The sequence below is a fragment of the Pampinifervens navoyensis genome, from assembly GCF_046159715.1.
Classification (GTDB): Bacteria; Aquificota; Aquificia; order Aquificales; family Aquificaceae; genus Pampinifervens.
Genome location: NZ_JBJXCT010000001.1, coordinates 161,627 through 217,436, shown reverse-complemented (window position 1 = coordinate 217,436; position 55,810 = coordinate 161,627). Strand labels below are relative to the sequence as shown.

General features: G+C 47.6%; 59 protein-coding genes, 2 tRNA genes and 1 CRISPR repeat array (2 of these 62 cut by a window edge). Of the genes, 29 read left to right on the top strand and 32 right to left on the bottom strand.

Translation table 11 applies throughout. The features are described from left to right. Together pspA and ACKRDP_RS01245 are read right to left on the bottom strand one after the other, a co-directional pair. Positions 1–385 carry the 5' portion of a phosphoserine phosphatase PspA gene (gene pspA, locus ACKRDP_RS01250; RefSeq protein ID WP_409152938.1) on the bottom strand. Its footprint begins 251 nt before the window's first position, so the window shows 385 of its 636 coding nt (coding positions 1–385); its start codon is at positions 383–385; its stop codon lies beyond the left edge, outside the window. After that, the gene (locus ACKRDP_RS01245; RefSeq protein WP_409152937.1) at positions 379–1,503 is read right to left on the bottom strand and encodes a pyridoxal-phosphate-dependent aminotransferase family protein; all 1,125 of its coding nucleotides are present in this window, start codon (positions 1,501–1,503) and stop codon (positions 379–381) included. Before ACKRDP_RS01245 ends, pspA begins: the two co-directional genes overlap by 7 nt. A gap of 20 nt (positions 1,504–1,523) precedes the next feature. Between ACKRDP_RS01245 and ACKRDP_RS01240 the strand changes: the two genes are divergently transcribed. Continuing rightward, entirely contained in the window at positions 1,524–2,354 is an 831-nt protein-coding gene (locus tag ACKRDP_RS01240; RefSeq protein WP_409152936.1) for a DMT family transporter, read from the top strand. On the opposite strand, the gene ACKRDP_RS01235 is transcribed toward ACKRDP_RS01240, so the two are convergent. Both ACKRDP_RS01235 and ACKRDP_RS01230 read right to left on the bottom strand, forming a co-directional pair. Next, entirely contained in the window at positions 2,338–2,859 is a 522-nt protein-coding gene (locus tag ACKRDP_RS01235) for a gamma carbonic anhydrase family protein (protein ID WP_409152935.1), read from the bottom strand. The genes ACKRDP_RS01240 and ACKRDP_RS01235 overlap by 17 nt on opposite strands. 9 nt (positions 2,860–2,868) lie before the next feature. Beyond that, positions 2,869–3,927: a hypothetical protein gene (locus tag ACKRDP_RS01230; RefSeq protein ID WP_409152934.1), complete on the bottom strand. Its 1,059-nt coding sequence runs from the start codon at positions 3,925–3,927 to the stop codon at positions 2,869–2,871. Between the two features lie 56 nt (positions 3,928–3,983). Between ACKRDP_RS01230 and ACKRDP_RS01225 the strand changes: the two genes are divergently transcribed. The 6 genes from ACKRDP_RS01225 (at position 3,984) to ACKRDP_RS01200 (ending at position 8,362) form a co-directional block, all read left to right on the top strand. Then, complete coding sequence (locus tag ACKRDP_RS01225; protein WP_409152933.1) at positions 3,984–4,247, top strand: hypothetical protein; 264 nt, start codon at positions 3,984–3,986, stop codon at positions 4,245–4,247. A 90-nt stretch (positions 4,248–4,337) separates the two neighbouring features. Beyond that, positions 4,338–4,886, top strand: a complete 549-nt coding sequence (locus tag ACKRDP_RS01220) for a DJ-1/PfpI family protein (protein ID WP_409152932.1) — start codon at positions 4,338–4,340, stop codon at positions 4,884–4,886. A 2-nt stretch (positions 4,887–4,888) separates the two neighbouring features. Next, positions 4,889–5,446 (top strand): flavodoxin family protein, encoded by a 558-nt coding sequence (locus ACKRDP_RS01215; protein ID WP_409152931.1) that lies wholly within the window; start codon positions 4,889–4,891, stop codon positions 5,444–5,446. Next, the gene (locus tag ACKRDP_RS01210; protein ID WP_409152930.1) at positions 5,440–5,901 is read left to right on the top strand and encodes a (2Fe-2S)-binding protein; all 462 of its coding nucleotides are present in this window, start codon (positions 5,440–5,442) and stop codon (positions 5,899–5,901) included. The genes ACKRDP_RS01215 and ACKRDP_RS01210 overlap by 7 nt, the downstream gene beginning before the upstream one ends. Continuing rightward, positions 5,898–7,982, top strand: a complete 2,085-nt coding sequence (locus ACKRDP_RS01205; RefSeq protein ID WP_409152929.1) for a xanthine dehydrogenase family protein molybdopterin-binding subunit — start codon at positions 5,898–5,900, stop codon at positions 7,980–7,982. The genes ACKRDP_RS01210 and ACKRDP_RS01205 overlap by 4 nt, the downstream gene beginning before the upstream one ends. After that, positions 7,979–8,362, top strand: a complete 384-nt coding sequence (locus tag ACKRDP_RS01200) for a PaaI family thioesterase (RefSeq protein WP_409152928.1) — start codon at positions 7,979–7,981, stop codon at positions 8,360–8,362. The genes ACKRDP_RS01205 and ACKRDP_RS01200 overlap by 4 nt, the downstream gene beginning before the upstream one ends. 2 nt (positions 8,363–8,364) lie before the next feature. Here the strand turns inward: ACKRDP_RS01200 and ACKRDP_RS01195 are convergent, their stop codons facing one another. Next, positions 8,365–8,727, bottom strand: a complete 363-nt coding sequence (locus ACKRDP_RS01195; RefSeq protein ID WP_409152927.1) for a winged helix-turn-helix transcriptional regulator — start codon at positions 8,725–8,727, stop codon at positions 8,365–8,367. Here ACKRDP_RS01195 and ACKRDP_RS01190 point away from each other — a divergent pair. Genes ACKRDP_RS01190 through ACKRDP_RS01130 form a run of 13 tightly spaced genes read left to right on the top strand, consistent with a single transcriptional unit; the run spans position 8,726 to position 18,272 of the window. Continuing rightward, positions 8,726–9,229 (top strand): hypothetical protein, encoded by a 504-nt coding sequence (locus ACKRDP_RS01190; protein WP_409152926.1) that lies wholly within the window; start codon positions 8,726–8,728, stop codon positions 9,227–9,229. The genes ACKRDP_RS01195 and ACKRDP_RS01190 overlap by 2 nt on opposite strands. Positions 9,230–9,231: 2 nt before the next feature. Next, positions 9,232–9,426, top strand: a complete 195-nt coding sequence (locus ACKRDP_RS01185; RefSeq protein WP_409152925.1) for a CDGSH iron-sulfur domain-containing protein — start codon at positions 9,232–9,234, stop codon at positions 9,424–9,426. Positions 9,427–9,438: 12 nt separating this feature from the next. Further along, positions 9,439–9,666, top strand: coding sequence for a hypothetical protein (locus ACKRDP_RS01180; RefSeq protein WP_409152924.1), 228 nt, complete (start codon positions 9,439–9,441; stop codon positions 9,664–9,666). Further along, positions 9,667–10,233, top strand: coding sequence for a class I SAM-dependent methyltransferase (locus ACKRDP_RS01175; protein ID WP_409152923.1), 567 nt, complete (start codon positions 9,667–9,669; stop codon positions 10,231–10,233). 1 nt (position 10,234) lies between these two features. Beyond that, positions 10,235–10,813 carry an NAD(P)H-dependent oxidoreductase gene (locus ACKRDP_RS01170; RefSeq protein ID WP_409152922.1) on the top strand — a complete coding sequence of 193 codons (579 nt, stop codon included), beginning with the start codon at positions 10,235–10,237 and terminating at the stop codon, positions 10,811–10,813. Further along, a complete protein-coding gene (locus ACKRDP_RS01165) occupies positions 10,810–11,430 on the top strand; it encodes a nitroreductase family protein (RefSeq protein WP_409152921.1) in 621 nt (206 codons plus the stop codon). The genes ACKRDP_RS01170 and ACKRDP_RS01165 overlap by 4 nt, the downstream gene beginning before the upstream one ends. Next, positions 11,430–12,182 (top strand): sulfite exporter TauE/SafE family protein, encoded by a 753-nt coding sequence (locus tag ACKRDP_RS01160; RefSeq protein WP_409152920.1) that lies wholly within the window; start codon positions 11,430–11,432, stop codon positions 12,180–12,182. The genes ACKRDP_RS01165 and ACKRDP_RS01160 overlap by 1 nt, the downstream gene beginning before the upstream one ends. A gap of 4 nt (positions 12,183–12,186) precedes the next feature. After that, positions 12,187–13,482, top strand: a complete 1,296-nt coding sequence (gene aroA / locus ACKRDP_RS01155; protein WP_409152919.1) for a 3-phosphoshikimate 1-carboxyvinyltransferase — start codon at positions 12,187–12,189, stop codon at positions 13,480–13,482. Continuing rightward, a complete protein-coding gene (locus tag ACKRDP_RS01150; RefSeq protein WP_409152918.1) occupies positions 13,479–14,357 on the top strand; it encodes a DUF8196 domain-containing protein in 879 nt (292 codons plus the stop codon). The genes aroA and ACKRDP_RS01150 overlap by 4 nt, the downstream gene beginning before the upstream one ends. Next, complete coding sequence (locus ACKRDP_RS01145) at positions 14,351–14,836, top strand: N-acetyltransferase (protein WP_409152917.1); 486 nt, start codon at positions 14,351–14,353, stop codon at positions 14,834–14,836. The genes ACKRDP_RS01150 and ACKRDP_RS01145 overlap by 7 nt, the downstream gene beginning before the upstream one ends. Further along, entirely contained in the window at positions 14,820–16,553 is a 1,734-nt protein-coding gene (locus tag ACKRDP_RS01140) for a bifunctional 3'-5' exonuclease/DNA polymerase (protein ID WP_409152916.1), read from the top strand. The genes ACKRDP_RS01145 and ACKRDP_RS01140 overlap by 17 nt, the downstream gene beginning before the upstream one ends. 10 nt (positions 16,554–16,563) lie before the next feature. Continuing rightward, positions 16,564–17,226, top strand: coding sequence for a flagellar basal body L-ring protein FlgH (locus ACKRDP_RS01135; protein WP_409152915.1), 663 nt, complete (start codon positions 16,564–16,566; stop codon positions 17,224–17,226). Next, positions 17,226–18,272: a flagellar basal body P-ring protein FlgI gene (locus ACKRDP_RS01130; protein WP_409152914.1), complete on the top strand. Its 1,047-nt coding sequence runs from the start codon at positions 17,226–17,228 to the stop codon at positions 18,270–18,272. The genes ACKRDP_RS01135 and ACKRDP_RS01130 overlap by 1 nt, the downstream gene beginning before the upstream one ends. Here the strand turns inward: ACKRDP_RS01130 and rnr are convergent. Next, complete coding sequence (rnr, locus tag ACKRDP_RS01125; protein ID WP_409152913.1) at positions 18,269–20,371, bottom strand: ribonuclease R; 2,103 nt, start codon at positions 20,369–20,371, stop codon at positions 18,269–18,271. The genes ACKRDP_RS01130 and rnr overlap by 4 nt on opposite strands. Between rnr and ACKRDP_RS01120 the strand changes: the two genes are divergently transcribed. The 7 genes from ACKRDP_RS01120 (at position 20,370) to queA (ending at position 25,775) form a co-directional block, all read left to right on the top strand. Next, positions 20,370–20,675 (top strand): dephospho-CoA kinase, encoded by a 306-nt coding sequence (locus ACKRDP_RS01120; RefSeq protein WP_409152912.1) that lies wholly within the window; start codon positions 20,370–20,372, stop codon positions 20,673–20,675. The genes rnr and ACKRDP_RS01120 overlap by 2 nt on opposite strands. Before the next feature lie 40 nt (positions 20,676–20,715). Next, the gene (gene rpsO / locus ACKRDP_RS01115; protein ID WP_409152911.1) at positions 20,716–20,988 is read left to right on the top strand and encodes a 30S ribosomal protein S15; all 273 of its coding nucleotides are present in this window, start codon (positions 20,716–20,718) and stop codon (positions 20,986–20,988) included. Continuing rightward, positions 20,985–23,063, top strand: coding sequence for a polyribonucleotide nucleotidyltransferase (locus tag ACKRDP_RS01110; protein WP_409152910.1), 2,079 nt, complete (start codon positions 20,985–20,987; stop codon positions 23,061–23,063). Before rpsO ends, ACKRDP_RS01110 begins: the two co-directional genes overlap by 4 nt. Further along, positions 23,054–23,125 (top strand) — tRNA-Thr (locus ACKRDP_RS01105). The genes ACKRDP_RS01110 and ACKRDP_RS01105 overlap by 10 nt, the downstream gene beginning before the upstream one ends. Positions 23,126–23,136: 11 nt before the next feature. Next, a complete protein-coding gene (gene dut / locus ACKRDP_RS01100) occupies positions 23,137–23,583 on the top strand; it encodes a dUTP diphosphatase (protein WP_409152909.1) in 447 nt (148 codons plus the stop codon). Between the two features lie 3 nt (positions 23,584–23,586). Continuing rightward, on the top strand, positions 23,587–24,774 hold the full coding sequence (locus ACKRDP_RS01095; RefSeq protein WP_409152908.1) for a cation:proton antiporter: 1,188 nt from the start codon (positions 23,587–23,589) through the stop codon (positions 24,772–24,774). Then, positions 24,771–25,775: a tRNA preQ1(34) S-adenosylmethionine ribosyltransferase-isomerase QueA gene (gene queA, locus ACKRDP_RS01090; RefSeq protein WP_409152907.1), complete on the top strand. Its 1,005-nt coding sequence runs from the start codon at positions 24,771–24,773 to the stop codon at positions 25,773–25,775. The genes ACKRDP_RS01095 and queA overlap by 4 nt, the downstream gene beginning before the upstream one ends. Here the strand turns inward: queA and guaB are convergent, their stop codons facing one another. From guaB to ACKRDP_RS00980, 22 genes are all read right to left on the bottom strand, one after another. Beyond that, entirely contained in the window at positions 25,776–27,233 is a 1,458-nt protein-coding gene (guaB, locus tag ACKRDP_RS01085) for an IMP dehydrogenase (protein ID WP_409152906.1), read from the bottom strand. Between the two features lie 7 nt (positions 27,234–27,240). Then, the gene (locus ACKRDP_RS01080; protein WP_409152905.1) at positions 27,241–28,581 is read right to left on the bottom strand and encodes a sigma-54-dependent transcriptional regulator; all 1,341 of its coding nucleotides are present in this window, start codon (positions 28,579–28,581) and stop codon (positions 27,241–27,243) included. 7 nt (positions 28,582–28,588) lie between these two features. Next, on the bottom strand, positions 28,589–29,233 hold the full coding sequence (locus ACKRDP_RS01075; RefSeq protein WP_409152904.1) for a 6-phosphogluconolactonase: 645 nt from the start codon (positions 29,231–29,233) through the stop codon (positions 28,589–28,591). A 381-nt stretch (positions 29,234–29,614) separates the two neighbouring features. Further along, positions 29,615–31,085: a CRISPR direct-repeat array (repeat unit 29 nt; unit sequence GTTGCTAATCTACCGTGTGGAGTTGAAAC). Between the two features lie 16 nt (positions 31,086–31,101). Then, positions 31,102–32,436 carry a glucose-6-phosphate dehydrogenase gene (zwf, locus tag ACKRDP_RS01070; protein ID WP_409152903.1) on the bottom strand — a complete coding sequence of 445 codons (1,335 nt, stop codon included), beginning with the start codon at positions 32,434–32,436 and terminating at the stop codon, positions 31,102–31,104. Beyond that, positions 32,429–33,322 carry a phosphogluconate dehydrogenase (NAD(+)-dependent, decarboxylating) gene (gene gnd, locus ACKRDP_RS01065; RefSeq protein ID WP_409152902.1) on the bottom strand — a complete coding sequence of 298 codons (894 nt, stop codon included), beginning with the start codon at positions 33,320–33,322 and terminating at the stop codon, positions 32,429–32,431. Before gnd ends, zwf begins: the two co-directional genes overlap by 8 nt. A 10-nt stretch (positions 33,323–33,332) precedes the next feature. Beyond that, a complete protein-coding gene (locus ACKRDP_RS01060; protein ID WP_409152901.1) occupies positions 33,333–33,593 on the bottom strand; it encodes a hypothetical protein in 261 nt (86 codons plus the stop codon). After that, positions 33,580–34,977, bottom strand: coding sequence for a UDP-N-acetylmuramoyl-L-alanyl-D-glutamate--2,6-diaminopimelate ligase (locus ACKRDP_RS01055; protein ID WP_409152900.1), 1,398 nt, complete (start codon positions 34,975–34,977; stop codon positions 33,580–33,582). Before ACKRDP_RS01055 ends, ACKRDP_RS01060 begins: the two co-directional genes overlap by 14 nt. 82 nt (positions 34,978–35,059) lie before the next feature. After that, positions 35,060–36,058, bottom strand: coding sequence for a 3-dehydroquinate synthase II (locus tag ACKRDP_RS01050; RefSeq protein ID WP_409152899.1), 999 nt, complete (start codon positions 36,056–36,058; stop codon positions 35,060–35,062). Positions 36,059–36,136: 78 nt separating this feature from the next. Further along, positions 36,137–36,802 (bottom strand): (d)CMP kinase, encoded by a 666-nt coding sequence (gene cmk, locus ACKRDP_RS01045; RefSeq protein ID WP_409152898.1) that lies wholly within the window; start codon positions 36,800–36,802, stop codon positions 36,137–36,139. Next, the gene (locus ACKRDP_RS01040; protein WP_409152897.1) at positions 36,802–37,899 is read right to left on the bottom strand and encodes a type IV pilus twitching motility protein PilT; all 1,098 of its coding nucleotides are present in this window, start codon (positions 37,897–37,899) and stop codon (positions 36,802–36,804) included. The genes cmk and ACKRDP_RS01040 overlap by 1 nt, the downstream gene beginning before the upstream one ends. Next, a complete protein-coding gene (recA, locus tag ACKRDP_RS01035; protein ID WP_409152896.1) occupies positions 37,880–38,902 on the bottom strand; it encodes a recombinase RecA in 1,023 nt (340 codons plus the stop codon). Before recA ends, ACKRDP_RS01040 begins: the two co-directional genes overlap by 20 nt. Positions 38,903–38,914: 12 nt before the next feature. Beyond that, positions 38,915–39,184 (bottom strand): Asp-tRNA(Asn)/Glu-tRNA(Gln) amidotransferase subunit GatC, encoded by a 270-nt coding sequence (gene gatC, locus ACKRDP_RS01030; protein WP_409152895.1) that lies wholly within the window; start codon positions 39,182–39,184, stop codon positions 38,915–38,917. 23 nt (positions 39,185–39,207) lie between these two features. After that, positions 39,208–39,693 carry a signal peptidase II gene (gene lspA / locus ACKRDP_RS01025; RefSeq protein ID WP_409152894.1) on the bottom strand — a complete coding sequence of 162 codons (486 nt, stop codon included), beginning with the start codon at positions 39,691–39,693 and terminating at the stop codon, positions 39,208–39,210. After that, on the bottom strand, positions 39,663–41,876 hold the full coding sequence (gene purL, locus ACKRDP_RS01020; protein WP_409152893.1) for a phosphoribosylformylglycinamidine synthase subunit PurL: 2,214 nt from the start codon (positions 41,874–41,876) through the stop codon (positions 39,663–39,665). The genes lspA and purL overlap by 31 nt, the downstream gene beginning before the upstream one ends. Next, on the bottom strand, positions 41,873–42,694 hold the full coding sequence (locus tag ACKRDP_RS01015; RefSeq protein ID WP_409152892.1) for an enoyl-ACP reductase FabI: 822 nt from the start codon (positions 42,692–42,694) through the stop codon (positions 41,873–41,875). The genes purL and ACKRDP_RS01015 overlap by 4 nt, the downstream gene beginning before the upstream one ends. An 11-nt stretch (positions 42,695–42,705) precedes the next feature. After that, positions 42,706–43,497, bottom strand: a complete 792-nt coding sequence (locus ACKRDP_RS01010) for a 2-amino-3,7-dideoxy-D-threo-hept-6-ulosonate synthase (protein ID WP_409152891.1) — start codon at positions 43,495–43,497, stop codon at positions 42,706–42,708. A gap of 4 nt (positions 43,498–43,501) precedes the next feature. Further along, positions 43,502–44,206 carry an energy transducer TonB family protein gene (locus ACKRDP_RS01005; RefSeq protein WP_409152890.1) on the bottom strand — a complete coding sequence of 235 codons (705 nt, stop codon included), beginning with the start codon at positions 44,204–44,206 and terminating at the stop codon, positions 43,502–43,504. A 42-nt stretch (positions 44,207–44,248) separates the two neighbouring features. Beyond that, positions 44,249–45,724, bottom strand: coding sequence for a tetratricopeptide repeat protein (locus ACKRDP_RS01000; RefSeq protein WP_409152889.1), 1,476 nt, complete (start codon positions 45,722–45,724; stop codon positions 44,249–44,251). Next, a complete protein-coding gene (locus ACKRDP_RS00995; RefSeq protein ID WP_409152989.1) occupies positions 45,721–46,308 on the bottom strand; it encodes a polysaccharide deacetylase family protein in 588 nt (195 codons plus the stop codon). The genes ACKRDP_RS01000 and ACKRDP_RS00995 overlap by 4 nt, the downstream gene beginning before the upstream one ends. A gap of 167 nt (positions 46,309–46,475) precedes the next feature. Beyond that, on the bottom strand, positions 46,476–48,893 hold the full coding sequence (locus ACKRDP_RS00990; RefSeq protein WP_409152888.1) for a tetratricopeptide repeat protein: 2,418 nt from the start codon (positions 48,891–48,893) through the stop codon (positions 46,476–46,478). Beyond that, positions 48,871–50,295, bottom strand: a complete 1,425-nt coding sequence (locus ACKRDP_RS00985) for a glycosyltransferase family 2 protein (protein ID WP_409152887.1) — start codon at positions 50,293–50,295, stop codon at positions 48,871–48,873. Before ACKRDP_RS00985 ends, ACKRDP_RS00990 begins: the two co-directional genes overlap by 23 nt. Next, entirely contained in the window at positions 50,283–51,362 is a 1,080-nt protein-coding gene (locus ACKRDP_RS00980) for a HEAT repeat domain-containing protein (protein WP_409152886.1), read from the bottom strand. Before ACKRDP_RS00980 ends, ACKRDP_RS00985 begins: the two co-directional genes overlap by 13 nt. Positions 51,363–51,613: 251 nt before the next feature. On the opposite strand from ACKRDP_RS00980, the gene ACKRDP_RS00975 reads away from it, so the two are divergent. Next, a complete protein-coding gene (locus tag ACKRDP_RS00975) occupies positions 51,614–52,594 on the top strand; it encodes an NAD(P)H-dependent glycerol-3-phosphate dehydrogenase (RefSeq protein ID WP_409152885.1) in 981 nt (326 codons plus the stop codon). 124 nt (positions 52,595–52,718) lie between these two features. After that, a complete protein-coding gene (locus tag ACKRDP_RS00970; RefSeq protein ID WP_409152884.1) occupies positions 52,719–53,807 on the top strand; it encodes an AI-2E family transporter in 1,089 nt (362 codons plus the stop codon). Here the strand turns inward: ACKRDP_RS00970 and ACKRDP_RS00965 are convergent. The 4 genes from ACKRDP_RS00965 to ACKRDP_RS00950 all read right to left on the bottom strand — a co-directional run. After that, the gene (locus tag ACKRDP_RS00965) at positions 53,785–54,423 is read right to left on the bottom strand and encodes a helix-turn-helix domain-containing protein (protein WP_409152883.1); all 639 of its coding nucleotides are present in this window, start codon (positions 54,421–54,423) and stop codon (positions 53,785–53,787) included. The two genes, ACKRDP_RS00970 and ACKRDP_RS00965, sit on opposite strands and share 23 nt — an antisense overlap. Before the next feature lie 22 nt (positions 54,424–54,445). After that, a tRNA-Pro gene (locus ACKRDP_RS00960) sits at positions 54,446–54,518 on the bottom strand. 6 nt (positions 54,519–54,524) lie between these two features. Beyond that, a complete protein-coding gene (locus ACKRDP_RS00955) occupies positions 54,525–54,767 on the bottom strand; it encodes an HU family DNA-binding protein (RefSeq protein ID WP_409152882.1) in 243 nt (80 codons plus the stop codon). Continuing rightward, positions 54,764–55,810, bottom strand: partial view of a S1 RNA-binding domain-containing protein gene (locus ACKRDP_RS00950; RefSeq protein ID WP_409152881.1) — the 3' portion only. Its footprint extends 519 nt past the window's final position; the window shows 1,047 of its 1,566 coding nt (coding positions 520–1,566); its start codon lies off the right edge, out of view; it ends in the stop codon at positions 54,764–54,766. Before ACKRDP_RS00950 ends, ACKRDP_RS00955 begins: the two co-directional genes overlap by 4 nt.

The following is a 55,810-nucleotide window of genomic DNA, read 5'->3' as shown; positions in this document are numbered from 1 at the left end:
CTCTGCTGTAAACATCCTGCAGACTCTCACCACCCTCAAAGCTCACCCTGTGAGGCTCTTCCAACCACTGTCTGAACTGCTCAGGATATCTTTCCTGCACCTCTTCCACAAGAAGCCCAGACCAGTTGCCGTGGTCAATCTCTATAACTCTCCTTTCTTCCACCACCTCAAGACCTTTCACACTGGCTATCTCCTGAGCCGTCTGAAGGGTCCTTTTAAGAGGGGAGGAGTAAAGGGCATGGAGTTCTACATCCTTGAAGTGCTCTCCAAGCCTTCTGGCCTGCTCTCTGCCCCTTTCTGAAAGCTCTGGGTCAAGAAGCCCCTGATACCTGCCTATGGGATTCCACTGACTCTCTGCGTGCCTTATGATGTAGAGCTTTACCATATTCTGTGTTCTATAAGGGTCTGGCTGTAAGCTTTTACACCTTCCCCGAGGTTTACGGGAAAACCCGACCTCTTTAGCACCACCTCAAGCATACCAAGAAGCATAAGACCATCTTTGGGGTCAACGCCCATGTGGGATATGCGGAATATTTTACCCTTGAGCTCATCCTGACCACCTGCAACCCTTATGCCGAGCTTGAGAAGCTCTTTTCTTAACTCTTCAGACCTTTCAGAACTTATCGCACTTACCGAGAGGGCGGGGTTCTCTGCAAACCTCCTCAGACCAAGGGCTTCAACCGCCCTTATAGTTCCCTCAGAGACAGCCCTGTGCCTTTTTTCAACTCTTTCCATACCTTCCTCAAGGAGCATGTGCAGAGACTCTCTCAGAGCAAGTATAAGGCTTATGGCAGGTGTCCATGCAGTCTGACCCTCCTTCTGTTTTGATAGTTCTTTCCTTATGCTGAAGTAGAAGGCTCTGTCTGTGAGATTTTTTTCTGCCCTTTCCGAGAACCAGAGGGTGGAAAGCCCGGGAGGGAGGAGAAAGCCCTTCTGCGAGCCACCCACAAGCACATCAAGACCCCACTCTGAGGGCTTAATGTGATAAACTCCAAGAGCGGTTATGGCATCCGCAATGCACAGGGCATCAAACTCCCTGCATATTCTTCCTATCTCCAGAGCTGGGTGGTAAACACCAGTAGAGGTTTCAGATATCTGAAAGAGAACTCCTCTGCAATCCGGGTTTTCCTTGAGAAGCTTCCTTACCCTTTCCGGGTCTGCAGACTTGCCCCACTCTACCCTGTATTCTATGGGCTTTAGCCCCCAGTGCTGTGCAAGCTTTAACCATCTTTCGCCAAATTTCCCCCCGTTTATCACAAGCACCTTCTCACCTTCTCTGAAAAAGTTGAGAACTGTTGCCTCCATGGCCCCAGTGCCTGAAGAGGCAAAAAAGACAAAGCTCTCCGAGGGCTCATCAAGAAGCTTTTTGAAGAGCTCTCTAACTTCAAGAAAGGCGTGCCTGAACTCTTCGGTTCTGTGATGTATTATTTGCCTTCCGAGAACTTCTCTTACTCTCTCGGGAAGCTCAACAGGACCGGGTGTGAAGATTCTTTCCTGAGACATGGTAGAATATTTTACCCCAAATGCTCGGACTTTCTCTTGCTTTGCTCTCCTCCCTTTTCTGGGGAACAAACGACTACCTGAGCAAAAGGGTTCTACTAAAGGGGGTTGATGAGAACTTCACTCTTTGGGTCAGGTTTCCCATAGCATGCCTCCTGCTTGCACCTCTGGGTGCCCTTTACTGGGATTTAAGCGTAAAAGTAGTCCTGTATGCCCTCCTGTGGCTCCCCCTTGAGGTTCTGGGTGGAGTCTTCTTTATGAAGGGCCTGAAACACGCACCTCTCTCTGTCGCCATGTCCTTCTACTCCTTCATGCCAGTCTTCTCAGCCTTATTTGGCTGGCTTCTCCTCTCCGAGGAGCCTTCCCTCGCTGGTATACTGGGTATGTCTCTGGTGGTGATGGCAAGCCTCCTTCTCGTGGGCTTTTCTCCAAGAGAGTTTTTTAGAAAAAACAGGGGAGTTCTCTACATGCTTATCTCCACCGCCCTTTTTGGTTTTAATGTGGTTCTTGGCAAGGCTTCCATAATGGAGAGCAATAGCCTCTTCTTCAGCTGGTTCTATACTTTCTGCATGAGCCTGGGAACTCTACTGTTTGTGAAGCCCTCTGAAGTTCTCAAAAAGGAAAACTACGCGCACTGGGAGGTCCCACTTCTGGGTTTATTCTTCGCCATAGGTGATGTGCTCTACAACCTGGCACTTTTCTTCACCCTTTCATCTTATGTTGCCTCCGCAGAAAGGCTTTCTCTGCTCGTGGTCCTCCTCTATGGAAAGCTCTTCTTGAGGGAAAGGGCGGAGAGGATATTGCTTCCAGCCATGCTTATGGTAGCAGGCAACGCACTTATGGCCTCTGACTGAGGTATGAGTTCTTATAGGATATGTAGTTTCTGGCAGACTCTTCAATAAGCCTTATTTCCTCCTCTTTCAGGTCCCTAACCACCTTTGCGGGAAAGCCCGCCACAAGCACGCCTGAAGGGAATTTCTTTCCTGGCGTAAGAAGTGCACCAGCCCCTATGAGCACGTAGTCTCCTACCTCAACCCCATCCATCACTACAGCGCCCATCCCCACCAACACATGGTTCCCTATCCTGCACCCGTGCAGTATAACCCTGTGTCCCACCGTTACAAAGTCTCCTATTATGGTGGGATGTGTGTCATGAGTTACATGCACCACCGAGTTGTCCTGTATGTTTGTCCCCCTTCCTATGCGTATGTAATTCACATCACCCCTTATGACGGTGCCGAACCAGACAGAAGAATCCTCACCCATCTCCACATCTCCGATAACTACCGAGTTTTCTGCAAGAAAGACTGAAGGTGGTATGAGAGGGTGCTTGTCTCTGTAGGGCATCAGGAGCGCCATAGGAATATTTTAAGGGAGCTTCCCGCATTCTTCCCAAGTGTATGCAACCTCACTGACAGGAAAATTTTGCTCCCTGAGCTCTAAAGAGCCTCTCTTTGCAGACAGTTTGAGACTCTTCCACTTGAGAGGTTTATGTTCAGTAAGGTAATTAAACCCCGATTCAACATGGGAGTGCCTGAGCCTGAAGGCATAAGCTCTCCACTCTTTGTAGACATATCCGTAGGCATTCATGGACCTCTCATCATAAAACCTCACCGCAGAGAAACCTTCACCAAGCAGCGAGCCGTGCCTGTTGTGCACAAGCAAGGCTTTCCTCACCTGATTCTGCCCATCACCCTCACCGGCTATGAAAAGCCCGTCCGAGGATACAAATCTGAAATAATCAAAGCCTGGTCTTTTGTAAAGTATACTCTCGAGGCCTGCGAGCTTAACAAGGAAACCCTCCGAGTCCCCACCAATTTCCATCCTCCCAGCAGCCCACCTTCCGTTTGTGTATCTTAGATAGTCGTTCTCCTTCCATCCGCTTCTTATGGCCTTCAGAGGTTTCATATAAGGGTCTGTCCACAATATAAAGCCATCGTATTTCCCTTCTTCTCCTACCCTTCCCACCACCACATAGCCACCTCCTGTCCCTGCAAGGCTGTAGGCGTATATGTTATTGTCAGCAGAATAGGCTCTGCCCCTTCTTTTCGCCACTTCTACAATGAAGAGACGCCAGAGATTTTCCCTCAGGCCTCCTACCGCATACTCACAGCTGACCTGCCAGAGTATACCCTCTGGACCCAGAAAAGAGCTTATAACTCCAGAGGTGCTGTTGTAAATCAGAAGCAAGGACCTTTCTCCCGAGTGTCCTGCTGCCACATAATTCCCACCACATTTTTTCACGCTGTATAAACTCTCATCCCTTTTATCCCCTATGAGAAAGGCAATCCTCCTCCTTTCATCCAGGAGAAGGGCCTGGTATCCCTCGCCCTCACTGAAAACCCTTCCTGTAAGGACATGCCCGTCGGATGCAAAGATAGCGCTGTTGAATAGCCCTTCTGCTTGCAATAGGAGGCACTCAAACACCTTTCATCCTCTTTTCATTTTTGAGTGATTATACTCCTCCATAAGGAGGAAGTGCCATGAAAAAGCTCGTCCTTTTGTCTGCAGCCCTTATGGGCCTAAGTGGAGTAAGCGCCGCAGGCGACAGGGTTTACCTTTCCCTAGGGGTAAACCTTGGATACCCGTCCTGTCCTGAAAGGAGGGTGGTGTATGCGGACAGAAGCCCGGATGTGGTCATAATAAGGCCCACACCCGTATATTACTATGCCCCTTACGAAAAGGTGGTCATAATAGAAAAGCGTGGACCCAAGCGCTGGAAAAAACACCCACGCTGGGACTGGTAAAGCTTACAGAGATGTAACTAAGTTAAAGGTAAAACCCTTCTTGACCGCACCTGAAGAGAGACATATACTTTCAGGGAAGGAGGTGCGGTCATGAAGAAGGTTCTTATCCTCACTGGAGATGCTTCAGAAGCCCTTGAGGTCTTCTATCCCCTTTACAGGTTAAGAGAAGAGGGTTTTGATGTGAAGGTGGCAACGCCTGGCAGAAAGCTGGTTCAGACAGTTGTCCACGACATGGAGCCAGGTGTGATGGAGACCTATACGGAGAAGCTTGGCTACAGGCTGGAGGCAGACCTTACCCTCAAGGAGGTAAATCCCGAAGACTTTGATGCCCTTTTTATACCCGGGGGGAGAGCTCCCGAGTATGTAAGGACTCATCAGAAAGCTGTAGAGGTTGTCAGGCACTTTTTTGAGAAGAACAAGCCTGTGGCAACTCTCTGCCATGGTCCTCAACTGCTGGTGGCGGCAGGTGTGGTAAAGGGCAGGAAGGTGAGCGCCTTTTATGTGCTGAAAGCCGATGTTGAGATGGCAGGGGGTGAGTATGTGGACGGTGTGGTTGTGGATAAGAACCTTGTTTCTGGCAGAGCCTGGCCAGACCTTCCAGAGATAATGAGAGAGTTTCTTAAACTCTTAAAGGGTTAAAGATGGGGAATGTGCTCGTGTTATACGACAGCAGAACGGGAAACACGAAGAAGATGGCAGAGCTGGTGGCAGAGGGAGCAAGGAGGGTAGCAGACACTGAGGTCAGGCTCAGGTCTGTTGAGGAAGCCACTAAGGAAGATGTGCTCTGGTGCCATGGTATGGCTGTGGGCACGCCCACCAACATGGGTATAGTGTCCTGGAAGCTCAAGAGGTTTTTTGACGATGTAATAGGAGACCTGTGGGGAAAGATTGATGGCAAGATTGGCTGTGCCTTTTCCTCTTCAGGTGGATGGGGCGGTGGCAATGAAGTGGCGTGCCTCTCTGTGCTTTATATGCTGATAAACTACGGCTTTTTAGTCTTTGGGCTCACTGACTACACTGGAAAAAAGTTTACCCTTCATTATGGCGCAGTTGTGGCAGGAGAGCCAAGAACTCAAGAGGAAAAGGAAGCCTGCCTGCGACTGGGCGAAAGGCTTGCCCAGTATGTGGCGGTGGTTTACGGGGGAAGAAGAGAGCTTTTAGAGCACATAATAAGCTTTGGAGGTAAGTTTCCATGGTAAAAGACTTTGAACTGAAGATAAACGGCAGACTATACAGGGTTAGGGCTTACGAAGATGAGCCCCTTCTGTGGGTTATACGCGAGAGGCTTAGATTGACTGGCACAAAGTTTGGGTGTGGTATTGGCATGTGTGGTTCCTGCACGGTTCTGATGGGCAGGCAGGCGGTCCGGTCCTGTCTTCTGCCTGTAAAGGATGCGGTGGGAAAGGAGATAACAACCATAGAAGGCATACCCTCCGACCATCCCCTCAAAAGGGCATGGCTTGAGCTTCAGGTGCCTCAATGTGGATACTGTCAGCCCGGTCAGCTCATGGAGGCATATGCACTTCTGATGGAAAATCCAAGACCCACAAGGGAGCAAATCATCCAGAGGCTCTCTTCTCACATATGCAGGTGTGGCACCTACAACAGGATAGTCAGGGCGGTAGAAACCGCCTCAAGAGGAGGCAAAGCATGATTACGAGAAGAGAACTTTTAAGACTGGGTGGTCTTACTCTTTCCGTCATGTTAACGCCCGGCGGCTACAGAATTCTCAAGGCTCAGGAAGTGCCAAGAAGGTATGCCCCAAACCTCTGGATAAACCTTTCAAAAGACAACTATCTTACTGTCTTTGTAAACAAGTCAGAGATGGGTCAGGGCGTCTACACAGGTCTTCCCATGCTCATAGCGGAGGAGCTTGACTTTCCCTGGGAAAGGGTAAGGGTAAGACCAGCTCCTGCAGGCAGAGCCTATGTAGACCCCAAGATGGGTATACAGCTTACTGGGGGAAGCACCAGCGTAAGAAACATGTATGAGACCCTCAGGCTCGCCGGTGCCAGCATGAGGGAGATGCTTATCAGTTCTGCCAGCAAAAAGCTGAGTATTCCAGCAGAGCAGATAAGGGCTGAGAGGGGACTGATTGTTGCAGGCGGCAGGCGCTACACCTACGGTGAGTTTGCAGACCTCGCCATGAAAGAGCCTGTGCCGTCAAAACCCAGACTCAAAAAACCGGATGAGTTTATATATATTGGCAGGTCTGTGCCCAGGCTTGATGCACCGGAGAAGGTAGAGGGCAGAGCAATCTTTGGCATAGATACCTTTGAAGATGGCATGGTCTATGCGGTGGTAGAAAGACCTCCCTACTTTGGTGCAAAGCCTATGAAGGTGGAGGCCAGCGAAGCAAAGTCTTTGCCTGAGGTGGTGGATGTCTTTCCCATATCCACAGGTGTGGCGGTATGCGGGCAGTCCTTCTGGTCCTGTCAGAAGGCAAGAGAAAGGGTAAGGATAGAGTGGAGTGAGAGCCTTGTGAAGGGCTGGGGGAATGAGGACCTTGAAAGATACTTTTTGCAGAAGTTGAAAGAGAGAGGTGAAGTGGTAAAGGTTAAGGGAAGCCCCCAGAAGGTTTTTGAAAGCTCATCCACAAGGCTGGAAGAGACCTATATACAACCCTATCTATATCACGCAACCATGGAGCCCATGGCGTGCCTTGCCTGGGTAAAGAAGGACGAGTGCATAGTCTACGCTCCCACTCAGTCCCAGACATGGGTTCTGGAGGCGGCAAAGAGAATAAGCGGGCTTCCAGAGAGCAGGATAAGGGTCATAACCACATATCTTGGGGGTGGCTTTGGAAGAAAGGCAAACGCAGAGTTTGTGGCAGAAGCCCTTGAGATATCAAAGAGGCTTGGAAAGCCCGTCAAGCTCATATACACGAGAGAGGACGACATCAGGTCTGGCTACTTCAGACCTTACAGTGCAACCCTTCTGAGAGCTTCCGCAGACCAGAAGGGCAACATAACCTCTCTTAGCTTTAAGATAGCAGTCCAGCCACTTCTGGGTGGGAGAGCATCAGTAGAGGGTGTGGAAAACATGTTTTATGACATTCCCAACCTGCATGTAGAAAGGGTGGATGTGGAGCTTCCAGTTAGCGTGTGGTTCTGGAGGTCAGTGGGCTCAACCCACAACGCCTTAAGCCTTGAGACATTTATAGACCGTATAGCCTACCAGACAAGGCAGGACCCGGGTGAGCTCAGGCTAAGGCTCCTCAAAAACAACCCGGTAGCCTACAGGGTAGTCCAGACCGCCATGGAAAAGGCAGGCTGGGGCAGGAAGAAAAACCTCGGCATTGCCTACCACTACTCCTTTGGAAGTCATGCCTGCCATGTGGCGGAGGTAAGCCTTGACAGAAAAACCGGTCAGGTAAGGGTTCACAGGGTGGTGGCGGTCATAGATGTGGGTCCTGTGGTGGTCCATCCCGACCTTATCCGCTCTCAGGTGGAAGGGGCTGTGGTTATGGGGCTCAGCATGGCTCTAAAAGAGCAGGTGAAGTTTGCAGGCGGTGGCGTTGAGAACACAAACTTTGGCACATACCAGCTTCTGAGGACCGATGAAGCGCCGGAGATAGAGGTTCACATACTCACCTCAAGGCGTGAGATGGGTGGGGTTGGAGAGCCAGGACTACCACCCACTGCGCCTGCGGTCGCCAACGCCCTCCTGTGGGGCTATGGCATAAGGGTAAACAGATTGCCCATGAGCCCAGAATACATAAAGAGCCTGCTGTGAAATTGAGCCTGCCCTTTCTGGAACACATAGGTGCGGAGCTGGTGAGCCTCTCCCCAGAGGAGGCGGTTCTGATGATAGATGTGAGGGACTATCACCTTCAACACCTTGGCTATGTGCATGGTGGAGTCATATCAAGCCTTGCGGACAACACAGGCTGGTATGCGGTGGTGGCAAACCTCCCAGAAGACAGAACCTCTGTCACCATAGAGATAAAGGTTAACTACCTCAAGCCTGCGGAGAGGGGTGAGCTGGTCGCAAAGGGGAAAGTTCTTAAGATGGGTAAAAGAGTTGCCTTTGCAGTGGTGGAGGTCTGGCAGGGCTCAGAGCTGGTTGCCTACGCCACGGGCACCTATGCGGTGCTTGAATTCAGAAGCTCCTGAACCTAATCCCCACTCTCCTCCGGATAGGTTATGCCTTCAACGGACATAAACTCTATATACTTCAGACCCCAGCGGTGCATGGCTTCAAAGATATCCTCAAGGCTTCTGCCTATTTCCGTAAGCTCGTATTCCACCATGGGAGGCACCACGGGATAGATAGTTCTGCTTACAAGCCCACAGGCTTCGAGCTCCCTGAGCTGTTTTGAGAGCATTCTCTGGGTGATTCCAGGTATTGCCCTTTGAAGCTCAGAAAACCTCTTTTTGCCGTTCATGAGGTTTTTTAGTATGTAGAGCTTCCATTTACCGCTCAGCGTCTGTATGGCGAGCTCTGCAGGGCAAACTACTGAGTTGTTTCTATGTTTCATGGAAGATAGTATATATCAAAACAGACCGTTCTTGACAGACATGCATCGGGGGATAAACTCAAAGGCAGGAGGTATAACCATGAGCGTAATGAAGGGGGTAAACTTCTGGAGCTTTCTCTTCGCATCTCAGATGGGGGGATGGGCTATGGTGGTGCTTGATATGGTGTATGCAGGATGGTTTGGGCTTTTTGGCGTATTCCCCGGCACAAAGGACTGGGGCTGGGTTCTCAAGCATCAGATAGATGCCACCCTTTTTGCCATACCTCTGGTGCTTCCCTATGTATGGAGGCTTCTACCGGGTCCGGGACTTCTCAAGGGCATAATCTACGGAGTGCTCTGGCACATATTTGTCATGATAGTTTCCTTTGTGGGAAGCCTTGGCAACGCCCTGTGGTTTCAAAAGCCCATGCCCGTGAATGCACAGATAAGCACCTTTGTGCTCCACGCAGTGTGGGGTGGAGTAACTGGCTTTCTTTACAATCCACCACAAAAGGAGGTGTAAACATGGCAAGACTTGTAAAGCTTACAGAAAAAGGACCCTACAAGTTAGAGGCTGGCGAGGAAACCTATTATCTTTGCCAGTGCGGTCTTTCTAAGAAGTTTCCCTTCTGCGATGGCTCTCACAAAAGAACAAAGGACGAAGAGGACGGTAAGCTATACTTATATGATGAAAACTCAAGGATAGAAATAAAGCTATAAAGGAGGCTTTTTATGAAGAACTTTGACAGGGAAAAGGCGGTTGAGTATGTGAAAAGGCTTGAAAGCCTTAAAGACCTTCTTTCAGCCTGCCTTGAAGAGGTGGAGGTATGCGCAAGCTACGCTCCTGTGGAGGGTTGTGAAGTCTTCATGAAGAGGCTATACGATAGCCTAAAGGAGCATCAGGAGGCAGTTCAAGAAGCTATAGAACACTGGAATTACATGGTATCTGTGGAGGAGTAAATGGTCTTTAAGTTTCCAGAAACCAACTGGCAGGTGCTTTTGCTTCCACAAAGAGAAAGCTGGCAAAGCGTAGAGGATTTCTTCAAGGTGGTGGAGCCAAAAGAATATGAGGTCTGGGCGGACATAGGCTGTGGTCCGGGATACTTTACCCTGCCTTTAGCTCAGCATGTAAAAAAGGTATATGCCATAGACCAGTCCTCCTTTATGCTGGAAAGGTGCAGGGAAAGGGTTCAGAAAGAGGGACTGAAAAACATAGAATATATGCTCTGTGAGGAAGACCACATGCCTTTAGAGGACAGAGCGGTCAGTGTGAGCCTTCTTGCCAATCTCTTTCATGAACTCTTAAAGCCCGAGGATTTTTTGGAAGAAGTTGGCAGGATAACCAGTCACAGAATAATACTTATAGACTGGCATCCTGTGCACTCACCAGCTGGTCCACCCCTTGAAGAGAGAGTGCCAGAGGATGAGGTGCTCAGCTTCATGGAAAAGAGAGGCTTTAAACTGCTGGAGAGACACTCTGTCTTCCCCTACCACTACTTTTTAATCTTCAGAGCAAAGGAGGCATAACATGATAACAGTAATTTACGCCCATCCCAATCCCAAGAGCTTCAATCACGCCATAAAGGAAGAGGTGCTCGGCTTTCTCTCCTCAAAGGGTCTCAGGTATGAACTTAGAGACCTGTATGCCATGGGCTTTGACCCTGTGCTTTCTGCGAGGGATTTTGAGACCTTTCTTTCTGGAAATGTGCCCGAGGACATAAGGAGAGAGCAGGACATTATAAAGGCGTCCAGCCTGCTTCTTTTTATCTACCCCATATGGTGGACGGGTATGCCCGCCATCCTCAAGGGCTACATAGACAGGGTCTTTAGCTATGGCTTTGCTTATGAGGAAAGGGATGGTGAGCTTGTAGGGCTTCTTTCTGACAAGAAAGCATTCATAATAAACACCCTCGGAGCTTCAGAGCTTGATTATAGACCGTCAGGTATGGAAGAATGTCTGATAAAGACCACAGACACGGGTATTTTCAAGTTCTGTGGCGTGGAGGTGCTCAGACACCTTTTCCTCTACTCGGTGCCTTACATAACCGAGGATGAAAGGAAGGCCATGCTGGAAATGATCAGAAAAGAACTGGAGGAGGTCCTATGAGAGAGTGTCTGAAGCTAATCACAGAAAGAAGGTCCATCACCTTTTTTGACCCTACAAAAGATGTGCCCGATGAGCTTATAAAGGAGATTCTTGAGGTCTCCGCCACTGCTCCTTCTGGCTACAACATACAGCCCTGGGAGGTCATTGTGGTAAAGGACAGGGAAAAGAAAAGGAAACTAAAGGAAATCTGCTATAACCAGCAGAAGGTGGAAGACGCCAGCGCCAACATAGTGCTCCTTGCCAACACAAGGGCTGGATTTGAGCATGTGGACAGAGTTCTTGACAGCTGGATAGAGCTGGGATATGTAAAGCCAGAGGCAAGGGAGAGCCTGAAGGCTCAGATTACCGCAGGCTGGCAGGACCCACAGAGGGCTTTCAGGAAAGCGGTCAGGGACACAGCCCTCTTTGGCATGACCATAATGATTGTTGCCAGAGCCTACGGACTTGAAACCCACCCCATGGAAGGCTACGACGAGCAAAAGCTTAAGGAATTTCTCCTTATAGAAGAGCACAAGGTGGTGCCCATGATAATAGCCATAGGCTACAAGGACCCTTCAAAAGAGCTACTGCCGAGGGCTTACAGGTTCAGGTTCGAGGAGTTTGGAAGGATAGTTTAGTGGAGTCCTTTTTTATATCCTTCGGCTCTGCCTTCCTCGCGGGGGCAATAAACGCAGTGGCCGGCGGTGGAACTCTCATCACCTTTCCCGCTCTTCTCTGGCTTGGGCTTGACCCTGTAGTTGCCAACATTACCAACACGGTAGCCCTCTGGATAGGTTCACTTTCTGGTGCCTTTGGCTTCAGAAAAGAATTCAAGGAGATAAAAAGCCTCATAGCACCCTTTTTCCTGTCTTCTGCTCTTGGTGCATTGGCTGGTGCCCTTCTTCTCCTCAATACACCCTCCCAGACCTTCAGGTCAGTGGTGCCCTTCCTCATATTCTTTGCAGTCTCCATGCTTGCCCTGAGCGAGGTGATAAAAAGGCTCATCTCCAGGTTTTCCCCTGAGAAAAGGGGGCTATACCTGCTCTTGCCTCTTTTTCTTCAATTCCTTACAGGTGTATACGGGAGCTACTTTGGCGCAGGCATTGGCATAATGATGCTGGCGAGCCTGACCCTTTCTGGAGTTCATCGCATCCACACCGCCAACGCCCTCAAAAACCTTCTGGGCTTTTCAATAAACCTTCTGGGTGCTTCCATCTTCGTGCTTAGCGGAAAAGTGAGCTGGCTTTATGCCCTTTCTATGATGCCAGGCTTTGCACTGGGTGGATATGTGGGAGCGAGGGTTTCTCTGGGACTAAGACCCAGGGTGGTCAGGCTTTTTGTGGTCATGTGGGGGTTTTCTATTGGAGTTTACATGCTGGTGGTAGAATAGTTGTATGCTCAAGCTCAACAGGGCAAAAACTGCAAAAGGAGAGCTGAGAGTCCCTTCCGACAAGTCCATATCCCACAGGGCTGTGATACTCTCTGCACTGGCAGAGGGCGAAAGCTACATAAGAGAGTGGCTCCCTTCCGAAGACACTAAGGCAACCCTCAAGATTGTTCAGAGCCTTGGCGTGGAGGTAAAGAGAAGGGGCAGGAACCTAAGGGTGGTGGGAAAGAACTTCCACTTCTGTGAGCCTGCTGATGTGCTGGACGCCAGAAACTCCGGCACCACAGCAAGGCTTATGATGGGAATGCTTTCAACTCAGCCTTTCTTCAGCGTAATAACGGGAGATGAGAGCCTCAGAGGCAGACCCATGCTGAGGGTTGTAGAGCCTCTCAGGCAGATGGGGGCCTTCCTTGACGGAAGAGAGAGTGGAAACAGACTGCCTGTATGCATAAGGGGTGGTCAGCTCAGAGGCATTTCCTTCTTTAACAAGAAGGCGTCCGCTCAGGTAAAGTCCGCCCTGCTTCTTGCAGGACTCAGAGCTGAAGGCTATACGGAGGTGGTTGAGCCAGTCCTCTCAAGGGACCACACGGAGAGAATGCTCAGAGCCTTTGGAGTGGAAGTCCTGCAGATGGAGGGTGAAAAGGGCCATGTGGCAAAGCTGAAAGGAGGTCAGAAGCTCACAGCCACAGAGGTTTTCTGTCCTTCAGACCCATCCTCCGCCAGCTTCTTTGTGGCTTTTGGCACCCTGCTGGAAGGCTCAGAGCTACTTCTGAAAGATGTGCTGGTAAATCCCACAAGGGATGGCTTTTTCAGAAAGCTCAGGCAGATGGGGGCAGACATAAGATACGAAAACATGAGAGAAATCTCGGGTGAACCCATAGCGGATGTTTATGTGCAATACAGGGGAAGGCTCAGGGGCACGCATGTGTCTGCGGAGGAAGTGCCCTCAATGATTGACGAACTTCCAATACTTGCTGTTGTCATGGCTCTGGCAGAGGGCAGGTCTTCCGTGAGGGGTGCTCAGGAGCTCCGTGTCAAAGAGAGCGACCGCATAAAGGCTGTGGTGGAAAACCTCAGAGCCATGGGAGCCATAGTAGAAGAATACGAGGATGGTTTTGAGATTGAAGGCGTTGAAGTGCTCAGGGGTGCGGTCATAAAAACCTACTCAGACCACAGAATAGCCATGGCTTTCTCTGTTGCAGGGCTTGTGGCAGAGGGAGAGACACTGATTGACAATCCAGAGTGCGTTGCTGTATCTTATCCAGCCTTCTACAGGCACCTTGACTATATTTTAAAGGGATGAGAGTGGATGACCTTCTTCTCAGAATGCGAGCGGTCTTTACTCCAGAGCAAGTGGAGGTGCTCACTGAACTTATCAAGTTTATGGACCAGCTTGTGAAAGCCACAGACTTTCTTGAAGTAAAAGAGGCAATAAATTCCCTCACAGATGTGGTGAGAGAACTTGCTCTTACTCAGAAGAAAACAGAAGAGGAGCTGAGGGAGCTGAAAGAGGTTCAGAAGATAACCGAGCAGAAGGTGGCAGAACTTGCAGAGGCTCAGAAAAGAACTGAAGAGGAGCTCAAAAGGCTCTCAGAAGCTCAGAAGATAACTGAGCAGAAGGTGGCAGAACTTGCAGAGGCTCAGAAAAGAACTGAAGAGGAGCTGAGAGAATACAAGAAAATCACAGAGCAGAGGTTTGCGGAGCTGGCTTCTGAAGTTAGAAAAACGCAGGAAATACTCCAGGATATGCTGATAGCTCAAAGGGAAATGAACAAAAAACTCGGTGGTATAGACCAGACTATGGGGTATATGCTTGAGAACGAGGCCTACAGGCATCTACCTGCCTACCTTGAGAAGCACCTGGGAATAAAAGTGATAAGTCGCATCATAAGAGAAGAAATTGGCGGAAAAGAGATAAACCTTCTGGCGGAAGGTGTGCGTAATGGCACTAAGGTGTTGATAGTGGGTGAAGCAAAAAGCAGGCTATCTATAGGACCAGAAAGAGCAAGAGATGTATTTGAAGAAGTGGAGGACAAAATAAGGACAGTGCTTGAAAGATTTGTGGAATACACTCCAGAGCAAGTATTGCCAGTTATTGTGACTCACTTTGCCAGCAAAGCCTTTCTGGAAGAGGCTCAGAAGCAGGGATACATAGTTGTTCAGAGTTTTGAATGGTGATTAGAAAGGCAAGGCTCAAGGACACTTCCGAGATTTATAACCTTATAAACCATTATGCCAAAAGTGGCATACTTCTTCCCAGAAGTCTCAACTCCATATACGAAAACATCAGAGATTTCTGGGTGTATGAGATGGACGGAAAGGTGGTGGGATGTGCAGCGCTTCATGTGGTCTGGGAGGACCTTGCAGAAATTAAGAGCCTTGCTGTGAGTGAAGATTACAGAGGCCTGGGTATAGGAACCATGCTTGTGGAGGCATGTCTGAAGGAAGCTGAAGAGCTTGGGGTAAAAAGGGTCTTTGTGCTTACTTATGCCCAGAGTTTCTTCTCAAAGCTAAGCTTTGAGGAAGTGGAGAAGATAAAACTACCTCACAAGGTCTGGGGCGAGTGCATAAACTGCGTCAAGTTTCCCTCCTGCGATGAAGTTGCCATGTGGGTTGACCTTGAAAAAGTTGCCTTTAAACATGACGCCAAAGTTTAGCTACATAACTTCAAGGGAAAGGCTGAGTAGCGTATACGAGCAACTCAGGGAGGAAAGATACCTCTTCCTTGATACTGAAGTCTCTGGTGACCAGATAAGGTTAGTTCAGGTTGGGGGAAAGGATGAAATATTCATACTGGACCTCTTTGACCTGGGTGAGGAGGGTATTCTTTTTCTGAAAAGACTACTTTCTGGCAGAGGTATAGTTGGCCACAATCTGAAGTTTGACCTCAAATACCTGTATGCTTATGGGATAGAGCCCTACGCTGTCTTTGATACCATGATAGCCAGTCAGCTCCTCGGCGATACGGACAAGCACTCCCTCCAGAAGGTTGCCATGCATTATCTTGGGCAGGTTCTGGACAAAGGCCTTCAGGCATCCAACTGGGGGCAGCCCTTTCTGGGAAGAGAACAGCTTGAGTATGCAGCGCTGGATGTAAAGGTGGTCAGAGAGCTTTTCCATATTTTCCTTGATAAGCTCAACGAGCATCCTCACAGGGAGGAGGTTCTTTTAAAAACCAGAACCTCAAAGGTTTTTGGACTTCTTAACCCGGTCGCCATAGTGGAGATGGCCTTTGTGCAGGAGACTGCAAAGCTGGAGCTGAAGGGCATACCTGTGGATAGGGAGGAGTTGGAAAGAAAGCTGAGAGAACAGGAAAAACTCCTTCAGAAAAAGGTCATGGACTTTATGTTCCGCTACAGAGCAGACCCCATGTCCCCAAAGCAGGTGGGAGAGCTTCTCACAAAAAAGTTTGGTCTTGACCTGCCAAAAACAGAAAAGGGGAACGTCTCAACAGACGATAAAGTTCTTGCAGAGCATTCACTTCACCCTGCAGTTTCTGAACTTCTTGAGATAAGAGGATTAAAAAAGACCATAGAAAAGCTTCAGGAAATCAGAGATAAACTCAGAGGAAACAGAGTTTATCCAGAGTTCAAGCAGATTGGTGCCATAACTGGAAGGATGGCAAGCATGAACCCAAACGTGCAGAACATACCAAGAAACCTCAGAAGCATATTTAAAGCAGAAGAAGGAAAAACCTTTGTAATAGCAGACTTCTCCCAGATAGAGCTCAAAATCGCAAGCGAGTATGTGGGAGAAGAGAAGATGATTCAGGCTTTTCTGCAGGGTAGAGACCTCCACAGGTATACCGCAAGCGTATTTCTGGGAAAAGCTGAAGAAGATATAACAAAAGAAGAGCGTCAGCTTGCGAAGGCTGTGAACTTCGGGCTCATATACGGCATATCTGCAAAAGGTCTTGTGGAGTATGCAAAAACCTACGGAGTGGACCTCTCCCCTGAATCTGCACAGAAAATAAGGGATAGCTTTTTCAACTATTACACCTCCATAAGGGCATGGCACGAAAGAGTAAAAAAGGAACTCAGAGAGTTCAAAGAATCAAGGGGGCATACCCTTCTTGGAAGACCATACATTGCCCATACTTTCCCTGATGCGGTGAACTACCCTATACAGGGGACGGGTGCAGACCTTCTAAAGCTCTCGGTGCTCATGTTTGATGCGGAGGCAAGAAGGGAAAACCTGAAAGCCAGTGTGGTCAACCTGGTTCACGACGAAGTGCTCGTTGAGTGTGAAGAAACTCAAGCAGAGAAGGTGAAAGAAGTTCTTGAGAGAACCATGAAGCATGCAGGCAGGATAGTTCTAAAGCAAGTTCCGGTGGAGGTTGAGGTTTTTGTAAACAAAAGATGGGAGAAGGATTAAATTATTAAGCATGGGGAGGCTGTGGGTTCTCTTAGGAATTTTAATCTTCTCCTGCGGTCCAAAGCTGAGCACGCTGGAAGAATACGAGAAGAAAAACCCATACCCCGCCGGTGAAGAGAGGCTCCAGTATGCTTCAAAAGGAAGCCTTATGCCCAGAAATGGCTATCAGGACCTATACTCAGAGAGGAGGGCCTCAAGGGTTGGAGACTTAATATTCCTTCAGGTGGTGGAAAGCATAAACGCAGTGGAGAGTGTCTCAAACCAGACTCAGAGGTCTTCAGCCTTTCAGCAGGGAATAAGCTCCTTCTTCGGGCTTTCTCAGAATACCCTTACAGACATAGGAGGTCAGGGCTCTGGGCAGATAAACACAAAGGGCTCAGGCAAAGTGCAGCAGACAGGTGTTCTGACCACAAAGCTCGCCGGAAGGGTGATGAAAGTTTATCCTAACGGCACCATGCTTGTGGAGGCGAAGAAAGAAATAATCATGAACAAGGCACAGAGAGAGGTGGTCCTCAGGGGCATAGTCAGACCTGAAGATATAGACAGCACCAACACTGTCTCCAGCGACAGAATAGCAAACCTTGAAGTTTTTATAGATGGAAAGGGTTTTCTGGCTGACGGAGGTAGCCCCGGATGGTTTGCAAGAATACTTGCAAAGGTTTTGCCCTTCTGATGCTTCTTTTTTCTCTTAGCTTTGCCACACGCATAGGAGATGTGGCCACCATAGAGGGAAACAGAAGTAACTATCTTGTGGGCTACGGTCTTGTGGTGGGTCTTAGAGGAACTGGTGATGGAAAGAGCACCCTCTTCACAGTAAGAAGTATAGCCAACATGCTGAGCAGAATGGGTATTGTGGTGGACCCCAGACGCATGACCACAAAGAACGTGGCCGCAGTGATGGTCACCGCCAAGCTTCCACCCTATGCAAAGCCAGGAATGGCTATGGACGTGGAGGTCTCTTCCATAGGTGATGCAAAAAGTCTTGAGGGTGGCACTCTCCTGCTTACTCCACTGAAGGGTCCAGACGGCGAAGTATACGCCCTTGCGCAAGGGCAGGTAATCGTGGGGGGCTACGAAGCAAGGGGAAGAGGAGCTCAGCAGATAAAAAACACGCCCACAGTGGGGAGAATACCAAACGGGGCTATCGTAGAAAGGGAGCTGCCCCTTCAAGGGATGCCAGAGGAGCTCAACATCTATCTGGACAACCCCAGCTTTTCCATGGCAAGGCTAATTCAGGACAGGATAAACGCAGAATTTGGCATGCAGGTTGCTCAGGCACTTGACGCAGGCACAGTCAGACTGAGAATCCCCGCCGGCGTTAACCCTGTTGACTTTCTCGCAAGGGTTGAGGACATAAATATAGATGTGCCTTCTGTGGCAAGGGTTGTTATAGACGGCAGGACCGGGACGGTTCTGCTTGGTGGTGATGTGACCATAAACCCCGTGTCCGTGGCTGTGGGGAGCCTTACAGTCACTATAAGGGAAACACCGGAAGTGGTCCAGCCCCCACCCCTATCGCCAGGAGAGACAAGGGTCGTTCCCAGAACGGAGCTGAAAGTTCAGGAAAAAGAGGCAAGGCTTCTCGAGCTCAGAGGTGCCAGTGTTTCACAGCTTGTGGAGTCTCTAAACAGAATAGGTGCAACGCCAAGGGAGATAATCTCCGTCCTTCAGGCAATAAAGGCTGCAGGAGCTCTAAGGGCAAAGCTGGAAGTGCTCTAAAGGAGCTGAAGCTCAAGCCTTGCCCTTTCCTCGTCCACACCCACCACTGTGACCTTTACCCTGTCACCCAGCCTGAAAACTTTACCACTGCTCACTCCCACAAGCCTGTGAGCGGGTTCATCGTAAATATACTGGTCTTCCTTCAAGCTCGTTATGCTCACAAGCCCTTCCACAAGATACTCCTGAATCTCTACAAAGATACCAAAGGAAGTCACGCCGGTTATTATTCCCTCAAACTCTTCACCTATGTGGGCTTTCATAAAGCGAGCTTTGAGTCTGTCTATTGCCTCCCTTTCCACATCCTCTGCAAGCCTTTCCTGCTGTGAGAGGTGCATGCCAGCCATTTCAAGGTATCCAACTGTTTTTTCGAAGTCTATATCCTCACCTCTGAGAGCCTTCTTCAGAAGCCTGTGAACTATGAGGTCAGGATACCTTCTTATTGGTGAAGTAAAGTGGGCATAGTGTTCAGAGGCGAGGCCGAAGTGTCCCAGATTGTGGGGCGAATAGTGGGCCCTTTTCATGCTTCTTAAGGTAAGAAACCTCACCAGATTTTCCTCAGGTCTTCCCTCAAAGTCCTCTATTATCTTCTGGAAAAACTTGGGGCTCAGAGAGGGCTTTTTAACCTTGTAGCCAAGCCCCGCAAGAATCTCAAGCAGATTCTCCACCTTCTGAGGGTCTGGCTTTTCGTGAACCCTGTAAAGACAGGGATAGCCTGCCCTTTCAAGGTGCATGGCAACCGTCTCGTTGGCAGACACCATAAACTGCTCTATTATCCTGTGGGCAACATGTCTTTCATAGGGCATAAGGGCAACAGGCTCCCCATATTCGTCCACGATGAGCTCCGCCTCTGGCAGGTCAAAGTCTATGCTCCCCCTCTCCCATCTTACCTTTGAAAGTATCCTGTAAAGGTTTTCCATAAGCCTGAGAGGTTCCACCAGCTGTGGATACCTGTTCTCAAGAGCCGGGTCGCCCACAATAAGCATAAGGGCTTCCCTATAGGTGAGCCTTGCCTTGCTCCTTATTACGCTTTCATATATATCATACTCTAAGAGCCTTCCCCCCTCATCAAAGAGCATCTCGCAGGTAAAAGCCAGCCTGTCCTCGTAAGGTTTAAGACTGCACAGGTCTCCTGCAAGCCTCTCTGGAAGCATGTGAAGTGCCCTGTCTGGCAGATAAAAGGTAAAACCTCTTTTAAATGCTTCCTTGTCCGTTGCAGACCCCTCCTGCACAAAATGAGAAACATCTGCTATATGAACCCAGAGTCTGTAACCTTCTGGAGACTTTTCTATTGCTACCGCATCGTCAAAGTCCTTTGCCTTCTCTGGGTCTATGGTAAAGCACAGCTGGTCTCTCAGGTCTTTCCTTCTTTTAAGTTCTCTTTTGAAGTCTACCCCCATACCACCCACTTCTCTGAGCACTTCCTCAGGGTATGAGATGGGCAAGTCATACTTTCTTATGAGCACATCTATGATAAGGTTCCTCTCTTCCGGATGTCCAAGCACCTCCCTTATCCTGCCCACAGCAGGACCTTCCTTTGTGGGAAATTTTTTTATCTCCACCACCACAAGTGTCCCATCCCTAAGGTCACCGCATGCGTTTCCCTCAAGGATTATGGTCTGATGCTGATTTTCATCCACAGGCAGGGCAAGGCAGGATTTTTTCTTCTTCTGAAGCTTGCAGACTATCTCCTTTTTTGCCCTTTTTAAAACCCTGAGAACCCTCACTTCCTTCTTTCCTCTGTATTCAACCACCCTGGCTCTCACCACATCCCCGCCGAAGAGCCTCGCCATCTCAAAAGGGGGTATGTATATGTCCTTTCTGCCCTCCCCAATCTGCAGAAAGCCAAAGCCAGCAGGATAGGGTATTACCCTGCCGCTAACTATCTCCTCTTCAGCACAGAAATACTTACCCTTTTGCAGACTCACCTTGCCTGACTTTCTGAGAGCCTTCAAGGTTTTCTTGAGAGCCTTTCTTCCCTTCTGGTCTAGCCCAAGCTGTCTGGCTATCTCTTCAAAGCTAAGGGGCTTCTTGCTGCCCTTGAGCAGGTTTAGAGTTAACTCTTCTATGGAAACCCCTTCCATTGTAAAATATTTAACCATGAAAGACTGGAAAAATTACAGTGCAAAAATCGAAGAGCTTAGAAAAGCCCTTGAAGAAAGCCTGAGCGGTCTTGATGTGGAGTATGAACTTAAAACTCCCGAAGACCCAGACTTTGATACCCGTTTTAGAGTGCCCTACGTGCTTCTGAGGTATTACACCGATGAAGAGCATGCACACGAGAGAAAGATAGAGCTCTTTGAGTATTACTTTGAGGCACCTGCTGAAGAGACCGCAAAGCTAATAAAGGATATGGTAGAGGAGTTTCTTATGGAGATAGACCAGAGCGAATACGGTGGTGGTTGAGATATAATAATAAATTTTGAAGAAACCCAGGAGGAAAAAGATGGCATTACCAAAGGCATTAAAGGAAGAGGTCATAAGAAGCTTTCAGAGGCATGAGAAGGACACAGGCTCACCCGAAGTGCAGATAGCCATACTAACCGAGCGCATAAACAAGCTTACTGAGCATATGAAAAAGCACAAAAAGGATGTGCATTCAAGACGTGGCCTTATAGCACTCATACATGCAAGGAGAAAACATCTTGAATACCTTAAAGAAAGAGATTACAGGAAATACCTGGAGGTAGTAGAAAGACTTGGGCTGAAGGTAAGATGATGGAAAGAGTTTCTGCAAAGCTGGGAGAATCGGAGATTGTAATAGAGACTGGGCTCTACGCCAAACTTGCCGATGGTGCTGTTGTTGTTCGTCAGGGTGATACGGCGGTTCTGGTTACTGCGGTGATGTCGGAAGAGCCCGTTCAGGGCATAGACTTTGTCCCGCTTTCTGTGGACTACAGGGAGCAGTCCTCTGCATGGGGTAAAATCCCCGGAGGTTTTGTCAAGAGAGAGGGCAAGCCCACAGACAGGGAGGTGCTGGTCTCAAGGGTCATAGACAGACCCATAAGACCCATGCTTCCAGAGGGCTTTTTTCACGATGTGATAATCACAGCCCTGACCCTTTCGGCAGATGACAGATATGACCCGGATGTGCTTGCCATAACCGGTGCCTCTGCAGCCCTGCACATTTCAAGAATACCCTTCGAAGGTCCCATAGCGGGTGTTAGAGTTTGCAGGATAGATGGGCAGTTTGTGGCAAACCCCACCTACGAGGAGCGTCAGAAGGCAGACCTTGAGATAGTTATGGCGGGAAGCAAGGACGCCATAGTGATGGTGGAGGGCGGTGCAAAGGAGGTGGACGAGGATACGCTCACAGATGCTCTATACTTTGGACTCCATGCAATTCAGGACATCATAAGGGCTCAGGAAGAGCTCAGAAGCAGGGTAGGCGTGACAAAGGTATCCTTTGAAGGTATGGAACTCCCTGAAGACCTTCAGAGGGCTCTGGAGGATTTCTGCACGGAGGGCATATTCCAGTCTTTTAGCATAGCAGATAAGCGGGAAAGAAAGAACTTCCAGTCAAACCTGTTAAAGAGCTTTATAGAAAGCCATCAGGTGCCGGAGGAGCTTCATTTCAAGCTGAGCTACAACTACAAAAAGCTCATAAGCAAGCTCATGAGAAAGAAAGTGCTCCTTGAGGGTGTGCGTATTGACGGAAGGGGTCCAAAGGACATCCGGCCCATAAGTATAGAGGTTCATCCTTTTGAAAGGCCGCACGGAAGTGCCATATTCACCAGGGGTCAGACTCAGGCTTTTGCCACTGCAACGCTGGGATCTCCAGAAGAAGCCCAGATGGTGGAAAGCATATACGAGGGAGAAACCTTCAAAAGGTTCATGCTCCACTACAACTTCCCTCCCTTCTCCACAGGAGAGGCAAAGCCCTGGGGTCCACCCAGAAGGAGAGAAATAGGGCATGGAGCCCTTGCAGAGAGGGCAATAGAGCCTCTCATACCACCAGAGACGGAGTTCCCCTACATCATAAGGGTGGTTTCCAACATCCTTGAGTCCAACGGATCCACCTCTATGGCAACCGTATGCGCCGGTTCTCTGGCTCTTTTTGATGCAGGAGTGCCCCTCAAAAAGCATGTGGCGGGCATAGCCATGGGGCTTATCATGGAAGGAGACAGGTATGCCATACTTTCAGACATACTGGGAGATGAGGACCAGCTTGGGGACATGGACTTCAAGGTGGCTGGCACAAAAGATGGAATCACCAGCGTGCAGATGGATATAAAGGTAAAGGGCCTCAGAAAGGAAATCATGAAAGAAGCCCTTCAGCAGGCAAAAGAAGGAAGGCTCTACATACTGGAAAAGATGTACGGGGCAATGCCAGAGCCAAGAAAAGAGGTCTCCCCCTACGCACCTAAGATTGAGATAATCACCATACCCGAAGACAAGGCTCTTGTGGTTATAGGACCCGGTGGCAGGAACGTGAAAGAGTTTAGGGACAAGATGGGGGTATCTGTATGGGTGCATGAAGGTGGTAGAGTTTCTCTCACATCCAGCTCAAGGGAAGCTATAGAGGAAGTAAAGAGGGCAATTCAGAACCTTATTGCGGAAGTAGAGGTTGGAAAAGTGTATAAAGGGAAGGTCACAAGGGTAGAGCCCTATGGAGTCTTTGTGGAGATACTGCCCGGCAAGGTGGGACTTCTGCACGTGAGCAAGATGGAGGGTTATATTAAAGACGTGAGGGCCCGTTTCAGCGTGGGGGATGAGCTTCTGGTGAAGGTGCTCGAGGTGGACGAACAGGGAAGGGCGAAGCTAACCAACATGGGCATAAGGGAGCCGGCGTAGCTCAGAGGCAGAGCGAGGCACTCGTAATGCCTAGGCCGTGGGTTCAAATCCCACCGCCGGCTTGGAGAAGACCATGAAGATAAAGGTCAAGAGGCTTCCACACTCAGAGGGACTCCCACTGCCCTTTTATGCCACAGAGCATGCCTCTGGCATGGACCTGCTGGCTGCAGTCTATGAGCCCCTAGTTCTAAGGCCCCTGCAGAGGGTCCTCGTGCCCACAGGCATCGTAATTGAGCTGCCACAGGGCTACGAAGCTCAGATAAGACCGAGAAGTGGCCTCGCCATAAGACACGGCATAACCCTTCTCAATACCCCAGGTACCATAGATGCGGACTACAGAGGGGAGATAAAGGTGATTCTCATAAACCTCGGGGAAGAGGGCTTTACCATAAACAGAGGGGACAGAATAGCGCAGATGGTCATATGTCCTGTGGTAAAGGTGGAGCTGGAGGAGGTGGAGGAACTCAGCGATACACATAGGTCTGATGGAGGCTTTGGCTCAACGGGATATAATATATAGGCCATGGACCTTCATACCATATTCCTCTATCTTGCCATAATACTGTTTCTCGCCAGAATAATAGGAGACACCTTTGGAAGGCTCGGGCTTCCCCCGGTTCTGGGGGAGATACTGGTGGGTGTTATCCTCGGAAAGAGTGCCCTGGGGCTTATTGAGCCCAGTGAGGTTATAAGACTTCTTGCAGAGATAGGGGTAATACTTCTTCTTTTTCACATCGGCCTTGAGGCAGACATAAACCAGCTGAAAAAGGTTGGTATTTCAGCCTTTGTGGTGGCTACTGTGGGGGCTTTTACGCCCATGGCGCTTGGAACACTCCTGAGCTACTACGCGCTTAACCTGCCCCTTACCGTTTCCCTCTTTATAGGCGGAACGCTGACCGCCACCAGCATAGGCATAACGGTAAGGGTGCTCGATGACCTCGGGAAGATGAAGGAGAGGTTTGCCCAGATTGTTCTGGGTGCGGCGGTGCTTGATGACATCTTTGGGGTTATAGTGCTTGCAGGGCTGTATGAATTTTCAAGGGAGGGCGTGGTTCACTTTGATGCCCTTACCATGCTCATTTTGTATATTGCCACCTTCTTCATCTTCTCGCCCATACTTGCCCAGATTCTTGCAAGGATAATAGCCATGCTATCAAGAAAGCTAAGAACGGAGGACTTCATACCACCTACAGTGGTTGCCACCATATTCCTCTTTGCCTTTCTTGCTCATGAGGTGGGCTCTCCGGAAATACTGGGTGCCTTTACCGCAGGACTTGCCCTCTCAAGACGTTTTGCCCTACCCTTTGCCCTCTTTTTGAGAACTGATGAAAGGCTCGCCCACAAGGTGGAGCATACCATAATGCCCCTTGTATGGGTCCTCACGCCCATATTCTTCGTGTATGTGGGTCTTCAGCTCAACCTCAAGGCGATAGACTTTTCCTCAGCAAAGTTCTGGACGCTATCGGCGCTAATACTGCTTGTGGCAATCGTGGGTAAGGTCATCTCTGGCTTTTTTGTCAGCGGCACCATGAGGGAGAAGCTCCTTGTTGGCTTTTCCATGCTGCCCAGGGGCGAGGTGGGGCTCATCTTTGCAGAGTTTGGAAGGCAGAGCAAGCTCTATGATGACACACTATACGCAGTTGTTATCTTTGTGGTGGCGGTCACCACACTGATGGCACCCATCGTGCTCAAATACCTTGCAAGAGAATGAAGGTAGAAGACTTTGACTATCACCTTCCGGAGGACCTCATAGCAAAGTATCCAGCCCAGCCAAGACACAGTGCAAGGCTCATGGTGCTTGATAGAAAGGACCAGAGCTTAAGGCACGACACCTTCTGGAACCTGCCCCTTTACCTTCAGGAGGGGGACCTTCTTGTCTTTAACAACTCAAAGGTTCTGCCCGCAAGGCTCTATGGAAGAAAGCCCACAGGTGGAAGGGTGGAGGTGCTTCTTACAGACTTTATCAGCAGGGAGGAGTGGTATGCACTCATAGGAGGCAGGGGCATAAGGGAAGGTCTCAGCATTGAGGTTGCGGAGGACCTTAGGGTGGAGATATTAGAGCACCTTGAGGAAGGACGCTTCCGTGTCAGGCTTCACTCTCCTGACCCCATAAAAGCCCTTGACAGACATGGGAAGATTCCCATACCACCATACCTGAAAAGAGAAGAAGAGCCATTAGACAGGGTTTACTATCAGACAGTTTTTGCCCAGATGGAAGGCTCTGTGGCGGCGCCCACCGCCAGCCTGCACTTTTCTGAAGAGCTTCTTAAAAGGCTTGAGGAGCATGGCATAAAAAGGACCTTCATAACCCTTCATATATCCTACGGCACCTTTAAGCCTGTAAGGGTTCAGGAGGTGGAGCTGCACAGGGTGGACCCTGAGTATGTGAAGGTCTCGGAGGAGGCGGTAAGAGCCATAAGAGAGGCAAAAGCCCTGGGCAGGAGGGTTGTGGCTGTAGGCACCACAGTGGTTAGAGCCTTAGAAACTGCAGGCTATGAGCCTTTTGAGGGATGGACGGACCTGTATGTATATCCGGGATACAGCTTCAGGGTGGTGGACGCCCTTATCACCAACTTCCACCTTCCAAGGTCTTCTCTCCTCTTTCTTGTCTGTGCCTTTGGAGGTAGGGAGTTTATACTCAGGGCTTACGAAGAGGCTGTAAGGGAGAAATACAGGTTTTACAGCTACGGGGATGGGATGCTTATACTCTGACTACTCCACCCAGTAGTTGGGTGCTTCCTTCGTTATCTGCACATCGTGCACGTGAGACTCCCTGTAGCCCGCCCAGGTGATACGCACAAACTTTGCCTTCTGACGCAGCTCCTCAAGACTGCTGGCACCCACATAGCCCATGCCAGACCTGAGACCCCCCACAAGTTGATATATAACATCGCTCAGTTTGCCCCTGTAGGGCACTCTGCCCTCTATGCCTTCGGGCACGAACTTCTCCAGCCTCTCCTGTGCGTATCTGTCTGCGCTCCTCCTGCTCATCATGGCACCCAGTGAACCCATCCCCCTGTATACTTTATAAGCCCTTCCCTGATAGTAGACGGTCTCGCCGGGGGACTCTTCCGTGCCTGCAAGCAGGTTTCCCAGCATAACAGAGCTTGCGCCCACCGCAAGGGCTTTTACTATGTCTCCCGAATACCTTATACCTCCATCTGCAATCACTGGAACTCCATACTCCTGTGCCACCTCGTAAGCCCACCTTATGGCAGTTAGCTGCGGCACTCCAACCCCAGCCACTATGCGCGTGGTGCATATGGAACCTGGACCCACTCCTACTTTTATGGCATCCGCACCCGCCTTTATAAGGTCAAGGGCACCTTCCTTTGTAGCCACGTTGCCTGCGATTACCTGAAGCTCTGGATAGTGGGATTTTATGTTTTCTACCGTCTCCAGAACCCTCTTTGAATGACCATGGGCTGTGTCTACCGCCACAGCGTCCACTCCAGCGGAGACAAGGGCGGAGACCCTTTCCATGGTGTCTGGGCCTGTGCCCACCGCCGCACCAACCCTCAGCCTTCCCAGCTCATCCTTACAGGCGTTAGGATACTTTCTTCTTTTGGTTATGTCCTTTATGGTTATAAGGCCCACGAGCCTTCCTTCCCTGTCCACAATGGGCAGTTTTTCCACCTTGTGTTTTTGAAGTATCTCTGTAGCCTCCTCAAGGGTAACCCTTTCCTGAGCCACCACAAGGTTCTCGGAGGTCATAAAGAGGGAGACGGGCTTGTCGTAGTCGGTGGACTTTATGAACCTCAGGTCTCTGTTGGTCAGTATCCCCACAAGCCTGTTGCCGTCGCTCACAACGGGAACACCCGATATCCTGTATCTTTCCATTATCTCAAGGGCTTGCCTGACTGTTGTATCCGGTGTGACCGTTACCGGCTGGAGTATCATACCACTCTCTGACTTTTTGACCCTTTCCACCTCCTGAGCCTGCTCTTCTACGGAGAGGTTTCTGTGGACTATGCCTATTCCTCCCTCACGGGCGAGGGCTATGGCAAGGCGGGACTCAGTCACAGTATCCATGGCGGCGGAGACTATGGGTATGTTGAGCCTTATCTTCTTTGTGAGCCATGTGGATACATTCACCTCGTGAGGCAGAACTTCAGAATACTGAGGAATTAAAAGCAGGTCATCAAAAGTATAGGCATCAAATACTTCCATGTATTAATTATATTCCAACCTCTATTTCATACTGTCTTATCTTTCTGTAGAGATTGGAGAGGTCTATACCTATGGCTTCTGCAGTCTTTTTCAGGTCGTAGCCATATTCTCTGAGTTTGCGTTCTATAAACAGCCTTTCAAAGCCCTGCCTTGCCTTTCTAAGGTCCTTTTCCATCAGCAGTGAGTTTATATCCTCCGGCTCATGGTCAAAGCCAAGAAGGCTTCTCAGGTCTTTTTCCGTTATCTGCGTGCCCTCATGAAGTATGGCGAGCCTTTCCATGAGGTTTTTAAGCTCCCTCACGTTGCCCTTCCACTGGTAGGTCTCAAGGAGTCTCTTTGCCCCCTCGCTGAGATATTTGGGAGGCTTGCCATATTCTTTTAGAAACCTGCTCAGAAAATGCTCTGCCAGCAGGGCTATATCTTCGCCCCTTTCTCTGAGAGGTGGCAGAGTTATCACAAAGGTAGATATGCGGTGGTAAAGGTCCTCTCTGAAGTTGCCCTTTTTTACCTCTTCCTGCAGGTTTTTGTTGGTAGCACACACAAGCCTGAAGTCTGACCTTATCACCTGATTGCCCCCAAGCCTTGTGAACTCCCTTGTTTCAATCACCCTCAGGAGTTTTGCCTGAGCCTTCTGGCTCAGCTCTGAAACCTCATCAAGAAAAAGAGTTCCGCCGTGTGCCAGCTCAATCTTTCCCAGCTTCCTCTGGCTTGCGGAGGTAAAGGCCCCCTTCTCGTAGCCGAAGAGCTCCGCCTCCACCAGTTCATCAGGAAGCCCCGCGCAGTTTATGTCCACAAAGGGACCTTCTGACCTTTCTGAAAGGCTGTGAATTCTTCTGGCTACAAGCTCCTTTCCCGTCCCACTCTCGCCCAGAATCAGGATGCTGGCACCGGTAGGTGCCACCTTGCTTATGAGCTCCTTTACCTGAAGGATTTGCCTGCTGTTGCCCAGAATAGGGTCTTCTTCCTCCTCCCTCCTTGACCTTATGCTTTCCCTGAGAGACCTCTCCACAGTGGTTATGAGCCTATCCATGGAGAAGGGCTTTTCTAAAAAGTCGTAGGCACCTTCCTTAACCGCCCTTACCGCATGCTCCGTTTTGCCATGTCCCGTTATCACTATTACCGCAGAGCCCGGGAGCTTTTCCTTCAGATAGGATATGTATTCAAGACCGTTTCCATCGGGAAGCCACAGGTCCAGAAGCACGCAGTGAAAGAAGCTCCTCTCCACCCTATCCTTCATGGACTTAATGCTGTCGGCGGTAAAGACCCTGTATCCCTCCTCCTCAAGAATGCTCCTGAGCGTTTCCCTAATGGATCTTTCGTCGTCCACAACAAGGATGCTGGCTTCCATAGGAAAATTATAAAAGGTCAGTGAATATGCATGTCTTCAGCATTCCCCTGACCCTGCCTGCCGGAATTTTTTCACCTCTGAGCATGGCTTCAAGAGCAGGCCTTTTTTCTTCTCCCTTTAGGAAAAAGACAACTACGCAGGTAGAGTTCAGATACTCCTCCTTGAGGGACAGCCTCAAAAGTCCATCGGGAGACCTGCTCATGCATACCTTTGGACTCACATCCTCACATTCAACACCCGGGAAGAGAGATGCAGTGTGACCGTCCGCACCCACACCCAGAAGGGCTATATGAAGCCTCCGAGGCAGCTGAAAGCTGTAATCCATAGCACACTCCTCCGGAGACATCTCCGTCTTGAAAAAGGCAAGCCTTGCCCTCTCACCCAGAGCTTCCCTGACAGCTCTGTAGTTGCTAAGTTCAGAAGAGAGGGGAACATACCTCTCGTCAGTGAGGTAAAACCTCAGCCTCTCCCACGAAAGCCTCTCTCTGGAGAGCATCCTGTAAAGCTCAAGAGGTGTTCTGCCACCTGCAAGAGCTATATGACAGACCCTTTCCCTCCTCAGAAAAAGCCCGGAAACTCTCCTGAGAAAACTAAGAAGAAGGGCATCCACCCTCGGAGAGGAAAAAACCGCATACTTTTTGTTGACAGGCATGTGTTATAATTATACAAACAGGTAGGGAGTTTAACTCCCTTGACATCTTGGCAACTGAATTGGGCTTTTTAAATCCAGAGAAGAGGGAGCTTTCTGCCTGTAAGGCCTATTCTCTGTGTTTTCCCTTTTTCTGAGCCTTGCCTTTCATAGTCTTTATTATGCCATACGACCGTATGACCATATGACCATACGTATGGCTTTACGGTTTTACGGCGGTATGGCGTGTGCTTCTGAGCGTTGAAAGACAGAGCTCTGAACTTGACAACAACACACTCAAGTCTGCAGAACCTCCGACTTCTGGCAAATAACCCCCTTTTGAGAGGGGTGGGGGGTTGACAAAAGGCTTGATATTTCTTATTATTTCTAAGGTAGCGATTTAGGGTTGCTAATCTACCGTGTGGAGTTGAAACGCGAGTAAGAAAAGCGATAAAGAAAAGCGATAAAGGTTGCTAATCTACCGTGTGGAGTTGAAACTGTGCAGCCGTTAAGGTAAACAAACTTACTATCATAGTTGCTAATCTACCGTGTGGAGTTGAAACCATTTACTGACTCGTCTGATCAGCGAAGTTTACATTGTTGCTAATCTACCGTGTGGAGTTGAAACGTTAGGCTGTTTATCGCCTCCTCTTTCATAAAGTTTGTTGCTAATCTACCGTGTGGAGTTGAAACGAACTCATCAAGTGGAAGAGGCATACCGATGTTTCCAGTTGCTAATCTACCGTGTGGAGTTGAAACTAACCACGCTTAGCCTTGCCCCGCCGCCCTTGGCTGGTTGCTAATCTACCGTGTGGAGTTGAAACCTGTTCAGCACTACTTAATCTCTTAAGGACTCCTCAGTTGCTAATCTACCGTGTGGAGTTGAAACAGCTTTCGCTTGATGTCTGCAAAGTCTCTGCGTCTGAGTTGCTAATCTACCGTGTGGAGTTGAAACGGAGAGATCAAAGAACTCATGAAACAGCGGAAGACAGTTGCTAATCTACCGTGTGGAGTTGAAACTAACCCACGCTTCATGTTCTCGTATATGTCTGCATAGTTGCTAATCTACCGTGTGGAGTTGAAACTGAAGTAGTAATTGTCCTTCATCAGCTCTAAGCTTTGTTGCTAATCTACCGTGTGGAGTTGAAACACGAAGTTTACATAGTCTCCCCGCCCGTCTATGAAGTTGCTAATCTACCGTGTGGAGTTGAAACGCCAAGGGCGGCGGGAGTGAAAAGAACTTAGCACTACGTTGCTAATCTACCGTGTGGAGTTGAAACTTTTCTATCAAGTGAGAGGGGGCATAAACTGTAATTGGTTGCTAATCTACCGTGTGGAGTTGAAACTTATCAACCCATTTGAAGTATGCCTCCTTGACGAGCTTGTTGCTAATCTACCGTGTGGAGTTGAAACACTTGGCACGTTTTTTGCATGCGGGAGCCTCGTTTTGTTGCTAATCTACCGTGTGGAGTTGAAACTTCTTTTGTTTTACAAGTTTCACTGCGAGTTCATAACGTTGCTAATCTACCGTGTGGAGTTGAAACTTCATGGTATGTGTGGCTTTCCCATCTTTCTTCCAGGCTTCGTTGCTAATCTACCGTGTGGAGTTGAAACTGTTTCAGTTTCAGCAACTCTTTGAGTAGCTTCAAACTGTTGCTAATCTACCGTGTGGAGTTGAAACATGGGACTACAGGGCAGAGCTATTAATAGGAAAACCGTTGCTAATCTACCGTGTGGAGTTGAAACCATTGCCTTAGCCCTTGCATCCATAAGTTTTAACTGTGTTGCTAATCTACCGTGTGGAGTTGAAACCTCTGATTTAAACTTAACAACCTTCTTCCATTCGGGTTGCTAATCTACCGTGTGGAGTTGAGACGAGTTGAAGCCCCTTCTTATAGCAACCAGCTTCTGCCCTCTGACGCAAGAAATTCTTCTGCCTGCTGTGGCAGGCTTATGCCCTTTTTATACTGGAAGGGCTCATTCTGAAGGTCAAGGTAAGGCTGGACAACCTCCCACAGAGCTTCTATCTCATCACCCCTAATGAAAAGGGACTGGTCTCCCTCCACCACATCAAGAAGAAGCACCTCATAGGCCTCCGCAAACTCTGAGGGAAACCTGTATTCCATGAAAGTCTCCACAGGACATGCCATAAACCTGCCCGTTGGGGGTCTGAGTTCAAAAACTATCTGTAGCTTGCTCTCTGGTGCGGTCTGAAAAACTATCCTGTTCTGAAGAGGCTTGCAATCAAGGAGTTTCATAAAGCTCTGCGGGACTTCCTTAAAGACAACTGTTATCTGAGTGAGCTTCTGAGATAGGGCTTTGCCTGTCATGAGGTAAAAGGGCACTCCGTGCCAGCGGAAGTTATCCACCAGCACCTTTGCCACCACAAATGTTTCCCTGTTTGAATTGCTAACACCCACCTCTTCCCTGTAGCCCTCATACTGACCCCTTATAAGCCCTTCAATGCGTGCATTCTTGAGCACCTTTACCTTTTCATCTCTTATAAACTTCTCAGACATGTAAGCTGGAGGCTCCATAGCGGTAAAGGCAAGCATCTGTAGCATGTGGTTCTGTAGCATATCCCTTATGGCTCCCACCCTGTCGTAGAACTCTCCCCTTCCTTCAACACCCACACTCTCAAGGGCAACTATCTGCACATGGTCAATAAAGTTTCTGTCCCATATGCCCTCAAATATAGTGTTGGAAAACCTGAGAGAAAATATGTTCTGTATGGTGTCCTTTCCAAGAAAGTGGTCAATGCGGTATATCTCCTCCTCTATGAAGTATCTGTGAAGGAGGTCGTTGAGCCTCTGGGCAGACCTGAGGTCAAAGCCAAAGGGCTTTTCTACCACTATTTTTCTTGGGTTCGTGTAGTTTCTGAGAAGCCTGCCAAGGTTTCTAATGGTTTCCTCAAAAAGATATGGGCTTAGAGACAGAAAGAATATGAGCTCCTGACCCCTGAGCTCTTCTATAAGCTTTCCCAGCTCCACGTAGGAATTCCAGTCTTTTGCGTCAAAGGGCAGGAAGTTGCAGAGCTTTCCAAAGCCCCTGTCAAGCTCGCAGACCACCTTTTCCCAGTCCTCTCTTCTACTTCTTGCAAGAGAGTAAACCCTGTCAAGCCCAGAGAGGTATCCCTTTGCGAAAAGCCTTGAGAGGGAAGGAAAAAGCTTGTTTTTTGCCAGGTCTCCCGTGCCACCAAGTATAAAGAGAGAAAAGCTCTCAGCCATCCCTTTTCTTTACCTGATGCCTTCCAAACTGGTATCTTAGCCCTGCCAGAAGCCTGTCTCTGAAGGAGTTTTCCTGTCTTGAGCGAAAGCGGGCAAAGAGGGCTTCTGCTATGGTTGGAACGGGCACAGCCCTCTTTATGGCTTCTTCCACCGTCCAGCGACCCTCACCCGTGTCTTCCACGTAGGGCTTTAGCTCCTCAAGGTTTCCAAAGTCCTCAAAGACCTTCTGAGTGAGATCCATCAACCAGCTCCGTATTACACTGCCCGTGTTGTATATGCGTGCCACCTCCTTAAGGTCGTAGCCAAAACCGCTCTCTCTCAGGAGCTCAAAGCCCTCGCCTATTGCCTGCATGAAGGCGTATTCTATGCCGTTGTGAACCATCTTGGCAAAGTGTCCTGCACCCGATGGTCCAAGGTATGCGTACCCCCTGCCCTCGTAGGAGAGGTCTCTGAAGATGGGCTCAAGATTCTCAAAGGCCGGCCGGTCTCCTCCCACCATCAGGCAATAGCCAAGCTCCTCTCCGTAAACTCCACCGCTTACGCCCACATCAAGGAAAGAGACACCCAGCCTTCTTAGCTCCTCGTATCTCCTCTGTGAGTCCCTGTAGTGGCTGTTGCCACCGTCCACAACTGTGTCCCCTTCCTTCAGGTAGGGCTTTAGCCCATCCAACACCTTGTCCACCACCTCATGGGGCACCATAAGCCAGATGTTTTTTCCCTCTTCAGAGGCCAGATGGCTCATGTCCTCCATAACCTCCATAGAGGACCTTGCCTGAGCCCTTGCCTGCTGGCTTGCGTCGTAGCCTACCACACTGTGCCCTTTTGAGAGAAGCCTTCTTGACATTCCAAGTCCCATCCTCCCCAGACCTATCATGTAGAGCTTCATGGTTTAAATTTTAGCCATAGCCAAACATGAGGTCAAGTATGCCGGGTTCTATCTGTATCTCCCATTCTTTGTAGTTCTCATCCTTGTTGAGCACCACAAGGTAGCCTTCCCTTTCAAAGTAGAGTAGAAGCTTGGCTAAGTTGGCAAGCCCGCATATCTTACCACTTTTTAGACTGGTAATTTTGAGCCTTGGCTGTGGGGTCTCTGCCTCTTTAAAAAGGGTGAGAAGTTCATCTTTGAGGTTGTAGTGAAGGGTCTCAAAGTCGCACACCGAGCACCTCCTTGACCACTTCAGAATCTTTAAAGGGATATTTTACACCCTTTATTTCCTGATAATCTTCGTGCCCCTTGCCAGCGATGACCACCACATCCCCCTCCTTAGCCATACCTATGGCAAGCTCAATGGCTTTTTTCCTGTCGGGCTCTACAAACACCTTAGTTCTATCTTCGATGCCAGAGAGAATATCCTCTATTATCGCCGTAGGCTCTTCAAACCTTGGGTTGTCAGAGGTGAGCACTACAAGGTCTGAAAGGCTCTCTGCTACCTTTCCCATGATGGGTCTTTTGCTCCTGTCGCGGTTGCCCCCCGCGCCAAAGACCACAATAAGCCTGTTTTTTGCAAGACCCCTTGCAGTTTTCAGAAGCTTTCCAAGGGCATCGGGTGTATGAGCATAGTCTACCACCACCACAAAGCCATCCCCCATGTAGGTCTCAAACCTCCCCGGCACATACACCTCCCTGATACCCTCCTGAATGACCTCTGCAGAAAGCCCCCACAGAAAGCCAAGAAGCACACCAAGAGAAAGGTTATATGCCTGAAAGCTCCCCCTGAGGTTAGAAGAGAAATGGTATTGCCTTCCTTCGCATTCAACCCTGAGCCTTGAGCCCTCAAAGTCTGTGGAAAAGTCCAAGATTTTGAGGTCTCCATCCCTTCCGTAAGTTTTTACATTCTTTGCCATTGTAGTCAGCCTCTTTCCCCACGGGTCATCGGCATTTATGAGAGCATGCTCATACTCGTATTCTGTAAAGAGCCTCGCCTTTGCAAGAAAGTAGTTTTCCATGGTGTGGTGGTAGTCAAGATGGTCCTGACTGAGGTTTGTGAAGGCTACCATGTAAAAGCGTGTGCCCCAGACCCTTTTCTGGTCAAGGGCGTGAGAGGACACTTCACAGACCACTGCCTGAGCACCATCCTCTTTCATTGCCCTGAGGGTTGAGTGCCACTTAACTGGGTCTGGCGTTGTTCTGCCCTCATACTCGTATATCCTTTCGCCAAGCCTATAGTATATGGTTCCCATAAGCCCGGTTTTTATGCCTGCTCTGCTAAGGATGGACTCCACTACATGGGTGCTGGTGGTTTTGCCGTTGGTGCCTGTAATGCCTATGACCCTGAGCTCCTCTGAGGGTTTACCATAAAAGAGGCCTGCCAGCTCCGCAAGGGCTCTTCTGGTGTCTTTGACCTTCAGTATGCGAGGGTCCGAAAGGTCTACATCCCTCTCCACCAGCACCCACAGGGCACCCCTCTGGAGAGCCTCTTCAACAAAGTGGTGCCCGTCCGCCTGCGTGCCTTTTATGGCGACAAAGATGTAGCCCGGCTTGACTTCTTTGGAGTTTGAGGTTATGCCTTTTGATTCAGATAGTAATTCCTTAAGGTTCATTTCTTGGTTGAATGCTTGCAAAACATTTTAGCATAGTAGAGTTCTCTTTCGTCAGCCACGGTTCTGAAAAGAGGATAAGAAGCTACTTTTCAGTTATCGTCTCTTCCACCTTCATTCCAAAATGCCTTCCTGCCTCTTCTATGTATCCCAGCACTTCGTCTCCCTCTTTAAGCTCCGCCACCGATAGGGGGGTGCCGTCAGGTCTTGTGAGCCTTATGGTCTCTGCGTTCTGAAGCACTGCACTGACCTTCTTGTTTTCAAACTTCCCTTCCACGAGGAGCATGGGACGCCTTTCTACCTTTGCCCTGCCCACATACACGAGCCTTCCCCTTCCCGTGTAGTCGTAGACCATCACCGGGTCTCCAGCGGAGAGCTCGCACAGATACTTTGTTCTGTTTTCAGGCACCCTTATGTACATGTGGACTGCCCCTGCGTTTACTCTAAAAGGTCTGGATGCCACGTAGGGGTTCTCTTCGGTCTCTGCGTGCACCAAAAACATGCCAGCAGAGGAGTTGCCCACCAGCATACCCTCTCCCCGGCTGAGCATAGAGGTGGTATCCACGCACACCCTGTCTCCAAGACCAAGAGGCAGGATTCTGGTAATTCTGACCACCACCATCGGAAGCCTCTCTTCCTCCTCTTCCAGCACCTTGCCAACCCTCTTTATGGTGTTTATGTCTTTAGTTTTCAGCACTATGCCCTTTACGCCCTTTTCCAGCACCTTTACGGCAAGCCTTGCCTCCTCTTCGTTTTTTACCACCGCATAGAGCTCTTCCCTCTGGGCTATGAGGTTCTCAAGGGGTATGATGGTCCAGTCAGTGGTTTCCACTATGACCTTCATATGGGGTGGAAACTTTGCGGCCCTTTCTTCGTCCTCTTTGCCCCTTATGAGCACATAAGCGTAGTCCCTGCCCTCTATGAGGTCCGCCCCCTCTGCAGATGCCACCTGCACCCTTCCCAGAGCCTTCACTTCCTGCACCCTTGAGGGGTCAGAGAGGAGTATAACACCTGCCCCGGACTCAAGGGCTGTGGTTATGAGCTTTTTGTCAAATTCCTCCGCCCAGTACCAGAAGTCTTTCATAAGAAAATTATAACCCTACTTTTTCTGCACCTTTCTGTTCTGCCCTTCTCTCTGCAGATTATCATTAACTGGCTAACTCTATTCCTTCTGACATCCATGGGCTGTGGAGCTGAGAAGCTCCATTATCTTCTCCACCACCTCCTGTGGGCTCAGCCCCGTGGTGTCTATGACCACCGCATCCTCCGCAGGTCTGAAGGGATAGAGGGGTCTGTTTGCGTCCCTTTCGTCCCTCTCTACCACAGCCCTCAGGATTTCTTCGTAGCTCACATCCTGCCCCTGAGCTCTGAGTTGCTCGTATCTTCTTCTTGCCCTCTCTTCTGCAGAGGCAGTAAGAAAGACTTTCAGGTCTGCGTCTGGAAAGATATGCGTGCCAGCGTCTCTGCCCTCTGCCACCACCTGACCTCTGCCCACCAGAGACCTGAAGAACATGTTTATCCTCTCCCTGAAGGCTGGCAGTGCACCGATTCTGGACGCCATGTTTCCCACTTCTTCTGATACCAGCATACCCCCTATGTCTTCCCCCCTGTAGTGGACCTTTGTCTCGCCCGGGAGGAGCTCCACGCTGACAGGCTCTTCAAATACTTCCAGAGCCCTCTCTGGTTCAATTCCCCTCATCAGGCATACATAGGCAAAGGCTCTGTAAACTAGCCCTGTGTTCAGGTATGGAATTCCGAGCCTTCTGGATACCTCCCTTGCCGCCGTGCTTTTACCACTACCTGCAGGTCCATCTATGGCTATTTTCATCAGAAGTAGCTTCTGCCACCCGATGCAATGCCCTTCAGCTTCAACTCCAGGTCTGCCGGCCTGCTGGCGTACATCAGGGCTGTAGTATAGTCAATGAGACCATTTCTGTACAATTCCTCAAGATGCTGGTCAAATAGCTGTGTTCCATAAACGGACCTCCCTTTTTCAATGAGAAGGGGTATATCGTCAAACTTGGCGGGGTCTACTATGGCCTCCTTTATGGCTGCAGTGTTTATCAGCACCTCAACTGCAGGAATAACTCCCGTTCCGTCTGCTTTTGGAAGTAGTCTCTGAGAGAATATGGCAATGAGCGTTTCAGCGAGCTGTATTCTTATCTGTTCTCTTACCTCAAGGTTGAACATGCTTATTAGCCTGTTTATGGTCTCCTTTGCATCTAGGGTATGAAGGGTGGACATTACCAGGTGTCCTGTCTCTGCAGCCTGCAGGGCTATGACTGCTGTTTCCGGGTCCCTTATCTCACCAACCATGATTACATCCGGGTCTTCTCTTAATGCAGACCTCAGCCCCTTAGCAAAGGAGGAGGTATCAATACCCACCTCACGCTGAACTATAAAGGCTTCGTTATCCCTGAAAAGGTATTCTATGGGGTCTTCTATAGTAACAATGACGCAGTCTCTTGTGGAATTTATGATGTTTATGAGCGAAGCCAGTGTCGTGGACTTGCCAGAACCAGTGGGTCCTGTCACAAGTACAAGACCCTTGGTGTTTTCAAGGATGACCTTTTTCATAACCTCGGGAAGGTTAAGGCTTTCAAAGGATGGTATGTTAAAGGGTATTACTCTGAAGGCAAGACCTGTTGTTGTCCTCTGCTTGTATACGTTAACACGGAAACGGGCCACACCCGGCAGTGAATAAGATGTGTCCGCTTCTCCAAACTCCTCAAACTCCGCCACCTTCCTACGATTTTTCTCAAGCACCTCCCGGACTATCATCTCCATTGTTCTTTCTTCTATAGCCGGAAAATCAGAAAGCTTTATAAGCCTTTTCTTTACCCTGAGGACGGGCACGCTTCCCGTTTTAAGGTGCACATCTGACGCACCCAGTTCTATTGCCTTTTTAAGTATTAGCTGCAGCAAGCCCAGCTACCTCCCTTACCTTTTTTTCTATCTCCCGGGCAAGCTCTGGGTTTTCCATAAGGAATTTTTTAGCCTGTTCTCTCCCCTGTCCCAGCCTTATGTCACCGTAGCTATACCATGCACCGCTTTTGTTTATCACCTTCAGTTCACTTGCGGTATCTATAAGGTCACAGAGCTTGCATATACCCTCGCCGTAGAGCACATCAAACTCAGCCTCCTGAAAGGGTGGTGCCAGCTTGTTTTTAACCACTTTTACCCTCACCCTGTTGCCTGTCTTTTCTCCACTATCCTTTACCTCACCAATCCTTCTCACGTCAAGCCTCATGTCCGCAAAAAACTTTAGGGCTCTACCACCGGGCGTGGTCTCTGGGTTTCCAAACATGACACCGATTTTTTCCCTGAGCTGGTTTATGAAGATTATGGCTGTGTTTGCCCTGTGGGCCATGCCCTTTAACTTCCTGAGGGCCTGAGACATGAGCCTTGCCTGTTTGCCCACATGGGCTTCACCTATCTCACCCTCGAGCTCATCCTTCGGCACCAGCGCTGCCACGGAGTCCACCACTATAACGTCCACGGCATTGCTTGCTATTAGGCTTTCCGCTATTTCAAGAGCCTGCTCTCCGTAGTCTGGCTGAGAAATGTAGAGGCTTTCTGTGTCAACGCCTATTTTCTCCGCATACCTTGGGTCAAGGGCGTGCTCCGCATCAATGAAGACCGCTATGCCTCCTGCCCTCTGGGCCTCCGCTATTATATGAAGTGCAAGAGTGGTCTTACCTGAGGACTCGGGGCCAAATATTTCAACAACTCTGCCCCGGGGTATGCCACCTATACCCGTGGCTATGTCCAGTGCAATAGAACCGGTGGGTATAACATCCACCTTCACCTTCTCCGCCTTTTTCAGGGGCATTATGGAGCCCTTCCCAAAACGCCTTTCTATGCTGGTAAGGGCGTTTTCCAGAGCCTTTCTTTTCTCAAGGACTTCCTTCTGAACTTCTTCTATCATAAACCTCTCCTGTTAATATTCTACCACTCTTGGCACCACAAAGAAACCCCCTTCACCCTCTGGTGCCTTTTCTAAAATTAGATATGGCTCAAAGTCCCTTGATGGCTCATCTTCTCTCATGGGTGTCTCATCAAAGTGAGAGGTGAAGGACTCCACTTGCCATGTATCAACCTCCTGCAGTTGCTCCACAAAATGCAGTATGCTCTTGAGCTGTTTTTCAAAGTATTCCTTCTCTTCTTCTGTGAGCCTGAGCCTTGCAAGGTGGGCAACCTTTTCCACCATAGAAATAGAATATAGCAGAACTTTTAGCTTTTTCCACCCCTTAGAAAGAGCTCTCTCAGGAGGAGAAGGAATATGGCAATGCTTATGCTGGCATCTGCAAGGTTAAAGGCTGGCCACGAAAGCCCTCCGTAGGATAGATATATAAAATCTCTCACATAGCCAAGCAAAACCCTGTCATAGAGGTTTCCGAGAGCTCCACCTCCCACCATGCCCATCAGAAGGGGAAGGATTTTCCCCCCTGTTTTTAGAGCGTAAAGAAAGGTTATGACAAGAGCTACCAGGGGAGTTATGAAAAGGACGGGGATTCTTAAAAAATCTGGTGCATCTGCAAGAAGGCCAAAGGCCACCCCCCTGTTGTAAACCAGCACAAGGTGCAAAAAGGGCAGAAGACTTATATCCCTGTCCTTTAGAAGGGATTCTGCAAGATTCTTGGTGATAAGGTCAAGAAGCAGGATACCGAGCGCAGTAAATGCGTATATCAAAGCAGGTTTTCTAAGGCTTTTTCCCATATCTCCTCAAGTTCGCTGACTTGCAGTTCAAGGATTTTTTCCTCATTGTTGGTAAGGGTAAAAAACTCTTCTTCCTTCACCCTCCCTAAAAATAGCCAGTCAAGGTCATGCCCTTCCACAAGGTCCTTAAAAACCTCCGCATCTTCCCTTCTTACACTCACCACCACCATGGTGGGGTTTTCTGAGAAGAGGAAAAAGTCAAGCCTTTCCTCCATGTAGAGGTTCACTTCAACACCCAAACCTGTGCCAAAGAGGCATTCCAGAAGAGCCACCGCAAGCCCACCCAGAGAAACATCATGAGCGGACCTCAGTATGTTTTCCTTAATTAGCTTAATAAGAAGTGCATGTAGCCTTTTTTCCTTCTCAAGGTTTACCTGAGGGGTTCTCCCCGAAACTCTTCCGTGAATAACCTTAAGGTATTCGCTGCCGGCAAGGGAAAATTCTCTCTTTAGGTCTCCCATCAAAAATATAAGGTCTCCCTCTTCCTTAAAGCAGTGGTCAAGAAACCTTCCATCCTCCAGATAACCCACTGCAACCATTATGGGTGTGGGGTATATGTTCCTTATTTCCTCTCTTTCCACCGTCTCGTTGTAGAGGGAAACATTACCGCTCACTACAGGAACCTCAAAAAATTTGCAGGCCTCCGATATGCCCTCTATGGCCCTTACCAACTGCCACATCACTTCTGGTCTGTCGGGGTTTCCAAAGTTCAGGCAGTCAGTTATGCCCAGTGGCTTTGCTCCCACGCAGGCAAGGTTTCTGAGGGCTTCCGCCACTGCGTATTTACCACCCTCGTAGGGGTCAAGAAAAAGCATACGCCCGTTTCCCTCTGCGGTGATGGCTATTAATCTCTCACTTTTCAGCTCCGGTTTTTCCACCCATTTTACCCTCATCACCGCAGCATCACCACCGGGCTTGAGCACCGTGTTTGTGCCCACCTGATGGTCATACTGGCTGTAAACCCACTCCTTGGAGGCTATGTTGGGAGAAGAAAGGAGTTTTATAAGAGCCTCCTGAAGAGGAACCTCAGGAAGGCTGTTCTGGTCAAAATCCCATAAGGACTTGAGACGATCTGGCTCTCTGTATGGCTTTTCGTATACCGGTGCCTCCTCCACTATCAGGCTGACCGGAAGCTCAACCACCAGCTCACCCTTATGGTAAGCCCTGAAAAGCCCATCCTCTGTGAGCCTGCCCACCACTGCCCCCTCAAGATGGTAGTATTTAGAAAGCTCCAGAAGCCTGTGAACCTTTTCCTCCTGGGTCACAAGAAGCATTCTCTCCTGGCTTTCCGAGAGGAGTATCTCAAAGTCCTTCATGCCCTCCTCTCTGAGGGGAACTCGGTCAAGCCAGAGCTCCACCCCGCACTTTGACTTGTTTGCAAGCTCTGAGGAAGCACCAGAAAGCCCGGCAGCTCCAAGGTCCTGAAGACCACTTACAAGTTCTTCTTCAAGGGCTTGAAGAACTGCCTCTATGAGTTTCTTACCAAAGTAGGGGTCTCCAATCTGCACATTTGGCAGTTTTTCTTCAATACCTTCTCCAAACTCCGCAGAAGCCATCACAGCACCGTGTATGCCATCCCTTCCCGTGGAAGAGCCAAGAAGAAAGAGCAGGTCTCCGGGTCTTCCCCTTGCCCTGAACATCCTGCCTGCGGGCAAAATCCCAAGACAGAAGGCGTTAACAAGGGGGTTTGTTCTGTAGCATTCCTCAAAGTATGTTTCACCTGCAACGGTGGGTATGCCTATGCAGTTACCGTAATGGGATATGCCACTCACCACACCCTTCACAATCCTTTTGTCCGGAGGAAGTCCAAACCTGAGAGAGTCTGCAAGGGCTATGGGTCTTGCACCCATGGAAAGTATGTCTCTTATTATCCCACCAACGCCCGTGGCAGCACCATGAAAGGGTTCAATGTAGGAAGGATGGTTGTGGCTTTCTATCTTGAAGGCAAGCCATACCTTATCGTCAAGCTCAACCACCCCTGCGTTTTCACCCGGTCCCTGAACCACCCAGTCTGCACTGGTGGGAAACTTTCTCAGATGCACCTTTGAAGACTTGTATGAGCAGTGCTCAGACCAGAGGGCACCAAGAACACCAAGCTCCACGGAGTTTGGTTCACGCCCGAGCCTGCTGACTATTCTTTCATATTCTTCCTCTTTGAGACCATAAAGCTGGTAGAGTTTCATCCCTTCTGTTCTCCGAAAACCTCCTTCTTTATGTCCTCTTCCCTTCCAAAGACACCCATTATGTGATAGCCATTGTCCACATGAATCACTTCACCGGTTATAGCCCTTGCCCAGTCACTACAAAGAAAGACAGCAGTATCTCCCACATCCTCTATGGTTATGGCTCTTCCAAAGGGGTTTACCTTTGTGGTGTGTTCCATAAGGAGGTGGAAACCCGTTATGCTGTATGCGGCAAGGGTCTTTATGGGACCTGCAGATATGGCGTTTATCCTGTGCCCTTGCTTTGCTATATCGTAGGCAAGATAACGCACCGTGCACTCAAGGGCGGACTTTGCTATACCCATAACATTGTAATGAGGAACCACCTTCTCTGCACCGTAGTATGAAAGGGTTATTATGGAGCCGCTCCTGCCCTCCATGAGAGGAAGAAGCTCTCTGGTGAGGGCTATAAGGGAATATACGGATATGTCCATTGCAGTTTTGAAGCCTTCCCTTGACGTGTCTATCACTCCACCCCTGAACTCTTCTTTTGGTGCGTAGGCAATGGAATGAACTATTATGTCCAGACTGCCCCATACCTCAGAAAGCCAGTCCTTGAGAGCCCTTATATTTTGGTCCTCTGACACATCACATTCAAAGATAAGACCTGAACCAAACTCCTCTGCTACCTCTTCCACCCTTTTTTTTAGCTTTTCACTGGCGTAAGTGAAGGCAAGCTCCGCACCTTCCCTATGAAAGGCCTTTGCTATACCGTAAGCTATACTTCTTTCGTTTGCCACACCCGTTATAAGGGCCCTTTTACCTTCAAGAAGACCCATACTTGCCTCCTCTACTGAATGATTTTTATGGCTTCTTCCACGCTTCTGCCCTCGTGCACTATGAGGCTGAGGGCTCTCACCATACCCACTCTGTTTTTAGCCTGAAATACGTTCCGCCCGATGGAAAGGCCCCTTGCCCCAGCCCTTATGGCACCATGAACCATCTCAAGCACCTCTCTTTCTGTTTTCATCTTTGGACCTCCGGCTATGACCACAGGAATAGGGCATCCTTCCACCACCTTTGAAAAGCTCTCAGGATCTCCCGTGTAGGGAACTTTTACTATGTCCGCACCCAATTCCGCACCGAGCCTTGCACAGTGAGCTACCACTCTGGGCTCATACTGGTTCATGTCCTTGCCCCTTCCGTAAACCATGGCAAGAAGGGGCATGCCCCATTCTTCACACACTTTGGATACATAGCCCAGGTCTCTGAGCATTTCCCTCTCCATGTCTGCACCCACGTTCACATGCACCGATACGCCGTCTGCACCCAGCTTTATGGCTTCTTCCACCGTGCAGACCAGCACCTTGTCGTTTTTTGTAGGTGCCCAGTCGGTAGAAGCAGAGAGGTGAACTATTAGCCCTATGTCTCTGCCTTTCCCCCTGTGCCCCGCCTTCACCATGCCCTTATGGAGCACCACAGCATTGGCACCGCCCTCCGCCACATCTTCCACCGCCTTTCTTATATTCTCAATCCCCTCCATCGGGCCGGAGCTTACCCCATGGTCCATGGGAACTATTATTGTCTTGCCCGTATCTCTGTTAATAAGTCTCTCAAGCCTGAGCTGTTTACCTATGCTCATGTTTTTAACCTCCCTTAAACCTGAAAGTTATTATGCCTGTCTGGACCGTGTTTTCCCTTATGGCTTCAAACCTTATACCCCTTACAAACTCCACCATCTTCTGGTCCACCTGGGTTGAACCGCTTTTCTGAATTATCTGAACCCTTGAGACCACACCAGAAGGCTCTATCCATACCCTTACTCTAAGGGGGCTGAGGGGTTCATCAGAGCTTATCCTCGGAAGGGGGGGTGTATAAACCGTTGCCCTTCCACCACCTGAAAGCCCCACACCTCCAGGTGATACAACCGCCGTTATGCTTCCAATGTCTGCACTCTTTACGCCCTCCCTCTCCACCTCTCTTTCCCTTCCCCTTACCTTCTGCTCAATCTCCTGAAGCAGTGAAGGCTCTTCCTTTTGAGTGCCTGCTGGCACCTGAATGTCTCCCTTCTCTCTTGATACCTCAACCGGAGATGCAATGGCCTTATCTTTTCCTTTTTTAGTAATACCTTCTCCCTCTCTTGGCTTATGAAGAATGCCCTGCCTTCCACCCGCCAACTTTATTTCCTTTGCAAGTGGCATATCTTCAACATATACCTGTAAGGGAGGCGTTGGAGAGTTCACCTCAATTCTAACAGAGAGATAGAGTGAAAGAAGGGTAAACATCATAAGGTTCAGAATTATAGATATGCCCCAGTGAAATAATGTTTCTACTTTATCCTCTCTCAGCATTATGTATCATAGTATAGCACATAGGCTATATTTTTTGAATGATTAGAATATATGTCTTAGACCTACCCCGACTTGATAATACTTCCAACCGGCAGCCGTCTGCATTGCATAGTTACCAGCCTCAAAGTCCAGAGCAATCCATGTATTCCTGCTAAGCTTGAAACCAACAGAAGCATACCCGCCACCTATAAGATCACTGTTGGTTTTATTGTATCTTTTATAGTTCTGATAACCAATAAATGGCTCCAAGTAGACATAAAAATTACCTCTATTGTGCTGTAATGCAAAAAATATATGGTTTGAAATATAGTCTTTTGGGTCAAAATAACCCATTCTTTTATGTTTGTCATAATTACTGTATATTAATCTGTAGCCAATCTTAAAGTTTGGATTGGACTGTGTCAACCTATACGCTGGGGATAGTATCATGAAATGGCCTTTATTACCATCGGAGAAAAGACGAAGTTGATATGAACCACTGAAGTCAACACTATCATTTATGCGCTGAAAGGTACTTATAGCAAAGGCAGTCATTCTTATCTTATTTTGTAAGAGCTCTGCAGTATAAGTCATAATGCTGGTGTTTAAGGAGATATTAAGACTACCCCTCCCAGCAAAAATAGATACTCCAGCGCCACCTATGAACTTTTCTGATGAGCCTATAGACAATGTGCCAAAAGTGCCAGACAGGAGGGCATTTTCAGATACTCTTTTATTCAGTTCAATTCCGAACTCGTAGGCTTTCTTATCCCTTGTATTATCCTCGGCCCATATATACCTATAGTAGGGTGATAATCTATAGTCTTCTAACCAGAAAATGCCTCTAAGGGTAAGTGTATCTACTCTGTTATCGTCGCTATCTCTGTAATATGTATAGCCAGAACTTACCTGAGGTCCGAACTTCTGTAAATAGGCCTCCTTAGCCTCATCAAGCTCCTTTGATTGATATGTATACATTGGCTTTAGCTTCTCAAGAGTATTTTTGGTATCAATCCTTCTATCCAATGCCATATACCCATAAGAAAGAGCAAGTCCGCTGTCAAAGTCCTTTCTTTCAGCGTATATCCGCTCGTATATTTCTGTAGCCTTATCGGGTCTTCCAGACCAACGAAGGGCATTACCTTTTACAAGAAGGGCATCAGAATTCTGAGGTTCCTTTGAAAGTATATAATCAAGCTCTTTTATAGCCTCAAAATTCTTCCCTCTCCATGTAAGAACTCTTGCAAGATGCAGTCTTATCTGTAAATCTTCTGGATACTTTTCTAATAACTCCTTCAGCATCATCTCGGCTTCTTTCAGCATGCCTCCCCACGACACGGATACAGCCATTCTAAATCTTTCTTCTCTTGATAAATCGCCCATTTGATTCCAGATTTTTGCGTATACCTCAGCCGCTTTTCTATAGTTCCCTTCCCTGTAATATCTGTCTCCTTCTTCCTTCAACTTAAGAAGCTCTGGTTGTACAGCGTAAACCCCGCATGCAAGAACAAAAGAAGCCACTATAGATATTATTTTCATGATCTATCACCTCCAATGTATTGCGAGAAGGAAACAAGGTCTATTGAATTGTTTATGTTGAGTCTGGGTATAGCCATATCCGTCATTCCAAACAGTCTTTCTTCAGAAGTGAAGAAGTATTTAAAGCCAAGTTTTCTGAGAACATCCAGATGTCTCTCCGAGTATTGTCCGTATGGCGCAGCAAAAATGTCAGTAGACGTTCCAAGCTCTTTATTTAACTTATCTAAAAACTTCATGGAATCTAGCCTGAGCTGTTCCGGAGTGAACCTGTTGACCCAGTTTGTCACATGTATGTCGTAACCATGATATCCCACCCTGACAAGACCGGATGATATGAGAAACCTATAATCATCCCAGCTCAATGTAGGTCTTTTACCGTTAAAGTTGTAATAGCTTCCTACATAAGCGCCTATAACGTTTATGATTGCCTTAAAACCATAATCTCTGAGAACTGGAAAGGCGTAATCCATGAAAGAAAGATAGCCATCATCAAATGTAAGCATAAATAACTTTCTACTTTTATCAAATCTGTTGAGCTCTTCAGGAAAAACAGAAATATAGCTGTTCTGATACAGGTATTCCATATGAGAGTAGAAAAGAGAAGGAGAAACCGTATAACCATCCTTATAATGGTTTGATATATCATGGTACATTAGTACAGGAATGCTCAGGGCTTCGAAAGCTGGGGCTGTCCTGATTCTGGTTCCCAGAAAGAGCCAAGAGGCTGCCGTAAATAGAAAATCTCTTCTTGTCATCCTCGACTCCTAATATGTTTCTTGAGTATGTAGTAACTTTTTTTCAGATACTCATGATAGAGGGGGGTACTCCAGCTTTCCCAACTATAGGTTTTTATCTTTTCAAAGGACAGGGGGTATGGAAGCATGTCTGTTATGTTATATGGTTTTCTTGTTTCTTCGGCAAGATTGAAATTATCTTTCTTTGGTTTGTAAGATAACACAATAAACCGCACTCCATCTGTTTCTAAACTCTTTACTTTACCATCCCACCAAATTATGTTCCTAGAACTTGGGTCAGAAAAATTTATAAGGCAGTAAGGTATTCTAAGTTCTATGAGATTTCCGTTCACATTAAAATCTGCTAGGCTGTTATAGTCCTTTCTATCGGGATTGAGGGAACCCATTCTTAGCGGACTTACTGCATGATGCCTCGCTGGATATGTTTTTCTAAGCTCCTTATTAAATCTCCTTCTATTTGTCAAGAAATACATGGGTATAAATGCACCCTGCGCGGATTCTACGGACAATGTTTTCCCTGAACCATAGTTGGTAAATCTGTCGTAAGTGTGCTGCACCAGTATTCTACTTTTCCCCTTACCACATATATGCATGAGAAACTGAACGCCCATAGGTAAGGTCAACTTCGTATTAAAGGGGAGCAGATATTCGCCCTTGTCTGGACCTGCAACATTTATTGCTACAATATAACAGGCTTCTAAAAAATCTATCTCACCTGCCGTCTCCAGCGCTAGATAGATAAAGCCTTCATCCCTCTTGACTCTTACACCTACTAGTGTTCTTCCTCCATCTCCATCATCTCCAAAGCTGTAGTATCGTATACCCTTTTCCTTAGAATAAAGGGTTTCTGAATTTACCCACTCTCCTAGATTGCCGGACAGTGTGCATGTCTTACCTGGGTAGCCTGGATACACGGCAACAAGTCCGTAATTTTCCTCGGGATCTCTTATATTAAACCAGAGGGATTTTCTATCTTTTGGATTATAGTAAGGCTGAAATAACCAGTTAACTTTATACCACTCATCAAACCACGAAAAGATTATGGCGCCTGCCATACCTGCTTTTTTTATTTCTTCCAGCTTCTGAATCAGATATCTACCCTGCTGAACTTCATCATGTCCGCCATGATTTAAACCTCCCTGTTGCCAGTGGGCTGACTCCCTGCTGGTGGGCACGCCAAACTCAGCTATAACCACGGGCTGTCCTTTATGATGAGTTTTAAGTTCTCTTAAATAGTCCAAGTATGGAGTTTCTGATTGAAGATAGTCATTAACCATGAAATCGGGATAGTAAGGATAGACATGGTAACTGGAGAAGAAGCAGGTTTCTCCTGTGCATCTTATCTTGCTGGTATCGAGCGTTTCCATATCCTCATTCTCCGAACACACATCTGCCACCTCTTGACCCATAGCCTTAAGTTCCTCTTCGTAACTCGATTCTGAATGATGTTCTAATGGGTCAAGCGTAGGCCAATTTGTTATAGAAACCAAGCTTGTGTGCCCATATACCTCTTGCTGATATGAAAGTATATAATAACACACTTTTACGTTCCAGACCTCAAAAGGTTCGCCGTTAAGTATGTACAGGAACTTTCCGTAATAGTCCTCCTTCTTTCTCAATCTTTTTTCATTGTATTTATTAACCATGCATGCCTCTGGCTCTCTACCGAATAAGTATCCTATAAGACATCCAGAAACATCGGCTGTATAAACACCATGCGGTTTTCCATAAGATTCCTTAAGTTCAAGATGTCCATGGACCGCGTCTACAACTTCTCTTATATCCTGCAAAACCTTGCCCATAAAATCTCTGTCATCCAAAGCACCCTTTTCAGGTGGCTCATACCATATACCCTGCAAAAGGTAGAGTTTAATGCCATCTTTATTAAACTCATAAAGCGCTCTGTAAAAGTCTGGATTTTGTAATGTATAAACCCTTATGGTATTTGCACCGAGTTCATAAATAAGTTTGAACCATCTGAGATAGGTACCCATTTTTATAGGATACTCCCCGGGGAAATAGCCTGGTAGTCCAAGTCCAATGTTAACCCCCAAGATAAAGAAGCTTTCCCATTTACCTCCCCTCATTATCTGAATATAGTCATCCGCAGTTCTAAAAATTGATTTTTCTCGGAGGCTTACCTTATTCAAACTGGTGATATATTTTTCAACTATTTCCAGCATCTTTAAGACTTTATCGGAGTTATTAGCTTCAAGGCTTTTGTATAGAGCCCACCTCGCAGTATGCATATCCCCCAGATTATACATTGCCAGCCCTAACCCGTAATAAGCATCACCTGTTTCCTCCTTATTAGAAGCTTTCTGAAGTGCAAGCCTAAATATGTTTACTGCCTCCTGATTATGACCTTTTTGTAAGGCTGTGTAGCCCAATTCAAGGAGTTTCTTTAAATTCATACACACCACTCCCCTTCTTTTTTACATATTCCCATCTTCTATAGCCCGCAATGTACTTTATAGTTGCCTGCAATCTCCAAAAGGAATTTAGTTGCCTGTATCCAAGATTTTGCATGATACCATAAAGTACTAACCTAAAGAGGTGCTTCCATTCTGGATATCTCCTATATGTCAGCTCTTCCAAGAATACACCGCATACTGAAAGAAAGGAGCCATACACCACTGCAAGCAGGAGGAAAAGCAAGAAAAACTTGTAACTAATTAAGCCTAATACATAAGCTGATGGCACCATTATATACCCAATCAACTCTATTATTGGACCGAGCACTTCAAAAAGTAAGTAATAGGGGAGAGCAAACATACCTATTCTCCCATACCTGGGATTAAAAAGCATAAACTTATACTTATATAGAGTTTGAATAAGTCCAAGGTGCCATCTTCTTCTCTGCTTTGCAAGTGTCCTAGTATCTTCTGGAATTTCCGTCCAACATATTGGGTCTGTAATAAATCCTATATAGTACTTCTCTCCTCTTTCTCTAAAATGCTTATGTAATCTCACAACTATTTCCAAGTCCTCAGTAACAGTATCCTTAGAATATCCACCCACTTGAATAAGGGCTCCTTTGTTGAACAGCGAAAAGGCCCCTGATAATATCATCGTCTGATTAAGCACATTAAACCCCGAGCGTCCAAGAAGAAAAGCTGTCAAATATTCAACTATCTGAAGATTTGCGATGGGCTTATTGGAGAGGTCGATTTTTTCAACCTCACCGTCTTTAAGTTTTACACCGTTTAGAACTCTTACTACACCCCCCAAGCCTATCACGGGAACTTCAGACTCTATTACCCTTGACATTAATCTGATTAGAGAGTCTTTTTCTATTATTGAGTCTGCATCTATTGAGCAAATGTAAGGAGCTTTACTCACATTTATTCCGCAATTTAGAGCGTCTGACTTACCACCCCGCTCTTTATCAACTACTATAAGATTAGGAATTTCTGGGTTGTAGTAGAAGGCTTTAACTTTTTCTGTTTTTATCAGTTGTCTATAAACTAAATCAATTTTTCTAAGATTAAATGCGTTTATAAGATTTATAAGTGTTGCATCTCCTGAACCATCGTTTACTACAATTATTTCATAGTTGGAATAGCTAATATTTAATGCACTGTGAACCGTTCTAACTATTACATTTTCTTCATTATATGCAGGTATTATAAGAGATACAGGGGGCATGTCCGTTTTCTGTAATTCCTTAACAGGGAAAAGCCTTATAATTCTTATATAGTTTAATATAGACACGAAAGCTAAAATAAACAAAAATGTCAGAATAGCATTGTATATGCTATAATAAATACCAACAAAAATATTAAAAGCTATCACAAAAAGGGCTAAATAATACATAATTTCCTTACCTCCTCAATATCTTCCTGGCTTATGGTATTTGTAAAACCTAATTCATGGTATAGAATCTCCATTATTTTAATTGCATAAATTAAATCTTCTGTGTCACACGCTTTTAGGGCCTCCTTAAGCTTCACACCAGCGTTTGATTTTGATATCGCCTCAGCAATAGCTTGTTTTGCGTATTCATCCTTTGATTCCAATATGGAAAGTATTATATCAAAATTACCCTCCATGCACCTTACCAGCATACCTGCAGACGCACTTCTGACTTGCCAATTATCATCGTAAAGAAGCTCCGCAAGCTTCTTTATAACGTATCTATTGCATCTGAAAGATTCAAGAGCCTTAACTGCATTTAGCCTAACGTACCATACTGGATGGCTCAGAAAAACATGCACTAAAGTATCTCCCTTTTCTAAATTTCTACCTTTAAACATTGCTATAACCTTTAAAGCTCTTGAAAGTATTTCAGGATTGTACTTATTTAATAGGTTTAAAATTACATCTAAAGGTATATTATCCTTGTCTTCTGAAGAATATAGCGCATCAAGAAACGCCATAAGTGCCTGTTCTTCATCATTTAATAATTCAATCAATCTTCCAACTTCGTTCATACTGAGCTTATTAATCATATTGGAAAACAAAACAGACATCTCTTTGAAAGAAAGCTTACCCTTTTTGTATTTATCTAGTATGGTGTAAATGACCTCTTCAATCTGATGTATGTTTAAGGAACTTTTTGTTAAATAGAAAAGCATTCTGTATAGAAATTCCGAATTTTCCTCTTTTCTAATTGTGTCTATTATTTCCTTAAACTTATCTGTAAAACCAAGATTTGTAAGAATTTTAACAGCTTCAAGTCTGTTTCTACTGGAACCACTTTTTAACCTGTTTACGTAATACTTGTCTACTTCATACATTCTGGCAATTTTATTTATATATTCTGAATTCAAATCATACAATTCAATAAGAATATCTATAAAGGCTCTTCCTCTCAGAGAATTGAGTTTCAATGAGGTCCTATCCAAATCTTTTATATGCTCTATATTCCCCGTTTCTATCACGATGTTGTAAATCTTATTACGATAATAAGACTTCAATTGGTCTATTTTTCTGTAGACAATAGAATTTTTAACTCTTCGTATTATAGAAATAGTCAACAGAAGAGTAGAAACCAGAAGTATAGAGATTATGATTGAGACTATTATTAGAATAGTTAATCTACTCTCTAATAGCTCAATCATGATGGCTTTAATTTTAAATTCTTTGTTGTTCCTGTGCGTGAAGTATTTGTGAAAATATTATAATTAGCATTATGAACTTTTCCATTCTTGGCGGTGGCCGGTGGGGGGTTGCTCTTGCCATTCATCTCGGTAAACTGGGGCACAGCATCATGGTGTTTGACAGGAAAGAGGAAACGGTGAGAACTATTGAGGAAGGAAAGCATCCCTACATGGAGGGCGTCAGGCTCAGGAACGTGGGAGCCACTCAGGACCTTGAGGATGCACTTGCCTTTTCAGATTATGTAATAATAGCCCTTCCAGTCCAGGCCATAAGGGAGGTGTTAGCCCAAAAACCTCTGAGGGGTAAGAGGGTTGTCTCCGCTTCCAAGGGACTTGAGGTGGGCACTGAAAAGAGAGTTTCCGAGCTTCTTCTTGAGCTTGAACCCTCTCTGAAGGTCTTTTGTCTGTCTGGTCCATCCTTTGCCAGCGAGGTTTCAAAAGGGCTTCCCACAGCCCTTGTGCTCGCAGGTGAAGAACTTGAGGAAATGGAGAAGATAAGAAACTGGATAAGCTCTGAGAACTTCAGGGTTTATCTTTCCACAGACCTTGTGGGTGTTGAGCTTGGTGGTGCCCTGAAAAATGTTATCGCCATTGCCTGCGGTATATCTGATGGTCTTGGTCTGGGAGAGAATGCAAGGGCTTCCCTTATGACCAGAGGGCTTGCAGAGATGGTTAGGATTGGTGTTTCTCTTGGTGCAAGAAAGGATACCTTCTACGGACTCTCTGGCATGGGGGATTTATTTCTTACCGCCAGTTCTGCACAGTCAAGGAACAGAACCTTTGGCTATCTTCTAGGTCAGGGCCTTCCTCTGGAAGAAGCCCTCAAAAGGCTCAATCAAACAGTGGAAGGTATACATACCGTAAGAGCTGTTCAGAGGCTGGCAATGGATAGGAAAATACATACCCCTATAAACAATGCGGTTTACAGGGTTGTGGTTGAGGGTTATCCTCCAAAGGATGTGGCTCTTGAGCTTCTGAAAAGACCTCCTCAGAGCCCTTTTGAGATGATATGATTTCTCCGTAAAAGTAGTATTCCCCACAGCTTTCGCACCTGAAGATACCACCACCGCAGCATTCTATAACCTCAAGCAGAGCTCCACACTTGGGACATTTTTCCATGACTTATAATTTAGTCCTGTGAGAGAAAGAGTCTTTCTTTACTTTCTCCTTACTCTGACAGCCTTTTTTGTGGCACTTGCCTTTACAATGCTTCTGCCCTTTCTAAAGCCCATACTCTGGGCTGTCATATTTTCTCTGGTTCTGTATCCCATACACATTAAACTCTCAAGAAAAATAGGCAATACATCTTCTGCCCTCTTGCTTACATTGCTGGTGCTCGCCCTTGTGGTAATCCCCTTCAGCCTCGTGCTCACCATGGCCATAAGGCAGTCCATAGAGCTACTTCATCTTGCGGTCAGCCTCACCCAGAACAGCTCCTACATGGATTTAATAAAGGGCACGCTTGAAAACCCGCTACTCAAGAGGATATTTACCGAAGAGGAAATAAAGGGTTTTCTGGCATACCTTGAGTCTGAAGAATTCAGAAACATACTTATGAGCGGACTCAGGGACTTTCTTCAGAGGGGATTGAACCTTGCAGCTTCCATGCTTCCGGCAATTGGTGGTTTTATCTTCAAAACTTTCGTATTTCTACTCACGTTGTTTTTCATACTCAGGGACGGTCCAAAATTCGTAAGATTCGCTGAGCGTTTTCTTCCTATGCACAGGGAAGATATAGAGCAGGTCTCCATAACCATTTACAAGACAGTCCTTGCCACCGTCTACGGTTCCATAGGGGTTGGGATAGCCCAGAGCTCGGTGGGTTTTATTGGATACAAGCTGGCAGGCATGGACTACGCCATACTCCTCGCCATGGCAACCTTCATAAGCTCCTTTATACCGCCCTTTGGCGCAGGCTTTGTATGGTTTCCTGTAGCAGTCTATACCCTTGCAACAAAGGGAACATACCCTGGCGTTTTCATGTTCCTCTATGGCATGTTTATTATATCAACCATAGACAACTTTATAAGACCTCTTATCATGAAAATGGGTATAAGCGTGCCTTACATAGTGCTCTTTTTTTCCATAGTGGGTGGTCTTCTGACCTTTGGCTTTGTGGGTATATTCCTCGGACCTATTATATTCACAACCCTTTTCACCCTTGCCCTGATATATGAGAAGAGAGTGCTGGGCAAGGAAGAGCCTACTCAAGCCCGTGCATCTTGAGGTTTTCCCTTATCCTGTGAAGTAGCTCTGCCGGGTTCTTTATGGGATACTCCAGCTCCTGGAGCACTTCCCTTGCAGTTCTGCCCCTTATATAAACACCCTCAAGTCTGTTGGATATGCTGTCTGCGGACTGTATGGGGAAGTCTGTTCCCTTGAGCCTTTTTAGCACCATATAGGCCCAGGGAATGTCAAGGGCATAGGCAACCCTCTCACAGTATTGGAGAAAGACCTGTGGTTCTTCGTGTCCCTCCTTCACCAGCTTGTATGCAAGTTTTGCAATTCCGCCTGCGGTGTGGACCTTCAGCTCTTTCCTTTCCTCTTCAAGGAGTTCCTCTATCCTTCTGAGCTTTTCAAGTGCTGTGGATGGCTCCGCCCTGAGTATGTTTCTTACCGTCTGAACAGTGAGACCCACCTTCTCCGCTATTTCCCTGTCTGTTTTCAAGTATTCTTCCCTTAGCACCACGCAGTAAACTGCCCTGGCAAGAGATGGAAGCCATGTGAGGGTTTTGTATTCTGCCAGCCTGGAAAGTCCACCGAGCACATCAATGGATTTTAAAAAGACCCTCAAAACAAGTGATTCAAGGTCTCTCTCCACGGGTTCTACCAGCACCACCATATTTAGCCTCCTTTGTGTAATATCGGGGTGACGGGACTTGAACCCGTGACCTCTGGCCCCCCATGCCAGCGCGCTACCGCCTGCGCCACACCCCGTTATTCTTACATTTTAGACCTTTTTGCCTCTGTTTTCAACCTGTATAGAAGCTTTTTACTCGGTCTGAATATTACCCGTTTTCCCCTCTTTCTGAAACTGCCAAAGCCTGAGATTTTCAAACCATCTCCAGAAGCTATGCCCTCCCTCATCATATTTAGCAGAAAGTTCACCATTCTGTATACCTTTTTCTTTGAATAAAGAGAAGAGTGCTCCTCGTGCAGTTTCTGAACCAGTATTTTCTTTTTCATATCTTCATTTTTTTCTTGAGTATGTCGCCCAGTGTAAAGCCCTTGTCAGAAGTGGTTATTATTTCCTCCCTTTTCTCCTCCTCCTTCATGCTGAAGGTTATCTTATCCTGAGAGAGCTCTATTATTCTTGCTTCCACCTCCTGACCTTCCTGGAGTTTCAGACCTTTTGGCATTTCAGATATAGGCAAGAGTCCGTCCACACCCTCTGGAAACTGCAGGAAGGCACCAAAGGGATGCACGCTTTTGACCTTTAGCTTCACCCTCTTACCAATGCTGTAGCTTTTAAGCACGGCTTCCCAGGGATTTTCCATAAGCTGTTTGAGACCAAGCTTTACAAACTTTCCATCTAGCCCAAGCACCATAAACTCCAGGGACTGTCCCACATGGAGCACATCCTCAACTCTACCCGGCTTTATCCATGCCAGGTCGCTTCTGTGAACAACCCCCTGCACACCCTTTTCGAGCCTTACTATAGCTCTGGCTCCTTCTATCTTCTCTACGGTGCCGGTGACCTTACTTCCAACGGGATGTTCCTTTATGTATTCTTCCCATGGCTTTGGAAGGGTTCTCCTTATACTCAAAACCAGCTTGTGTCTTTTTGGGTCAAAATCAAGCACCTGAGCTGATACCCTGTCGCCCTTTTTGAAGGTGCTTCCGTCATAGGATATTTCCTCTTTTGGCACAAAGCCCTCAACACCCTCTATGACTTCAAGGAGCAGTCCGTTTTCCCTCACCTCCACAACCCTTCCGCTCACCACCTGGCCCTTCTGTATGCTCTGTTCTGCTTTCAGCCAGGGGTTTTCCTTTGTTTCCCTCAGGCTAACGAAGATAAACTGTCCGTCTTTGGGTATTCTCTTTACCTTTACCCTCAGCCTCTCGTCAATCTCCGCATAGTTGTAAGGATTCCTGTCCCTTCCCCAGCTCAGCTCTTCAAGGGGAAGAAAGGCTCTGAGGGCGTTGCCCACAAGCAGGGTTATTCCCTTATCTGGGTCTATCTTTATAACCCTGCCTTCCACCAAATCTCCCACCTTTATTTTGGAGAG

Coding starts and splice junctions, on each gene's coding strand:
- ACKRDP_RS00965 (WP_409152883.1), bottom strand. CDS start 54,423: ATGGTGGTGCTGGTAGAACCCGTGGAGAGAGACCTTGAATCACTTGTT.
- ACKRDP_RS01140 (WP_409152916.1), top strand. CDS start 14,820: ATGACGCCAAAGTTTAGCTACATAACTTCAAGGGAAAGGCTGAGTAGC.
- ACKRDP_RS01000 (WP_409152889.1), bottom strand. CDS start 45,724: ATGAAAATAATATCTATAGTGGCTTCTTTTGTTCTTGCATGCGGGGTT.
- ACKRDP_RS01210 (WP_409152930.1), top strand. CDS start 5,440: ATGGTAAAAGACTTTGAACTGAAGATAAACGGCAGACTATACAGGGTT.
- ACKRDP_RS01215 (WP_409152931.1), top strand. CDS start 4,889: ATGGGGAATGTGCTCGTGTTATACGACAGCAGAACGGGAAACACGAAG.
- ACKRDP_RS01240 (WP_409152936.1), top strand. CDS start 1,524: ATGCTCGGACTTTCTCTTGCTTTGCTCTCCTCCCTTTTCTGGGGAACA.
- ACKRDP_RS01145 (WP_409152917.1), top strand. CDS start 14,351: ATGGTGATTAGAAAGGCAAGGCTCAAGGACACTTCCGAGATTTATAAC.
- rpsO (WP_409152911.1), top strand. CDS start 20,716: ATGGCATTACCAAAGGCATTAAAGGAAGAGGTCATAAGAAGCTTTCAG.
- ACKRDP_RS00995 (WP_409152989.1), bottom strand. CDS start 46,308: ATGGAATACCTGTATCAGAACAGCTATATTTCTGTTTTTCCTGAAGAG.
- ACKRDP_RS01110 (WP_409152910.1), top strand. CDS start 20,985: ATGATGGAAAGAGTTTCTGCAAAGCTGGGAGAATCGGAGATTGTAATA.
- ACKRDP_RS01195 (WP_409152927.1), bottom strand. CDS start 8,727: ATGAAACATAGAAACAACTCAGTAGTTTGCCCTGCAGAGCTCGCCATA.
- ACKRDP_RS01165 (WP_409152921.1), top strand. CDS start 10,810: ATGAGAGAGTGTCTGAAGCTAATCACAGAAAGAAGGTCCATCACCTTT.
- ACKRDP_RS01150 (WP_409152918.1), top strand. CDS start 13,479: ATGAGAGTGGATGACCTTCTTCTCAGAATGCGAGCGGTCTTTACTCCA.
- ACKRDP_RS01050 (WP_409152899.1), bottom strand. CDS start 36,058: ATGAAAGACTTCTGGTACTGGGCGGAGGAATTTGACAAAAAGCTCATA.
- ACKRDP_RS00990 (WP_409152888.1), bottom strand. CDS start 48,893: ATGAATTTAAAGAAACTCCTTGAATTGGGCTACACAGCCTTACAAAAA.
- ACKRDP_RS01225 (WP_409152933.1), top strand. CDS start 3,984: ATGAAAAAGCTCGTCCTTTTGTCTGCAGCCCTTATGGGCCTAAGTGGA.
- ACKRDP_RS01080 (WP_409152905.1), bottom strand. CDS start 28,581: ATGGAAGCCAGCATCCTTGTTGTGGACGACGAAAGATCCATTAGGGAA.
- ACKRDP_RS01185 (WP_409152925.1), top strand. CDS start 9,232: ATGGCAAGACTTGTAAAGCTTACAGAAAAAGGACCCTACAAGTTAGAG.
- ACKRDP_RS01235 (WP_409152935.1), bottom strand. CDS start 2,859: ATGGCGCTCCTGATGCCCTACAGAGACAAGCACCCTCTCATACCACCT.
- cmk (WP_409152898.1), bottom strand. CDS start 36,802: ATGAAAATAGCCATAGATGGACCTGCAGGTAGTGGTAAAAGCACGGCG.
- ACKRDP_RS01015 (WP_409152892.1), bottom strand. CDS start 42,694: ATGGGTCTTCTTGAAGGTAAAAGGGCCCTTATAACGGGTGTGGCAAAC.
- ACKRDP_RS00975 (WP_409152885.1), top strand. CDS start 51,614: ATGAACTTTTCCATTCTTGGCGGTGGCCGGTGGGGGGTTGCTCTTGCC.
- ACKRDP_RS01220 (WP_409152932.1), top strand. CDS start 4,338: ATGAAGAAGGTTCTTATCCTCACTGGAGATGCTTCAGAAGCCCTTGAG.
- ACKRDP_RS01170 (WP_409152922.1), top strand. CDS start 10,235: ATGATAACAGTAATTTACGCCCATCCCAATCCCAAGAGCTTCAATCAC.
- ACKRDP_RS01135 (WP_409152915.1), top strand. CDS start 16,564: ATGGGGAGGCTGTGGGTTCTCTTAGGAATTTTAATCTTCTCCTGCGGT.
- queA (WP_409152907.1), top strand. CDS start 24,771: ATGAAGGTAGAAGACTTTGACTATCACCTTCCGGAGGACCTCATAGCA.
- ACKRDP_RS00955 (WP_409152882.1), bottom strand. CDS start 54,767: ATGAAAAAGAAAATACTGGTTCAGAAACTGCACGAGGAGCACTCTTCT.
- lspA (WP_409152894.1), bottom strand. CDS start 39,693: ATGGGAAAAAGCCTTAGAAAACCTGCTTTGATATACGCATTTACTGCG.
- recA (WP_409152896.1), bottom strand. CDS start 38,902: ATGATAGAAGAAGTTCAGAAGGAAGTCCTTGAGAAAAGAAAGGCTCTG.
- gnd (WP_409152902.1), bottom strand. CDS start 33,322: ATGAAGCTCTACATGATAGGTCTGGGGAGGATGGGACTTGGAATGTCA.
- ACKRDP_RS01075 (WP_409152904.1), bottom strand. CDS start 29,233: ATGCCTGTCAACAAAAAGTATGCGGTTTTTTCCTCTCCGAGGGTGGAT.
- ACKRDP_RS01205 (WP_409152929.1), top strand. CDS start 5,898: ATGATTACGAGAAGAGAACTTTTAAGACTGGGTGGTCTTACTCTTTCC.
- zwf (WP_409152903.1), bottom strand. CDS start 32,436: ATGGCTGAGAGCTTTTCTCTCTTTATACTTGGTGGCACGGGAGACCTG.
- ACKRDP_RS01010 (WP_409152891.1), bottom strand. CDS start 43,497: ATGAGCATAGGTAAACAGCTCAGGCTTGAGAGACTTATTAACAGAGAT.
- ACKRDP_RS01190 (WP_409152926.1), top strand. CDS start 8,726: ATGGAAGATAGTATATATCAAAACAGACCGTTCTTGACAGACATGCAT.
- ACKRDP_RS01130 (WP_409152914.1), top strand. CDS start 17,226: ATGCTTCTTTTTTCTCTTAGCTTTGCCACACGCATAGGAGATGTGGCC.
- guaB (WP_409152906.1), bottom strand. CDS start 27,233: ATGGAAGTATTTGATGCCTATACTTTTGATGACCTGCTTTTAATTCCT.
- ACKRDP_RS01175 (WP_409152923.1), top strand. CDS start 9,667: ATGGTCTTTAAGTTTCCAGAAACCAACTGGCAGGTGCTTTTGCTTCCA.
- gatC (WP_409152895.1), bottom strand. CDS start 39,184: ATGGTGGAAAAGGTTGCCCACCTTGCAAGGCTCAGGCTCACAGAAGAA.
- rnr (WP_409152913.1), bottom strand. CDS start 20,371: ATGGTTAAATATTTTACAATGGAAGGGGTTTCCATAGAAGAGTTAACT.
- dut (WP_409152909.1), top strand. CDS start 23,137: ATGAAGATAAAGGTCAAGAGGCTTCCACACTCAGAGGGACTCCCACTG.
- purL (WP_409152893.1), bottom strand. CDS start 41,876: ATGAAACTCTACCAGCTTTATGGTCTCAAAGAGGAAGAATATGAAAGA.
- ACKRDP_RS01120 (WP_409152912.1), top strand. CDS start 20,370: ATGAAAGACTGGAAAAATTACAGTGCAAAAATCGAAGAGCTTAGAAAA.
- ACKRDP_RS01005 (WP_409152890.1), bottom strand. CDS start 44,206: ATGCTGAGAGAGGATAAAGTAGAAACATTATTTCACTGGGGCATATCT.
- ACKRDP_RS01180 (WP_409152924.1), top strand. CDS start 9,439: ATGAAGAACTTTGACAGGGAAAAGGCGGTTGAGTATGTGAAAAGGCTT.
- ACKRDP_RS01095 (WP_409152908.1), top strand. CDS start 23,587: ATGGACCTTCATACCATATTCCTCTATCTTGCCATAATACTGTTTCTC.
- ACKRDP_RS00985 (WP_409152887.1), bottom strand. CDS start 50,295: ATGTATTATTTAGCCCTTTTTGTGATAGCTTTTAATATTTTTGTTGGT.
- ACKRDP_RS01055 (WP_409152900.1), bottom strand. CDS start 34,977: ATGAACCTTAAGGAATTACTATCTGAATCAAAAGGCATAACCTCAAAC.
- aroA (WP_409152919.1), top strand. CDS start 12,187: ATGCTCAAGCTCAACAGGGCAAAAACTGCAAAAGGAGAGCTGAGAGTC.
- ACKRDP_RS01245 (WP_409152937.1), bottom strand. CDS start 1,503: ATGTCTCAGGAAAGAATCTTCACACCCGGTCCTGTTGAGCTTCCCGAG.